We start from the raw sequence: 57671 nt of genomic DNA on the forward strand, positions 1-57671 counted from the left end.
ATGACACCGAAGCGGCTGGCTTCCTTCCAATCTACTTCTATACCTGCTATCGTTACATCCGCCCCGCACCGCTTATGATGCTGAAGCATCAGATCGTAGTCCATCGTATAAATATGATCGCCGGAAATGACCAAGACATAGCTTGGATTATATCGCTCAATAAACTCCATATTCTGGTAGATTGCGTTGGCCGTGCCCTTGTACCAGACGCCGCCCTTCTGTTTCACATGCGGAGGAAGAATAGCCATGCCGCCATCGCTGCGATCCAGACCCCAAGGCGTTCCAATGCCCAAATAACGATTGAGCTCAAACGGCTGATACTGCGTCAATACACCTACTGTATCGATACCTGAATGCGTGCAATTGCTTAATGTAAAATCAATAATCCGATATTTCCCGCCGAAATAAACGGCAGGCTTGGCCAAATCCTTCGTCAGCACTCCAAGACGTTTTCCTTCACCCCCTGCAAGCAGCATTGCCAACATTTCTTTACGAGCCATGGACACCAACTCCTTATTCATGAGTGTCCCCCAGAACCTAGATGAGAGAGCAAGGCGATAGCGGGGGAAAATGTGATGAGATGCAACATTTGCAGCCGTGCCCAGCAATCGTATCGCTGACGAAATAAGGTTATCCCTTATCCCCGAGTCCCGGGTTTATATGACTTGTCGTCTATGAAAGAGCGGTTGCAACCCGGCTCTGGCACTCCGATTTGATAGTTGGAGCAGCATTTTGGAGTAGTTGGCTTTAACAACAAACCCTTGCCACATCATAATTAGGATATGACAGATTGTCCGGCAATATGAATATATGCCAGAATAGAACTGGAAGAGAGCTTCCGTCCGTGAGCAGACAAACTATGGAGCTAAAGTGAATAGGAAGCAAAGAGCTGCTTAACTGTGATAAATTCGTATGCGAGAGTTCTACATTTGCGGTGGCCTTGCCATTGAGTGAAATAAAGCTGTAGTGGGGATAATCATCCTGTTATTTGGAAAGCTGCGATTGACAAGGTCTGCTCCTTCCTTTTAAATTGGACAAAAGCGACGGTTGCCTGATTATTTGTGAGGTAAATGGGGCCAATGGCCCCATCTTGCAGCTAGTTATATTATACATCTTTCATAGCCAAATGAAACCTTAAATTGCTGATTTACTGACTGATAGAAGATGAATATGTATTTATTTTATACTGTACGGGTTACGCGATGAATGTAATAATGTTTAGAGCAGTATCCCTTCGTACTCGCGCTTTTTGTACAGTTAATCCATTTACAGTTCGTTACAATTTTCGTTCTACGAGGCCGGATGGTGAGAGGGTCGCCATGACGCATAAGACGCTGATGGTGCATGGAGCATAATTCTCTGGCTTTGACGGGTTTGGTGCAGTTCTCAATGGTGCATTCATTATTCATGGTGTATCTCCTCCGGAATCAAGCCTTTTAAAATATTTCCCTATATATTGATTATTTTAACAAGGAAAGCGACAAGTTATAAAGCGCGCTGAGCGCCCAATAAGCTGCAATAATCGGACAGATAACCATCTATCCGCTAGCTATATGCCTGCTAGGCTTGCGAGTTTAATTAATTAAACACTAGACCAATGTGAAACGGTTGTCGCCGTCCTCTAGCGGCGCGGCGCGTTTCATTCCGAGAAATATAGAGAACGGATAGTATTAGGATATGCTTTCCTATATTTCAAGCGTAAACGGCTGTCTTTGTCCTCTGGCGGCAAAGCTACCGTTTTGTCATGAAATATAAAAATTTATTAGTGTGCAACTTATAAATTCTTATATTTTAAAAATACCTTACATACATGCCGCACTGCTGGCTCAAAGGAGCGAAAACGATTGACGGTTTTTGAAAGAGTGTTTCAAATGATGGACAGTCCTGCTGCTATTATCCGATCTGTAAAGCATTATGGCTTCTTCATGGATGTCAATGAAGCTTTCATTCGCCTAACAGGTCTGGAATATGAATCTTTGATAGACAAGCCGGTAGGCGAGCTGGTAGAGAACTGGTCGCTCAAGCATTTCAAGACCAGCACAAAACGAGAAGGACTGCTCCACACCTGCAAGCCGGGAGGGACGCCCGTCATGGTCGAGCATAACAACCTGAATATGCTTAACGAAGAGCGCCAGGCATTATCACTCATTATACTGACTGATTTGAGCTCCCATCATTGGATTGAACGACAATTCGAGACGAATACGGTGCTGTTTAGCGGCATTCTCGACGCCAATTATCAGGTGCAGTTTTTGAAAGACCCCTTCCCCGCCTATTTGATAGCCGACGGCCATTTGAATGGAGAATCTTTTCTGGAAATTGTGGCCGAAAGCGAGCATATGCGCCTGCTACATATTTTGGAGGAAACGCGAAAATTCAAAAAAACAAACCATATTACTGTAAAAACAACCAAAGTCAATGGCGTAGAGCTTGAAGTAAAGATTACATTCACACCCATCTTTGACGGGTTTGGACGAATTAAGGAATACGCCTTCATCGTGCTTGATTTGCAGCCTATTAACACGCATGAGTATATTGATTCCAGCATGCGGCTGAAAATTTGGATGGCAAAACGCGACATAAGCGCAGGCCAGCTTGCAGCTGCCACCGGTATTTCCATCCAGACGATTTCCAAGCTGCGCAATGGAAAAATAAAAATGCCCCAGCGGCTTACGGCTGAACTGATTGCCTCCGAGCTCAAGGTGGACTGCTTAGAGATTTGGCAAAAAATACGCAAATAAGGGATGGTCCCCTTCAGGACCATCCCTTATTTATATACTATTTGTTATTAAGCGGTTCGGCTAGCTGCGCTTTGTCCAGAAAGCTTGTCGACTCGCCCATGTAATACAGGTGCAGCTCATGCATCGCTCTCGTACAGGCCGTATAAAACAGCTTGCGCTCGTCTTCCCGTCCATAGACTAAGCTTGAAGCATTATACAAAATGACAGCATCAAACTCCACGCCTTTAGCCAAATAGGAAGGAATAACGACAGCCCCCTGCTCGAACGTCGACGTTTCTTTAGCAATTAAGTTTATATCTGGAACGATGGCGGACAAAGCTTCAAAAGCCTGCCTGCTTTCCTCCGCTGTCTTGCCAATAACGGCAATCGAGCTATTGCCTTGTTTCTTGAGCGCCTCGATACGCTGGGCAATTTGCTTCGTCAGCTCTTCCTCGCCAGCAATAGCGGTAATCGTTGGCCATGGACCGCTGCGGTTGAACGGAATAATCCGCTCCCCGCCCGCAATAAAGCTGCTAGTAAATTCAGAAATTTGGCGGGTTGAGCGATAGCTCCTCTCCAATACGACGCGCTCGGTTTCCTGCTCCTCATACATGCCCGACAAGGCATGAAAGCTGTCGCCGACTACAGCATGGGCGAAAATCGACTGGTTCAAATCGCCAAGCGCCGTAATTTTGCTGCTCGGGAATATTTTCTTTAAATAATGGAATTGGAACGGCGAATAATCCTGCGCTTCATCGACGAACAAATGCTTAACCGACGTATTCGTCTGGAAGCCCTCAAGCAGCTCCTTCAAATATAAATAAGGCGTGGCATCCTCATAAAATAATTCCTTACGCGCCAGCTTCTCCGCCGTGCCTTCGCAGATCGCAGCCCAAAGCTGCGGATATTCGCCCTCATGCTTGTTTGTTTCATGAAACAGCTGGCGATACACCTCCGGCATATCCAGAAACTTAAGCCGTTTTACCCGGCTGCGCAGGCGCTTAAAGCGCTCCTGTACAATGATTGCCGCCAGACGGTCGCTCTCCCGCTTATGGTCATCGAAGGAATTTTGCGTAAATCCTTCCTTATCCAGCAGCTCGCTGTAAACTGTATTATACGTTTCGTTATCGAGCAGTTCCATCTCTTCTTCTACCCAGCGCTTGCCCCGCTCCTCGCGCCCGAGGCGGGTCAGCTCCTTGAGCAGCCACTCGGCGGTCATGCGCAGACGGTTCGGAATCGGATGAGAACGATTTTGGCTGTAAAAATGCTCGTGTATTGCCTCGGCTGTAATTAACGTGCGGCCGCGGAACTTCATCGCCCGAAAGCGCAATCCCTTCTCGCCAAGTGAAGCGGCATACCGATCAATCAGCCCAATAAAAGCAAGGCTTGATTTGTAGCGAATCCCTTCAATGCGTGCATCATATTCGCTGCCATGAGCGGCAGAGAGCGTATACTCCAATTGGGAGAATGGGTCCTCCAGATCAAAGGTTTGAACAAGGCGATGCTCCAAATACTGCTGATACGTCGTCTGCTGCATATTTTGCTCGCCGAGCTCCGGCAGTACGGTTGCGACGTAGCTGTTAAACATCGGATTTGGCGAAAAAAGGACGATTTGATCGGCATTCAATGTACCGCGATAGCGATAGAGCAAATAAGCTACCCGCTGCAAGGCAGCTGAAGTTTTACCGCTTCCCGCCGCTCCTTGAACGAGCAGCAGGCGAGCCCGCTCATTGCGGATAATTTGATTTTGCTCGCGCTGAATCGTCGCCACAATGCTTTTCATTTGCGAATCCGACTGCTTGCCTAGCACTGCTTGCAGTATTTCATCGCCAATCGTTACGCCCGTGTCGAACATGCCTTCAATTTCGCCCTGACGAATAATATACTGGCGCTTCAGCGTCATTTCTCCGGAAATTTGCCCACCTGGCGTCTCATATTTTGCAGGTCCCGGCGAATAATCGTAATAGAGGCCGGAAATAGGTGCACGCCAGTCATAAATTAAGTAGTTGGCTCCGCTTTCGTCGAGCAGGGAACCTACCCCCAAATAAATCGGCTCAATCGCCTCGCGGCTCTCGCCATCCTCTACAAAATCAATGCGGCCGAAATACGGCGACTGTGCCAGCTTCTTCAGCAGCCCTAGCTGCACCATTGCCACGCGGCGCGTCCGTTCCCGTTCCGACAGCAATTCAGCCTGCTGCTTCAAGCTGGCATGCGTCTCCGCAGATTCGGCAGAATCCTCAAAGTTGACCGTTACGTCATCCCAGAAGTTTTTACGAATGTCTACAATGTCCTCGCGCAGATCTCCAGCCTGATCCTGCAAGCCGTCGATTTGCTCCTTGACCCACTTCGTTACCCGATTAACTCGCAGCTGTTCCTGTTCAAGCTCATAATTCGGCATCATAGGTCACGCTCCTTTATATATAAAAGTAGTACTTCCGCAATTGTATAAATAAGAAATAAACATTGCCCGTCTTAAAACAAGCGATTATAATGGCAAAGGCAGAAATATAATCATACATGCTGCATCGCAGCAAAGCAAGCCGCGGTTCGTAAACTCCCGCGTTATCAAAACTAGGAGGTTTTTTCACATGTTCAACTTGTGGTTCGGCGTTCTTTTTATGCTCGCCCACTTCACGCTTTTTCTCATTTCCTACCGATTATTCGGCAAAGTCGGCATCTTTGCCTGGATTGGCATGGCGACCGTTGTCGCCAATATTCAAGTCGTCAAAACCGTTGATTTGCAATTCGGTACGCTGGCCATCGTTATTACGCTCGGCAATACGATGTATGGCACCATCTATTTGGCATCCGACCTGCTCAACGAGAAATATGGCGAAGCCGATGCCAAAAAAGCGGTCTGGTTAGGGTTCTTCACCTTAATCGCCTCAACCATTATTATGCAGATGGCGCTGCTGTTTAATCCAGCCGAGCCCGGTGTGGAGGCGCAAGCAGCGCTTCAGACCATATTCGGCATGCTGCCGCAAATTGCCCTTGGCAGCCTATGCGCCTATTTTGTCAGCCAATTTCTTGATGTGAAAATTTATTCACTGCTCAAGCGGCTGTTTCCAGCCCGCAATCAGCTGTGGATACGCAATAACGGCAGTACGATTATTAGCCAATTCGTCGATTCGCTTATCTTTTGTACGATCGCCTTTGCAACTGAATATGAGTTCGATGTGTGGATGTCGATCTTCCTGTCCACCTATGTCATTAAGTTTCTGGTGTCCGTCTGCTCGACGCCGTTTCTATATGCAGCGCGAAGCTTCACGTTCAAGAAAGAATCGATTTAAGTCCGTAATGCAAGGTGAAACGGCTGTCGCCATCCTTTGGCGGCGCGGCGCGTTTCATTCCGAGAAATATAGAGAAAGGATTGCGCTAGGATATCCTTTCCTATATTTCAAGGTGAAACGGCTGTCGCCATCCTTTGGCGGCAGGCGTACAAATAACCTCCCTTCTGCCGGGAGGTTATTTGTACGCCGCGGCGCATTTTATTTATAAAAGCCGATGTCATCCAGCATCACTCGGCCAGGCGCTCCGGAAAAATAAAACATTATCCGCTTAATTTCCGTTCCAGATGGCCAGCCGCCTGCCTCGGCAAACCGTGCCACTGGCAAGCTGTAGGTTTGAAACACCGATTCCATGCTCGCTTTATATTTCCCCTCTTTCATTCGCTTCTCAAGCCAAGGGACAATAGTAAACTGCGTTTCGAAGGGCAGCGGAATATCGTTAAAACTGGATAATGGCAAGCGTACCGCCTCACCATGGGCAGGCACAAGCTCGAGCTCGATTTGAGGTACAGCTTCTGCATCACCCGTATTTTCCATTGAAAAGCTGAACGTATCCAGCCCTTTGGAAACGACAGCCTCGCTATACGTCGCTGCAAGCTCCAACGTATACGTGGCCGCAGCGTCCCATTCCAGCACAGCGCCTCGCGAGCCCTTGTTACGATTGTCGCGGTCCTTCGCTTCCGACTCCTCCCATACGTTGAAGCCTTCGGCGCTCAGCTTGCCTCCGCTCGGCAGCGTCAGCTTGTCCACATCCTCTTCATAACGCGCTGCCGCGAGGAAGGAAGCATCCTCGTATCTGCTCACATAGTCGCTGGAGGAAGGGAGCCAGTCCCGCGCCGCTCTGTTATTTTCGAACAATGGCTTATAAGCCTCGTTGCCGTGCAGCGTCGCTTCCAGAAAAGCCGCGATATACACTTTAGCTGCCTGCTGCTGCTCCGCCTGCGTCATCATGTTGTGCTGATTGAGAAACAGGCCACCGGGAACCCGCTCATCCATCATGCCCCAATCGGAATTAAAGCGGCTGTGGTTGGCCTCGGACATATACAGCGACGCTTTAAAATACGGCGAGCCCAGCGTAAAGCTGGTGCGAATATACTGCCTGTCCCCGTAAAAGCTGTTGACGTCTCCGTCCCTTGCGCCTTGCAGCGTCAAATAGCTGACGTCTTTAAGCCGCGCCGATGCTTTGTCTACCTCCTTATCCGTCGGGGCCAAAGCGACAACCGAAGCAAAATCGACCTCGGCGATGCTGGCAAGCCCTTCATCCTTCGCAAACCATCGCTTGTAATCCACTGCCATCGCTACCGCTTGGCCGCCGCGTGAATGCCCAATTAGAGAGACCTTGGAAAAATCCACTTTATTGAAAAAGGGATTATCCGTCAGCGTGCTGAACGACTGGATTTGCTGAATATGCTTGAGCATAATCCATGCCCGCATTTTCATATCCTGCTCGGGGATGCCCGACCAGACCGAATAATTAAGAAAGTTTTCATCTACCGATATCGCAATAAAGCCCCGACTCGCAAGCAGCTCCCCCAAATAGGCATAGCCTGCATCCGAAAACTCCTCCATTAAGTGATTGCCATGCACCATGAGCACAAGCGGGAACGCTCCATCCCCTTCCGGCATCCACACTCTCGCATTTAATGGAAGCCCGCTTTGGTCAAAGCCCCAAAACTGCTGCTTGAGCCACGTCCACTTTTTAATGTAAGCCGATGCATCTACGGAAGTCGTTAGCAGCTCCGTCTGCGCGCCATACTCGCTGCGCTGCTTGTCACTCCCGCTCCCGTAGGTAAAGGTGCGATAGCTGTAACCGCCCGGCAATGCCGGATTTTCCGCATCAATGGATGCAACCGGCAGCGCGTCTTCCAGGCTCATATCCAAGGCACCATCCGCAGATGAATCGTATGACCCCATATCTGCGGCAGGCGCTGCATCATCAGAAGCTCCGCGTAATTGATTCGCTGCAACGTTTATTAATAGTGCTCCTGCTACAACAATGCCTGCTATGGCGAGCCCTCTGCCGCGCAGCTTTAGTATTTGCCCGAGCAGCATGCCTGCAAGCGCGCCACAAATGGCATACGCCGCTGCAAATAATGCTGACATAAGCAAGCCAAATTCAGAATAATAAAAAATGAAATAAGCTTCTAACCCCACATATAGAAAATACCCGGCAAACAAGCGGGGAACCGGTACAAAAACTAGCGTTAGCAGTACTGAGCATAGCTGCGCAGCTGCATACAAGGCCACCGTATTAATCAACACAAAACCGCCGATGTCCACAAGCGCCCCAAGACCCGTCGGCATGCCCAGCGCAACTAGCGCCATCGCAAGCGTTCCGAATATCACCAGCCCCGCCGAGCCATGGTGGAACAGCGGCCTGTCATAGGCGAGCCGCTGATGCATCCGCGCCTTTAACCACTGGGCCAACCGCTGCCGTCTCGGAATCTTCGGTGGCGGCACAATGCCTAACGGCCCCAATGCTGTATTCACTTGCGATCAGCTGCCTTTATAAAAAGCCAATTGCGGTTTTCGCGCTGTTCAATCTCTACAGGCACACCGAAAAAGTCGCTCATGCGCGCCGATGAAAGCACCTTGCTCGTATCCCCAGCTTCAAAAACCCGGCCGTCCTTGATCAGCAGCGTCTGATTGAAGCAAGGCAAAATTTCCTCCACATGATGCGTTACATAAATAATAGTCGGCGCATCCGGCTGCTGTGCCACCTGATTGATCATCTCCAGCAGCTGCTCTCTCGCAAATACATCAAGCCCTGTACAAGGCTCGTCCAAAATAAGCAGCTTCGGCGCAGCCATCAGCGCCCTTGCAATGAGCACCCGCTGGCGCTCGCCCTGCGAGAGCGTGCTGTACGTGCGGTTCATCAGAACTTCACAGCCGAGATTGCGCATCAGGGAAACCGCCTGCTCTTCATCTTCCTGAAGCGCTTGATCATACAGCCCGATCGTCGCAAATTTTCCGCTTAAGACGATTTTGAAGGCGGTATCCTGACCATACAGCTTCTGCTGAAGCGATGTGCTGACCCAGCCTATGCTTTTGCGCAGCTCGCGCAAATCGTATTCGCCAAATTTATGCCCCAGTACTGCTACAGAACCTGTCGTTGGCCAAATATAGCCGTTAATCATATTTAAAAGCGTCGTCTTCCCGGAGCCGTTAAGCCCTAGCAAACACCAGTGCTGACCCGCTTCAACCTGCCAATCAATCCCCTGAAGGACGACTTTTTCTTCCCGTTCCCAAGTTATATTATGAATGTCTATGATCATTGTTCTCATCCTCCCATGTAGACTAAATTATATGTAAATTGGCTCTAACATTCAATCCTTTCCCAGCACGCGCCTGCTGGGATGACCTTATGCCTCCCCCCGAAATGAGCAATGTGGACGGGAACATGGTACAATAATAGAAGCAAGAATGATATTAGGAGTGATGGATCGCATGCAGCGAGATATGATGAAGCAATGGGCGCACTTTTTTTTAACGTATAAATTCGCCTTGGATGAAGTGGAGACGAAGCTGAATATTTTAAACGAGGAATTTCAATTTATTCATGACTACAACCCGATTGAGCATGTCAAAACGCGGATTAAAAATCCCGAAAGCGTCATGGACAAGCTCCGCCGCAAAAATATGGATATTAATTTGGAAAATGCGAAAGAGCACATTCGAGATATTGCTGGCGTCCGGGTTATCTGTTCTTTCTCCACTGACATTTATCAAATATTGGAAATGATCAGCCAGCAAACCGACGTTAAAGTAATTGAAGTGAAGGATTATGTGCTCAATCCGAAGCCAAATGGCTATAAGAGCCTGCATCTTATTGTAGAAATTCCCGTCTTCCTGACGAACCGCATTGAAAATGTGCTGGTAGAAATTCAAATCCGCACGAGCGCGATGGATTTCTGGGCCAGCCTAGAGCACAAAATTTACTACAAATATAATGAAGGCATTCCACCGGAAATTCAACAGCAGCTGAAGGAATCCGCCGACATGATCAATTTGCTCGATAAACGCATGCTCGCTCTGAATCAAGAGGTACTTAAGCACCGTGAATTTGCGATAGAATAATCGCAAAAAAAAGCCTCCGGCACCGCTGCATAAGCGGTATCCGGAGGCTTTTTTTCAAGAAGATACAGGTGATGCATCGTTCGGTTGAATCATATAAGGTCAGGTTATGGCCCGGTACAATGGAATAATAACAACAGCGAGCACAAAGGCGATTAGGCCAATTGTGACTGCCCATGATCCAAGTCCCTTCGCTCCTTGACGGTACGCGACAAAGCCGAGCACCGCTGCGGCTGCACCCATAAGCGCAGGCCATAAAAACCAGGAAGCGATCGCAAACACCAATCCGACCCAGCCCAGCGCAGTGCCTCCGGTGCTCTCCCTTACCGTATCCTCGCCTTCACTTTTGCTTTCGCTGCGCGGAACATAAGATACGGGAACAGGTACTCCAGCGGCAAATTCCCCTGCCATTTCTTCATTAATATTACGGCTTTCATGGTTTATTTCTTCATCGGATAACAATGCTCTATGATGACGCTCTTCCAACGCTGCTTCGTGGTTTTGCTCCTTCTCCCCATGACTGCTGCTTTCCGTTTCATCCCAGCGTTCCATTTGGGATCACCTCCACATTTAAGCTTTGTCTTTCGCTTCCAACGATTTTAGCCCAAGGCTTCTGCACCTGACAGCCATCCCCAGCTGCCTTAGCGCGCTTTAAAGGTATGGCAGCATGTTGCAGACGACTTCGCCGCCTGGTCCTGATGCTGCAAGCCTAACTCTTCAGCGGCAAATTCAGATCCAAAATCGGCACTTGCATGCTGGTCAATATCAATCGCAATGGAATCGGCGCCACAGTTATTTCCTTCTGACCAAAACGTGCAATTCGATACGCTGCATGATACGCCCTTTGGCATAAAAAAATCACCTCCGCTATCAAGTTTCCCTGAACGGAGGTGATTCATTCTGCCTTATTTTTGCCCCTGCATCCGGCGCTGGGTCATGTAGTCTGTTTCATAATAAGCAAGCTCATCGCGCAGCTCTTCGTAAATTTTGGATAAAGACAAAACAATGTCGCGTGCTTCCCGAACAGGCTTGAACAAGAAGCGAATGGCGTCTTGACCTGTGTAAGCATAGCGGCCATCTTCGGAATAACATTCATTTTTAGGATAGAAGAAGGCATTCACACATTGATGGTACACTTCGTACAAGGCACGTTCTGCAAAATCGTTATCAAAATTGGGGCGTCTGAGCAATACTCCCAGCTTTTCAACCGAGACCTCAGAAAACACCAACAAATGTCTCAAATCGGATAGCAGGCCTTTGTAAAAATTTTGCGCCTCGTCACTGCTTTGCTCCGCTTTCAGCTGTACGAGCGAATAGTGATTCAAAAATGGCTCCAATTGATTCACGGCTTCTTTAAGTTTAATACGGGTTGTCTCACTAAGTGGTTTGACATTAGTCGCTGGCATAGGTAGTTCCCCTTTCTTCAATCCAAACAAGCTTAAACGTTGCATGATCATAAAACTCTAGGCATCAACATAGTACCACAAATTACTTGCAGATGGTACTGGAGAAACGCCGATTGTGCCGCATATTTTCTGGATTTAAAAGCGAACCTATACATCAAACAGGCTCATGCTGTTATTCCAGCTGTCATTTAATGGAGGTTCGCGCAAATGAAAAAGAAATGGATTGGCGTCTTTACCGTGCTTGTAGCGGCCACGCTGCTAATTCCAACTGCACCTTTGTTTCTACCCCAAGGCAAGAAACCCGCTGCACCGGTCAAGAGCTTGTCTGTCGATCAGGAAAAGCAGCATAAGCTGCGCACGCTCAATCGCGATATGGAGGCCACTTCTTTTCTGTGCGTCTCCGAATGCACCAAAGAATTTTATAAGCTGATGGACACGAGCCAAGCTGGCAAAGCCGGAAAAACCGTGTCAGCCAAGCCCGTTATCAGCATGATGGACATGCATAAGCATATGTCCTACATCCGCTTGATGAACGGAGAGCGCAGCGTGCAGCGCGGGGCCATTCCATCAGATTCCGGCAAAAACGAAGTAGAAGCGGCCGCGGCCGCTGTCAAGCAGGGCAAGTCCTACGAATCCAAGCCGTTTGTCAATAAAAGCGGCAGCCGTTTCATCGTGCTCGGCGTTCCCCATAAAAAATACCGCGGCATGGGTGTCGTCGGCGTCATCAAGCAGGATATTGTCACACAGGTGGAGCGCCATCAGAAGCGCAATTTGCGGCTCGTCCCTTATCCGAACGAAGGCAATTACCGCATTGAGTCGGTTATTCCGAATACAAACCGTGATACAACGGTTCGGACCGGTGAAGACAATGGCAATGCCAGCCATTACCATGTGAAGGATGTTGTGGTCCATTTTGCCGAGAAGGTAACCGATGAGCAGCTTGAAAAAATGAAGCAATCCATTAACGCTGTTTCCGTCAACCAAATTAATCAGATTGATAATACCTATGTGTTCCGTTCCAAAAATATGGAAGCGAAGCAAATGAAGGAATATTTCAGCCGCTCCTGGAAAACGGAATATGTGGAGCCTCACTATTTATATATGACGAATGAAACAAATAATGACGGCGACAGCGGGGATGTCATTCCTAATGATGCGCTGTATGCCAAATACCAGTGGAATTTGCCTTCCATTGAAACAGAGAAAGGCTGGAAGCTGTCCCGAGGCAATGATCAAGTCATTGTAGCGGTGCTGGATACCGGTGTTCAATTGGATCATCCTGATCTGCAGGGCAAGCTGCTGGATGGCACCAACATTGTCGACAGCGAGGCTGCGCCAGATGACGATGTCGGTCATGGTACCCATGTAGCTGGCATCATCGGTGCGTCCGTCAACAATGGTGAGGGCGTAGCTGGCTTATCCTGGTACAACAAGGTGATGCCGGTCAAGGTGCTTGACAGCAGCGGTGCTGGCTCGACCTACTCTGTCGCTCAAGGGCTGATCTGGGCGACTGACCACGGCGCCAAGGTCATTAATATGAGCCTCGGCAATTATGCGCAGGCGGATTTTCTGCATGACGCGATTAAATATGCGTACGATCATGACGTTGTGCTGATTGCAGCCAGCGGCAATGACAATACCGATCGACCGGGCTATCCGGCTGCTTACCCGGAAGTATTCGCTGTTGCGGCAACGGATTCCGCACAGAAAAAAGCTTCTTTCTCCAACTATGGCGATTATATTGATGTGGCTGCACCGGGAGACAGCATTGCCAGCACGTATCCTGGCGGTCAATATGCGGCACTCTCCGGCACCTCGATGGCAAGTCCGCATGTTGCGGCATTAGCCGGGCTCATTCGCTCCGTCAATCCGGATTTGACGAATGAGGAAGTGATGGAAATTATGCGCAAATCGGCCGTCGATTTAGGCGACCCAGGGAAGGATGTTTATTTTGGCTACGGGGAAATTGACATTGACCGTGCGCTCAAAGCAGCAATGAACTTTAATACTGCGCTCCAGACGTACCCGGACAAGACGAAAAACCGTCTGAATTCCATTACGCGCAAATACGAGAAATAAGCTGCCGGGAGACTGACTAGGCACGGTCATGGCAATGGCGCAATGTCTGCTTGTAATCGGGCTGGCATAAAGGATTAAAAGCATGGCATTGAAGCAGCTCGTCCGCTTCCAGCCATGCTCTTTTTATCCTATTCCTATTCCTAACGTTTGGTGCTAAAACAGCTTCATCTGCTCGATCAAAACAGGGTTGAGCTCCTCTGCCTTCACCCCATATGGCGCAAAAAACTCGCCGACCAATCGGCGATGGCAATAGCGATGGTCATGGCAAAAACAGATCAGCACCACATGGCTGCCCTCCAGCAGCATGCGGTAAACTTGGCGAAGCGCCTCCAGCTTGCGATCAAATTGCAGCTCCGCAGCAAAACGTTCTTCATATTTCGGCCACCATGCGAAATCCGCCTCTTCTTTTCGTCCATCCAGCGAAAACTGGAATAAATCCTGCGACGGCGCCAACGCTTGGTACATGGCAACACCTTCAATATTTATCTCCGATCGCGTAATCATCAGCTTTGTCGCTGCGAAATTTATTTTTTTCAAGCCATTTAAATTGCTCGTATACAACTTGCCTGAAGGCAGCATGTGAATCAACCTCCTATGAAAATGCAAAAAAGAGATGCAGGGCCGTTAACTCCCGAAGGAACGTCCACTAACATCTCTATAATCGCAAATGACGATTTGTTCATTTAAGTTCGTTGCGGAAAGTTTGCCGTAAGCCGGGTTCTGTACTTTCAGTGGTGCAAACGGTGACGACCCTCCCACTAAGAAAGCGACAATCATCTATCTACGCCGCCTATTGCTAAGCGGCTCCAGCAACCAACCCGGACGTGCCTCAGGCTAAGGCCGCAGCTCGAAGCTGCAACGTCCTCTCGGTCTTGCTCCAGATGGGGTTTACCAGGAATACAGTCACCTGTACTCCTCGTGGTCTCTTACACCACGGTTCCACCCTTGCCTGTGCTGGCACGAAGCCAGCCATCGGCGGTCCATTTCTGTGGCACTATCCTTCAGCTCGCGCTGACTGGACGTTATCCAGCATCCTGCCTTGCGGAGCCCGGACTTTCCTCTCGCGGCAACAAGGCCGCCAGCGATTGTCTGTCAAACTTTCCGGTGCATCAATCAGTATACAAGGTATTGGCGTAAAGCTCAAGCTTGAATTGCTTATTAATAAATGGAACGCTGTATATATCCTGGAGCTATGCTGCAAAAAAAAGCAATTTTACTCCCTTTTATACAAATTGGAAAGGCTCGGTATGGATGACAGAGGCGAACGCCTTCGTGTCCGATTTGCGCGACTGCAGCTGCACATTAAGCCAATCGGCTGTGCGCTGCTTCATAATTTTTTCTACATTATGGCCGGGATCAATAATAGCGATGCCCGCAGCGAGTGCATCATGAGCGGTATGATAGTCAATATCGCCTGTAATAAGCACATCGGCACCAGCAAAAATCGCATGGCGTACGTAGCGCGCACCTGATCCGCCCAGCACAGCCACCTTGCGTACTTCACGGTCAGCATCCCCTACTACGCGAACAACGGGCACCTCGAATGCCTGCTTCACGCGCTCTGTAAGCTCTGCCAGCGTTACAGACTCGCTCAGCTTGCCTGCTCTGCCAAGCCCAACTGAACGCCCGGTTAAGTCGATTTCGTACAAATCATAAGCTACCTCATCGTAAGGATGGGCTTTCAGCATCGCCTGTACAGCTTTGCGCTTCAGGCTGTCAGGGACAACGACCTCAAGACGGACCTCTGCTGTTTTTTCCAGCTTGCCATGAGTCCCAATATACGGCGTCGTTCCTTCCCCAGGCAAAAACGTTCCCGTCCCTTCGGTTATAAAGCTGCAGCGGCTGTAATCGCCAATCTGGCCGCCTCCGGCGCTCCAGATCGCTTCCAGCACCTTTTCCTCATGTCCTTTGGGCACGAACACAACGAGCTTGTTCCATTGGTCTGTATGCACTTCCTCCAGACATACGCGCCCTTCCGGCTTGATGCCAACCAAATCAGCCATCCAATCGTTAATGCCGCCATCTGTTACGTCCAGATTGGTGTGGGAAATATAGACGGCAATATCATTTTTGATCAGCTTCTCATACAGCTTTCCTGCTGGCGTAGACGTGTCAAGCTTGGAAAGCGGGCGAAAAATAATCGCATGATGGGCAATAATCAGCTCTGCCCCCGCAGCAATCGCTTCGTCCACAACCTCGTCCGTCACGTCGAGAGCAACGAGAATATGGCTGATGGGCTTAGCCAGCGTTCCTAGCTGCAGCCCGATTTTATCATTTTCTACCGCATAATGCTTTGGAGCCAGCTGCTCCATTATTTGCACGACGGTGTGTCCATTGGCAAGCATGCGAGCACCTCCTTCATAATCGTCATTTCATGACGCAGCTGCGCCAGCTTTCCGGCTGCTTCCGGCTGCTCTGAAAGGGACAGGCTTTGACAGACGCGGTCCAGCTTTTCAAGCTCCGCCTGCCATTTTTGATGGAAAACGGGAATCGGCTTGCGCAGCAAAAAAGGCCCCAGCCGCACAAGCAGAGCAAAACGGATCTCCTCCGGCAAGGAGTCTGGCAATAAAGAGATGTCATAAACGTCAGCGTTATGCTCCTTGCTCTCCTGATCGCTTTGCTTCTGCGCATGGAGAACCTCGTAAATCTTTCCGTCTTCCTCCATAATCGTTTCGGCAAGCAGCGACCAGCCATGCTCAAGCAGCCAGCTTCTGACCCGGTCCTCGCCCACATTAGGCTGCAGCACCAGTTCTTTGACGCCTTCGAGCTTGCCGGCCTGATAGCCCGCCTCCAAAATATCGCTCATTAATGCGCCGCCCATCCCCGCAATCGTAACCGTGTCAACTTCCAGCGGCTCGATTACGGACAAGCCGTCTCCCTGGCGTACATCGAGCTTGTGAAGCAGCCCAACAGCCGCTCCCTGCCTGCGAGCCGCATCAAACGGTCCTTTATTAAGCTCTCCAGCAATCGCCGTAGGCACAATCCCTGCTTGCAGCAAATATACCGGCAGCTGCGCATGATCTGATCCTATATCAGCTATGCGCGAGCCCTCTGTTACATAACCCGCAATCGTTTGTAATCGGTTAGAAAGTTTCAACATTAAGCAACCCACACTATCCATTTTTTTCTCATCGCGAACAATAATACGCCGCCTAAGGCGATTTTAATAAGCAGCTGCAATTGCAGCCAATCTGTCTCCATCGTAAACAGCATCGCATACAGCTCCGGCATAAACCATACCAAAGCGCATGTTACGAACAATACAGCCGACACCGGCTTCGACCATTGATGCACAAACCAGCTGGCCCAGCCGAACAAGCCTGACAGCGGCAGCCAATAAAGCTGAATGCCATACCATGCCGGGGAGTCAGTCAAACGTGACAGCAGCCATGCATATACGAGCAGGGAAGCAACCCAGCCGCATAAATGCAAAATATGAATGCGAGCGCTGATGCCATAGACGATCCAAAAAACAGCACAGAACCCAAGCAGGCTAGCCTGCCAGTACCAGTCCTCGATGCCATGGAATTTTAGTATGTACATTCCTGCTCCAAGCATGAGCAGCATGCCTACCCCGCCAATTACAAGGCCAGTAGCTTCATTTCGTTTGCGTACCCGCTGGGAAATAATGAGAGAAATAACGACCGCCGCAGCGACGACCCCAATTTGCAATAAAGGATGAAAAGCGTTAAAATAAAGCACAACCAAGGAAATTAAGGTAAAAAACCCAAAAGTAAGGAGCCATTGTTTTCCCGATGCCTGCCCAACGGCCATGACCGCCTTACCGATTCCGCGCGAAGAAGCTTGCCTTCTTTTAGGATCTTCCTCTTGATCGGGATCCACATATAAATTAAGCAGGAAATCGCAATACTGCTGCGGCAGAAGCTTGCTTCTGCTCCAATAATCGATCTCTTTAACAATGGTCTGCCGACGCTCTTCATTCATTATGGGCTTATTCCTTTCAAGGGAACTTTATACCAACTTGTATTTTGAAAAAAAAGACCTTGCTGCTCGTTCATGCAGAAAGGTCCGATCGGGTAAAACATTATAGCCTGAATCGTGTTGTCAAACCTGCTTACCGTTCTAAGACACGATTTATTCGAGAAAATCCTTCAAGCGTTTGCTGCGGCTCGGATGACGCAATTTGCGCAGAGCCTTCGCCTCAATTTGCCGTATCCGCTCACGCGTTACGCCAAACACCTTGCCTACTTCTTCCAGCGTTCTTGTACGTCCGTCATCAAGACCGAAACGCAGACGCAATACGTTCTCTTCACGCTCGGTAAGCGTATCGAGCACATCCTCAAGCTGTTCCTTCAGCAGCTCATAAGCAGCTGCATCCGCAGGAGCAAGCGCCTCCTGATCTTCAATGAAATCACCAAGATGCGAATCGTCCTCTTCACCAATCGGCGTCTCAAGCGATACAGGCTCCTGTGCGATCTTCATAATTTCCCGAACTTTTTCCGTGCTCAGCTCCATCTCGGCAGCAATTTCTTCCGGTGATGGCTCGCGGCCCAGCTCTTGCAGCAATTGACGAGATACACGGATCAGCTTGTTGATCGTTTCCACCATATGGACTGGAATCCGAATCGTCCGCGCCTGATCGGCAATCGCCCGTGTAATCGCTTGGCGAATCCACCATGTCGCATACGTACTGAATTTAAAGCCCTTCAAGTGGTCAAACTTCTCAACCGCTTTAATCAGACCCATATTGCCCTCTTGAATCAAGTCAAGGAACAGCATGCCGCGTCCTACATAACGCTTGGCAATACTGACCACGAGACGTAGATTCGCTTCAGCCAGTCTGCGCTTAGCTTCCTCGTCGCCATTCTCGATTCTGCGTGCGAGTTCAATTTCGTCGTCAGCAGAAAGCAGCGGCACACGTCCGATTTCTTTCAAGTACATACGGACAGGGTCATTAATTTTAATGCCTGGCGGAAGCGCCAAATCATCATCAAAATTAAAGTCGTCCTGTTCTCTTTCCTGCTCTTCTCCACGATTATCAAGCGGATTATGACGCTCCTCATCATTTTCGTTGAGAACCTCAATCCCTTGATCATCCAGTTGCTCGAAAAACTCGTCTATCTGCTCCGGATCCTGGTCGAAAGGCGACAATTTCTCCATAATCTCTTTATAAGTTAGGGAGGATCTCTTCTTACCCTGTTCAATCAGCTGGTCCTTGACCTGATCCAGCTTTTGTTCAGCTTCCAATCCAGTATGCTGATCATTCGCCATATTCCGACTCCCTCCTCCCTAGAAACCCAGGCCTCTATCGTCCTTTAAGCTGTCTCTCTAGGGCATTAATCTCAGTGTGCATTTGCGCGGCTAACATATAATCCCCGGCACGTTCTGCCTGTACCGCTTCTTCCTTCTTAAGCTCAAGTTCCCTGAATGCGGGCACCTTGCTAATATCCTCGATATCAGCGGCTAATATGTCCTCGTCAAAAGGAACATCTTCCATCATTGAAATGGCTGCCGCTGCTCTCTCCAGGCGTTCATCCTGAAGCGAACCAATAAAGCGTCCGACATCTGGATCATGATCCTGCGCATAAAATGCGTACAAATAAGCAGCAAGCGCTGCATGATCCTCCACATTGAACGCTTCGCCAAGCCTGTCGTGCACCGCGAGCGCCGCTTCCCGGTCACGCATCATGACATGGAGCAGACGCCGTTCCGCCTTGATGTATGCGGGCAGCAAGGATGGAGGGCCCGAACTACGGCGATTTTCATTCCTACCATTATTCCACGAATTATCGTTATTATCCCCTTGCGGCTTCTTTTTTTGCAGCTCCAGCACTTTAGCTTGGCAGTCCTGCTTCAAAACGTCAAGTGGGAAATTAAACTCGCGGGACAACTCCTGTAAGTAAACCTCGCGTTCAATAGCGGAATCAAGATCTGCAACAATGCCAGCCGCTTCGAGCAAATAGTTTTTCCGGCCCTCTTCTGTTAGCAGTATATGGTTTTTCCTTGAATATATAAGCTTAAATTTTGTAGTGGTTGCCGCTCCGTCGATTGCTTCCCTAAGGAACGTATCCGGGCCGTATTCCTCAATATACTCATCGGGATCCTTGCCCTTCGGCAAAATAGATACTCTGACTCTAAGCTTGGCCTTCTCGAGCATCGGAATGGATTTCAAAGCAGCTGCTTGTCCGGCATCATCGCCGTCATAGCACAGGATAATCTCCTCCGCCTGCCTTCCGAGTATGGCACAATGCTCCTCAGTCAATGCTGTACCCATCGTGGCAACACCATTATTTACGCCTGCACTCCAGGATTTTATAACATCCATATACCCTTCAAACAGAACAACCTGTTTGCTCTTGCGAATAGCTGGTCTTGCATGGTGCAGATTGTAAAAAACTCGGCTCTTCGTGAACAGCATCGTCTCCGGGGAATTCAAATATTTAGGCTGACCGTCACCGATTACCCTTCCGCCGAAAGCGATCACCTTGCCATCACGATCCCATATCGGGAACATGATGCGGCTCCTGAAACGGTCGACATGACCGCTGCCATCATTTTTAGCCGATAACAAACCGCCCTTTTCCATTAAAACTGGGTCAAAATTTCTTGCGGTTAAAAATCGGTTAAGCGTGTCCCATTGGTCCGGCGCATACCCTATCATAAAGTGGTCGATCTGCTTTTCCCTGAGACCTCTATCAAGCAAATAGTCTTTAGCGATTTTGCCATGCTGTGTGTTATTCAATAGATAGTTATACAATTTCGCTGTCAACTGATGAGCTTCAATAATGGCTAAGCGGTCTAAGTCAACTTCTTCGCGCTGACCGCCCTCGGCGCCCGTCCAGGTTACAGGCATTCCTGCTTCCTCAGCGAGCACTCTGACCGCCTCTGGAAAAGAGTAGCCTTCGATCTCTTCCACGAATCGTATGACATGTCCGGTCTTACCGCAACCGTAACAATGGAAAATTTGCAGCTCTGGCGTGACCGTAAACGATGGGGTCTTCTCAGAGTGGAAAGGGCATAACCCTTTCATATATTTGCCGTGCTTCGTGAGATGAACATACTTCCCGACTGTCTCTACGATGTCATAATGACGGCGTACCGCATCTATGACCTCCTCCGGTATTTTATTACCGTATGTCATCGTTCATCACCTTCATCCTAAGTAACACGTAAATAATATTCGCTAAATGTCATGTTTCTCCTGCTCGCTTTGCAAAACTTTTGTCATCTTTTGTTGAAATCGATCTCGATCTTCCGTTGTCATGGCTTTCGGGCCCTTGGATTTACCGCCGCTGCGCCTGCGTTTAGCTTGTTCATGACGGCGCTCCATCAAATAATCGATGTTGTCATCCGTATATTGCTCGCCGCGCGGCGAAAGGACAAGCGCCCCCTTGCCAAGCGCAATACAAGCGAGACCGAAATCCTGTGTAACAACGACATCGCCTTTCAGCAAATGATTGACGATATACATGTCTACGGAATCTTTCCCCGCCTCCACCTGTATAACTGAAACGCCATCTTCGGCTTCAAGGTGGTGATCATAGGAGGAGACCATCAGCACAGGCAGCGAGAAGCTTCGGGCAATTTGCTTAATTTCCGCTTTGACAGGACAAGCATCGCCATCAACGATAATAGTAGGCTTTGTTATAGGAATAACGAATCACCGCTCGTTTCTTCTCTAGAATATCGCTTAGGTGAAGCGAATATGCTCCATAATCAAGCTTGCTGTTTCTTCGACCGCACGATGGGATACATCAATAATGACACAGCCCAGCTGCTTCATGATGGATTCCGCATAAAGCAGCTCCTTCTCGATGCGATCCGTCGCCGCGTATGATGCACTGTTCGGCAGCCCAAGCGCCTTGAGCCGTTCTTTGCGAATAATGTTCAAATAGGGCACGCCAATCGTCAACCCCACAATTTTCGCCTTCGGAACATTAAACAGCTCTGCGGGCGGCTTGAGCTCCGGCACGAGCGGGATGTTCGCCACCTTGTATTTCTGATGGGCCAAATACATCGATAGCGGCGTCTTAGATGTCCGGGATACGCCAATGAGCACAATATCGGCCTTCAGCACACCCGAAGGATCTTTCGCATCATCGTAACGCACAGCAAATTCAACAGCATCCACTTTGCGGAAGTAGTTTTCATCCAGCACATGGTTCAGTCCCGGCTCTTGCCGTGATTGTTGTCCCGTCTTCACTTCAAGACTTTGGATAAGCGGGCCGAGCAGATCTATTGACACCGTGTCATACTGTTCTGCCAGCCTGCCCATCGCCTCGCGCAAATGCGGGATGACGAGCGTAAACAACACAATTGCGCCAGCTTCCTGAGCCTGACGGACTACCCGTTCAAGCCCCGCTACATCCGTAATGAAGGGCGCTCTGCGAATATCCGTCTGAATCGGATGAAACTGGGCGACGGCGGCTCTTACCACGAGTTCGCCCGTATCGCCAGCTGCATCCGATACGACATAAATAATGACATCTGTCATCGGTTTTGTCATGTTTTATCATCCTCCCCTTCTTAGTTAGAAGTTATTTCGAAGATGAACGATTCATTGATTGCTCCGGTTATTCTCTGCGCCCGCTTATGACCAGACGAGCTTCGAATAATCCGCCACAACCGCTATATCTTCTGCAATTAAAGAGAGGGTCGCCAAACGGTTAGCGCGTACCTTCTCATCTTCCGCCATAACCATAACCGCATCGAAATACGTATTAATCGGCGCTTTCAGCGCAGCTAGCTTAGCTGCAGCGTCGGCAATTTCCCCTCCGGCAACTGCTTGCTGGAACGATGCATGAACCGCCTGCCACTCCTTATACAGCGCGGATTCCGCTGGTTCTGCAAACAAAGCTTCGTCTACAACTTTAGTCGTTGCTTTGGCGGCCAAATTGCTGACGCGATTGAAAGCATCCACAATCAGCTTGAATGCTGCGCGGTCCTCGCCTGAGGCTTGCGCATTCAACAGAGCTGCGCGCTCCACTGTCAAGAGCAGATTGTTAAAGCCTGCACCCATTACAGCATCTACAACGTCATAACGAATCGCTTGCTCGGACAGCACGTTTTTCACACGAAGCGCCAAAAATTCCGTTAAATCCTTGCGTACTTCATCTGCACTGCGCTTCATGCCTCTAGCCTCATGAACCTCAAGCGCCGCATCAAACAAGTCGCTAAGCTGCAAATTCAAACGCTGTGCCAAAATAATCTGCACGACGCCAGCCGCTTGACGGCGAAGAGCGTAAGGATCCTGGGATCCTGTAGGAATAATGCCGATGGAGAAGCAGCCAACAATCGTATCCAATTTATCCGCAAGGCTTACAACGGCGCCAGTTATCGAGGCCGGTGCACGATCTCCAGCAAAGCGCGGCTGGTAATGCTCATTAATGGCAGCTGCAACTGTCTCGTTCTCGCCTGCTTTCCGAGCATAATCCTCACCCATAATGCCCTGCAGCTCTGGAAACTCGCCGACCATTTGGGTAACGAGGTCGAACTTGCAAATATCCGCCGTCCGGCTAATATGCGCTGCGGTACCCGCATCCACCTGCAATTTTGCTGCAAGCAAATCAGCCAAAGCTCTGATACGGCCTACTTTATTAGCAACCGTTCCTAGCTCCTCGTGATATACGATGTTTTCAAGCTTGGCAAGCGCGTCGCCAATGGCCAGCTTCTGATCCTCTTCATAAAAGAACTTCGCATCAGAAAGACGGGCGCGAAGCACCTTTTCATTGCCTTTTGCTACAACGTCAATTTTGTTCCGGTCGCCGTTGCGCACCGTTACAAAATAAGGGAGCAGCTGTCCTTTGCCATCCAGCACCGGGAAATACCGCTGATGCTCACGCATCGACGTAATGAGCACATCCTGCGGAATGTTGAGGAATTCGGGATCAAATGTACCGTAAAGCACATTCGGAATTTCCACAAGGAAGAGCACTTCCTCCAGCAAATCCTGATTGATGGCAATCTCCCAGTTTTGCTCCTTCGCCAGCTGCTCAATTTGAGCGACGATAATTTGTTCCCGCTCTTCTACATCGACGATGACATGCTGCTCGCGCAAACGTTCTTTGTACACCGCAGGCTCTGTCACAGTCGTCTCTGCGCCGAGGAAACGATGTCCTCTGCTGCTGTTGCCGCTGCGCACGCCTGTAATTTCAAAGGGTACAACATCTTGGCCATAAAGAGCCAATAACCATTTTATCGGCCGAATGAACTTCAAATCGTAGCTTCCCCAACGCATATTTTTCGGAAACGACATGGAGGTAATTAAATTCGTCAAGCCTTCGGACAATACAGCAGCCGTATCGATACCGATGCTGCTTTTGTTCGCATATACATATTCTACCCCTGCCAGCTCCTGAAAATAAAGCTGCTCCGGCTCCGCGCCTTGACTGCGTGCAAAGCCAAGCGCCGCTTTGCTCCAGTTGCCCTGGTCATCCTGGGCAATTTTGCGGGAAGGGCCTTTTACCTGCTCATTAACATCCGCCTGCTTCTCTTCAACACCTTGCACCAGAACAGCAAGTCTGCGCGGCGTAGCATATGCTTGTACATCTTGATGAGCGATACGCGATTCCGCAAGCCATTTTACCAGCTTCTCCTTAAGCTGATTCATAGCCCCTCTTACAAATCTTGCAGGAACTTCCTCCAAACCGATTTCCAGCAATAAATCTTTAGCCATTACGCCTCGCTCCTTTCTTTCAGCATCGGGAATCCAAGGCGCTCGCGCTCTTCCAAATAAGTCGCAGCCACTTGACGTGCCAAATTTCTCACGCGCATAATGTAGCCTGTCCGTTCCGTCACGCTGATGGCGCCGCGCGCATCCAGCTGATTGAACGCATGCGAGCATTTCAGCACATAGTCATAGGCCGGGAACACGAGATTATGCTCCATCGTCTTCTTAGCTTCCTCTTCGTACATATTAAATAATGAGAACAGCATCGCTGTATCCGAAGTCTCAAACGTATATTTGGAATGCTCATATTCCGGCTGCTTGAACACATCGCCGTACGTTACGCCGTCAACCCATTCGAGATCAAACACATTTTCTTTGTCCTGAATATAGGAAGCAAGACGCTCCATGCCGTATGTAATTTCCACGGCTACCGGACTTGCATCAAGGCCACCCACCTGCTGGAAATAAGTAAACTGCGTAATTTCCATGCCATCGAGCCATACTTCCCAGCCAAGTCCCCATGCGCCAAGCGTCGGCGCTTCCCAGTTATCCTCAACGAAGCGAATGTCATGATCTTTCGGATCGATGCCAAGGCGAGTAAGGCTCTCCAAATAAAGCTCTTGAATATTGTCTGGCGACGGCTTCAAAATAACTTGAAACTGGTGATGCTGATACAGCCTGTTCGGATTTTCACCATAACGGCCATCGTTCGGACGTCGAGAAGGCTCCACATAAGCTACATTCCAAGGCTCAGGCCCAATGGAGCGTAAAAACGTCATAGGATTCATCGTGCCTGCGCCTTTCTCTACATCGTAAGGCTGCACCAAAATACAATTTTGCTCGGCCCAGAACTGCTGCAGCGTTAATATCATGCTTTGAAAGTTCATACCTTTTCCGCTCCTTTTTTTGCTTTTGCAATTTCACCAGCGGCGGCAGTCTCAAGGGAACGCAAAAACTCTCGCCTCTACGTCTGCCGCCAGACATAGGGACGAGAGCTGATCTCCCGCGGTTCCACCCTACTTGGCTTTCTTGGATGCAGCAACAATAACCAGTTAATCGTACACTAGTTCTTCTCTACTTGCTGCGCAAGAAAACCCGCTTTCTTAAACGCGACTCCGGAGTGCCCTTTCGCTGCTGGTCCGCTTCGGGCTCCCACTATCCCCGAATCGCTAAAGCTGTAACCATCACAACTACTTTCTCCATCATTGTCCGATATTTATATCTGTTTATCATAAACAAATTGCGTGCAATTGTCAAACCTGACGGCAGAAAGCCGTCTATTCCATCGCCCGTTCCCTTTGAAGCGGAGACCAGCCATCAGCGCCAGCCAAAATCTGAGTTAGAGAATAATCAGCTGCCTGATCGGCTGTAAGCTGCTGCGACCAGCTAATTCGCTTGTCGCTGGAGCCGCCCGGCCCTGTACTTGCATATTCCCCATAATGAACGGTAGGGTGGGCTTCAGGCTTGTTCCAATCATCCCATCCGGCAGGAGCAATATGCTCGCCCATCCAGCAGCGGATAAAAATCGTTTTGGCATGATTGCGCCATGGCCTGCCTAAATATACGCTTCCTGCTGGAGCATCGCCTATCAAGCGGCATTCATTGAATACATATCCGTGAGGCGCATGCTCTGGGGTAGATGCAGCAGCAATCCATCCGTTAATGGCATCCGGCTCAGCAGCGCCGCGATTTTTGGCAAAAATATCGCAGTAGTTGAACAGTACCGTAGCCGAGCCGAAAATAAAATCAACATCGCCTTCTATATAACAGTTCTCGTAAAATTGCCGGGACTGCTTTCTTGGAGCGCCTTCCCTTGGACCGCCAAAAAAACTGCGGTCAATAGGAACTTCCGGCAGCGGCCCCGTAAATAGCGTATCCTGATGGCCAATTAAACGGCAATTGCGGAAGCTGGCGCGATCGCCATCAGCATAAAGCGCCAGCGCTTGGCCCACCTTTTCCCCAGGACCTGCCGTATTGATAAACGTCATATTTTCTCCTATAAAATCATCCGCTCCAACGAACACGGTATACGAATAAAACGTATGATAGAGCTCGCCGTCCGGAAATGCTTTTGTGGCATGGTCGTCAAAGCTGATGATCGTCTCCTTGGCACTTTCTCCTATTAAGCTGATCATTGGCTTTTCGATATGAAGCTTCTCATAATAAAACCCATTGCGAATATAAATGATGACCCGCTCCTCATTCGTTGCTGGAACGGTATCAACAGCTGCTTGAATGGATGTAAAATCGCCGCTTCCGTCAGCGGCTACTACAATAGAGACAACCTTGTTTTCTTCTGCTTTCATTCTAGCCGCTACACCTCCAACGGAAAAGCATGATGCCTGCTCTCGTCCGTCTCCTGAAAAATCGCTTCCGCTGTCCGCAGCGCCCAGGCAAGCTTCTTTGTCTGTTGCATCGCAAAGTCCTCCTTCAATCTAAATTCGCTCCTTGCAAATCGCTACCGAATTCCGCAAATACAGCTTCGGCTGGATGACAACCGGATATTTAGCATCTTCACCCCGTATCAGCGCAACGATCAGCTCAGCCGCCTGAACAGCCAGCTCGCCGAGCGGCGGGCCGATCGTCGTCAATGCGACCTCGGCATACTGCATATCCGGCAAATCATCGTAACCGATTAACGAGATATCCTGCGGCACTTGGAAGCCCGCCTCAATGAAAGCACGCAGCGCCCCACGTGTAACCAAGTTGTTGAGGCCAATGAAGGCCGTTGGCGAGTTGCTCGTGAATTTATAGTTGCGTACGGCAAAATAACCGTCTTCCCAAGAGGAATAAGCCGGAAGCACGCTGCCTTCGCAAAATTCCAATCCCGTCCGCTGCAGCGCCTCCTTATATCCTTCAATTTTAATGTTCTGGGAATTGCCGATAAAGCCAATGCGCTCATGTCCATGCGCTTTCAAGTGCTCGACCGCTTTGAAGATGCCTTCTTTGCGGTCGATTTTAATATAAGGCGAATTGGGGTTCTCATCCGCACCGAGTACGAAGCATGGCATCGGCATCGAGGAGACGAGCTTCCAGAACGCCTCCCGATCATCCAGCATATACTCCCAGAAAATGCAGCCATCCACTCGAAGCTGGCTGAAGATGTCTACCCCATCGCCCGCTATGACCAAAATCATTTGATAACCGCGGCTTTTCAGCTCGCTATGCAAATTTTTCGATATGTTGGAAAAGAGCGGGTTGCTGAGTTCATCCAGAACAAAGCCAATAATATTGCTTTTGCCCGAAGAAAGCTGCTGCGCCATAATATTTTTTCGGTATTGATATTTTTCCGCGATTTCCAGCACTTTCTGTCTTGTAGCCGGTTTAATTAGCGGATCATTGTTCAATGCCTTGGAAACTGTGCTGTAGCTTACTCCTGCAAGCTTGGCGATGTCCTTAATTGTAACCATTTCTGAGCCCACGCCTTTCCCATTAACCGCTTGCGGTTCCTCGTACCCCATGCCCTATGCTTTATGCTTTATGCTATAGAAACTAGGATTTCGAGGCAGCCAAGTATCGGTCATACTGAGCCTGCCTGCCCGCAATGATTTGTTCAATATTCATATTTTTTAAGTTTGCAATATAAGCATCGAATTGATCAAGACTTTCTTTTCCTGTAATGAATTTCAAATTCATCTCATCTACATACGTTTGGATGTCCGGCATCGACATGTTTTCGACGCTTGCTTCCTCTGGCAGCGCATATACATTAGGGAATGGAGGACGGATATATTGCTCAAGCTCCTTATCCCGCTTCTCATGCCATGGCGCTACGATTGCATCCGCAGAATCCGTCGATTGCGCGCTAGGCAGGTTGACTGGGCCAATACCATATTTTTGAATGAAGTCATTGTCCTTGCCCTTCTCGGTGAACTGCTTCTTGCCGTCCTTCTCTTCGTACGTTACACCTTCAATGCCCCAAGTGTAGTAGGTTTGCGCTTCTTCCCCAATAGCATAGTCTAGAAACTTGAAGGCCAGCTCAGGGTTTTTAGCATTTTTGGAAATACCGAAAATTCGGCTTACCGGCGTGCGGCCCACGTAGAACTGGTCGCCATGCGGCCCTTTCAGCGGCAAAATGCCTTGGATAAGCGGCTCCTCCGGGTTGTAGTCCGCGAACAGCGGGCTGTACACCATCGACGTATACCAGCTGAAGTTGAACGTCGCGCCTGTTATATTTTGCGAAAATCTCGAGGTCACTTGATCCGCTGTTGTACTGGCGAAATCTACGCCCAGCAAACCGTCGTTATACAAGCCATTCAGGTAAGCCAAATACTCCTTGTAGACCGGCTCATAGTAACCATAATGGACTTTGCCGCTGTCATCTGCGTAAAAGTTGCTCGACAAATCCATGCCGAACACCGGGCCAAAAGCCATCGGTATAAATTTAGGGTCCATCGACATTGGTATTTCATCCTGCTTGCCGTTGCCGTTCGGGTCGTCCGTTTTGAATTTTTTCAGCATTTCCGTAAATTCGTCGAGTGTGGTCGGCTCTTGAAGGCCTAGCTTTTTGAGCCATCTTTCATTCACCATAAACTCCGGCATGTAATTTTTCGTCAGCGTCTGCTGGGGAATATAATACATTTTACCATCTGGAGTCGTCAGACTGGCTTTAATATCGGGCGATTTTTCATAAAGTTTTTTCAAATTGACGCCATATTTCTCATACAGCTCATCAAGCGGTATAAACAGTCCGCTATTTAAATATTTCATCGTCTGATCCGTATCCGGCAAATAAACGATATCAGGCAAATCCATGCCCGCCGCGAGGCGAGGCCCTACCGCATCCGGGTAGTTTTGCGGAGGCAGCAGCTCCCAATTCACTTTCACATTGGCATTTTTCTCAATTTGCTTGACGATTTCAGCCGATGCCAGATCCACATTCGTCGTCCAGGCATTCGTTCCGAGGAAGGTCAGCTCCTGATTAGGCTGGTCGGTAATCGGCCCCGAGCCGTTGTAGGCTGGCCCCGTTTCCGCTGCTGCGCTTGCTGCTGGTGCAGCATTTCCATCTGTAGCTGCCGGTGCTCCACTGTTGCTGCATCCTGCTACTGCCGTTGCCAAAATGATAACCGATAATGCTTTTTTTGCCCCTTTTAACTGTTGTGCCATTGAACGTTCCCTCCCATAATAAAAGCCAAGTTTACAAGCGGTGTTAGCCTTTCACTGCGCCCAGCGTAATGCCTTTAACGAAATAACGCTGGATAAAGGGATAAATCATAATAATGGGCAAAATGCTGACGACGATGGATACATATCTGACCTGCAGTGAAGAGACGGCAAGCGCTCCAGTCGACGTGGCCCCGCCCATACGCTGCATAATTTCCGGAGATGCCATAATGAGCACCCTTCGCAGAAAAATTTGCAGCGGCTGCAGCTCCTGATTGCCTAAATAAAGCAGTGCCGAGAAAAAATTGTTCCAGTGAAACACCGCGTAATACAAGGTGAGCACTGCAAGCGTCGGCTTGACGATCGGCACGGCGAGCCGGAACAGCATCGTAATATCATTCGCTCCATCGATGGAGGCGCTCTCGAAAATTTCCTTCGGAATGCCTTCAAACGCCGAGCGGCAAATCATGACGTTAAACGTAATGACCAGCACTGGTACCACCATGACCCATCTCGTGTTATAGAGGCCAAGTGTCGTCAGCAGCATGTAAAGCGGAATTAATCCGCCGGAAAAATACATCGTAAACGCAATGAAGAAATTCAGCTTGCGTCTAAGGAAAAAATGCGCTCTGGACAAAGGGAAAGCGGCGAGGCAGGTGGCGACAATGTTCAGCGTCGTTCCGACAACGGTGTACCATACCGTATTGTAAAAGGAAACCCACAGCTCCTTGTACTGAAGCACCATTTTATACCCCGAAATCGTGAAATCGACTGGATATAAAAACACCTGCTGCTTGTCAATCGCGCTGACGGAGCTGAACGACACGCTGACGACATAAAGGAAAGGATATAAGGTTACGAGAATAGCCACACAAGTGATGAAATACACCAGGCTATAATAAATCAGATCTGTCTTAGATTTTTTCATGCCAGACTCCTTTTCCAGCGACTTGTTAAGGCGCGCTCTGTTACCATAGCGACATGTTCGTTGCCCGACGCGTCAATTGGTTCGCCGCAAACACGAGAATAAAAGTGATGATGGAATTAAATACGCCAATGGCTGTCGCAAAGCTGTAGTTTTGTCCGATGATGCCCATCCGGTACACATAGGTGGAAAGCACATCTCCTGTTTCATAAGTTGCTGCGTTATAGAGCAGGTAAACTTTCTCGAAACCTACGCTCATAATGCCGCCAAGCGACAGCAGCAGCAAAATAATAATCGTAGGCTTAATGCTTGGAAGCGTTAAATGCCATAACTCCTGAAATTTATTGACCCCATCGATTTTTCCTGAATCATACATTTCCGGATCAATGCTCATGATAGCTGCAATGTAGATAATTGAGCTGAAGCCGAAGCTTTGCCAAATGTCTGAGCTGGTGAAGATCGTGCGGAACCATCCCGGCTCCATCATGAAATTAATCGGTTCAAGTCCTATCTTCTCTAGCAAAATGTTGACGATGCCATCCGTCGGCGACAGGAAGTTGATCAGCATGCCGGCAATGACAACGGTTGAAATAAAATGCGGCAAATACGTAATCGTTTGGGCGAAGCGCTTGAATGCCCTATTTTTAATTTCCACTACGCAAATGGCGAATAAAATCGGAATTGGAAAGCCGAACAGCAGCGGCAGAAAAGCGAGCAAAAAGGTGTTGCGGAGCAGCCTCCAAAAGTAAATCGAGTCATAAAATTGGATGAACCATTTTAACCCGACCCAATCCCCACTGAAGATGCCCTTTCCCGGCGTAAAGTTTTTGAAAGCCATAATGACGCCCGGCATTGGAAAATACATAATGACCAAATAATAAATAAAAATAGGGGAAAACATGAGTAGTAAATATTTGTCCCGTTTGACTAGCCTAATCAGAGTCGCAGTGCGGCTATTCAATGAAATCCACTCCCTTCAGATTTAAATTTACAACGTTTGAAAAATTGAATATGACGCTGACTCCAATCAACGATCAACAGGCCATTTTACTACTCATCATCCCCCTTCATTTAAATTTACAACGTTGTAATTAATGAATAAATGTATGCGTTTTCATTACGTTTTTATCATTCTAGCAGTTTATTTTCGTTTTGGCAATGAAAACGATTTATAATTTTTTTATAGCCATGCCAGCACTCGGTTTCAGCATTTGATTTGATTCGTCTGATTAATGGGGCCCGGCACCCGCTTGCACGATATTCGGCACATCCAGCACAGCATCAAGCGAATAGCTGTAAGGGAACGGCAGCGATGATGGGAATGCAGCTCCAGTGGCCGATGTTCCGGTCGTCTGATTGTAATAGTTGTTGCGCTCATAGAACGTGTAAGCGTCTGACGAGCTGTCTAGACCAACCTGATTGCTTTGATTCGTTTTGTAAAAATAATTGCGTTCGGAATAAATGACGCTGCCGCTGCCCATTTGGTTTGCATTGTATTGCTGCTGCGAAAAACCTGCTGAATTGTTGCCGCTCGGCGTTGTGCTGTTATCAAAATAGTTGTTGTACAGGTGTACAAAACCTCTCATCAGCGGACGGCCTTTCATGTTCGGGCCAAACCAGTTGTGATGCATCGTGACATGCAGCTTGCCGCCGCCATAGGTGTAAGAATCGCTGGCATTCGAGCCAATAATGAGCGCCAGACGCTCGGAGGCGAGATCCTGATTAACGCCTACCCAATTCCATAGCGGGTTCGGATTCATATTCACCCAGCTGTCAGTGAAGTAGAAATGATTGTAGGAGAGGGTTACATTATCCGACTTTTGCGAGACGAGCAGCAAATCGTCGCTGATGTTGTAGAAGGTGCAATGGTCAACGAGTGCATTTGTTACCCGGCGGAAGGATACGCCCAAATAGTTGGTGCCGCTGCCGCCTGGCTGCGTCGCTGCGCCCGAAAGATTTTGCAAATCCTTAATGTTGCCGTAGAAGGTAATGTTCTTAATGACGATATTTTCGATATTCGTACCTGTCGCAAGCAGCTCGCCGCTGAACTTGAGCTGAATATTTTGCAAAACCGCTTGTCCGCCCGCTGCCCCTTCAATCGTGACATTGTTCCAGCTGGTGCTGGCGAATGTCAGCGTCGTTAATTGCGAGCCGCCATAAATGTTGCCTTTAACAATAATGTGGTGCTTCCCGTTGTTAAAAGCCGCTTGCAGCTCTGCCAAGTTGGTAACCGTGACCGCAGCTGCCGTAGAGCCGTCTGTCGTTCCGTATCCGCCTGTTGAAGCCGCCTCTGCCCGAGATATACCGAAATCGGATACGGGCGCTGATACTAAACAAGCACTAACCATTAACGTACTCAGTAAAAGCATAGACCATTTTTTCAAACGCATTTTCTTACCTCCTCTTAGGTTTTGGTGAAGCAGGTGAAGCAGTGCTGCTTAACAATGGGAACCTCCTTTCTATCTTGCAAGCCAGAAACTGAATAGTAAGCGCTTACAAGATGGAATTGATTATACATCTATTTGTAAATTTTGGATAGTATTTTCTTTTTTGCGTACCCGGAAAAATAAAGCTTACACCCGTTGCAAAGCTGCTGAAGGCTTTAGCATCCTCCCACACTACAAGTGCAGCTGCCTCCATTTTTACAATGAAAAAGGAGCAGACCCAAGGCCTACTCCCTTCCCTCTGCTCACTATCCCTGCTATAACTTATTTCCCCTTCGCCAATTTTCCTGCCTGCATCCGTTCCCGCTCGATCAGCTCTTTCATCGAGGCATTGCCCATCAACAGGACACAAGCTAGCGCCAGCACAGCCGGCACAATCGACCACATAAACGTTGTGGAAATCGAATGCGACAGCGCACTAATAATTTTATCCATCACTTCTGCCGGAATTGACTCCCTTTTTTCAGGGGTCAGAATTTGCCGGACATTTTCAGTAGGGAGCGCCGCTCCGCCACCACCGCCTGCAAAAGCGTCGGACATCCCATTCGTGAAGCTATTGCGCTGAATAATCCCAAATACGGTAATGCCGACCGTCATCCCGAAGGAACGAATAAACGACATTGTCGCATTAGCAGACCCGCGCTGCCTCATATCGAAGCTGTGGATGGTAGACATCCCGAGCACCGAGAAAGAGAAGCCGATGCCAAAGCCCGTAATGCACATAAAGAAGGCCAGCGTCCATTTGGTCGTTTCGGGGCTGATCGTCGAGAGCAGCATAATGCCTGCAATAAAAATAATGGCGGACAGCACCATAACGTTGCGATAAGGCATTTTATTAGCGAGAAAACCGCCCATTTGTGCTGCGAATACTGAGCCTAACGTCATGGGCAGCAGCATCAGTCCAGAGCTAGTAGCCGTACCTCCGTACACCCCTTGCACAAAAATCGGAATGTACAATGCGGCCGTAATAAAGGCTGCGCCATAAAATAAGGCTGCTCCCGTACTTGCGCCATACAATCGCACACGGAACATTTTGAAGGAAATAATCGGTTCAGCCGCCTTGCGTTCAACAAATATGAAAATAATAAACAAAATGGCGAAGATCGCGAACAGCCCTAAAATTTGGGCAGAATCCCAAGCGTATTCATTGCCGCCAAGCTCAAGAGCGAACATTAAGCTGACAATCGAGCCTACCAGTGTTGCGGCCCCCCACCAATCAATTTTCTGCTTGGAATGCTCCATCGATTCCTTGTAAAACAATAAAATAAACAACATAGCTACAATTCCGAATGGAATATTAATATAAAAAATCCAGCGCCAGTTAATATAATCGGTAAAATATGCACCAACGAGCGGGCCGAACAAGCTTGACGTACCGAATACGGCTCCAAACAAGCCGCCCATTTTACCGCGCTTTTCAGCGGGAAATACGTCGAAAACAATCGTGAAGGCAATCGGCATCATGGCGCCGCCACCGATACCTTGAATAGCCCGGTAAATACTAAGCTGTGTGATCGACTCTGCGGTTCCGCATAAAACCGATCCCAGCAAAAACAAGAAAATGCCTAATACAAAAAAACGTTTCCTTCCGTACATGTCGGACAGCTTGCCGAAAATCGGCATTCCCGCCATCTCTGTTACCAAATAAGCGGAAGTGACCCATACAAATTTGTCCATACCGCCTAGATCGCTTACAATCGTTGCCATAGCCGTTGATACAATCGTATTATCGATCGATGCAACGAAGATAGCTAGCAGCAATCCCGCTACGACGAAGCCAAGTCTACTTTGAGCCGCAGACATGAAAAATTCCCCCTTGTAATGATGTGAAATGCTTGAAAAGCTCTAGTTGTGGTGTATTGCCGTGCGCTGCTCAGCTTTGTTATTATAAACAATCCCGTCCTGGAGTCCTATTGGACGAGAGAACGAATAAACGCTCGGTCCAGGGACCGAACGCCATTTTTTATAAGCTATATTTATCAAGCTGATCCAGAAAACCGCGCGACTTCAGCGGAATGCCAATATGCAGATCCATCAGCATACGCATTACCTTCTTAAGCTCTTGCTTCGTTTCTGGCTTGACTTGAATAGAACCAAGCCTGCGCAAATCCATTCGGACAAACAATCGCAGCAGCTTATACGCTGCTTCAGACAATACGATGCCTTGGGGGTCTTTGTGACCGCATCGGCGGCATAATACACCGCCTGCGGCTGCACTAATTCGGAAGGGAGTCTCCTCACCGCCGCATTCCACACAATGATCCAGTACAGGCGCATACCCTGACATATCCAGCACTCTCATCTCATAAAGATGAGACACAATCTGCGGGTCCTTCCCCTCCACCAAGCCGCTTAAATAAGCCTTCAGCTGCTCGAACAGAAAAGAACTGGTATCCTCCTCCTGCATTGCCCTATCCGTTAATTCTGCCGCATAGGAAGCGTAAGCAGTCAGCTCCAGCTGTTCGCGGAGTAGATGGTTGGACGCTAAAATTTCACCATGATTCAGCGTACCAAGTCCGCTAGTGCGAAAAAAAGTAAATTCCGCGTATGTAAAGGGCTGCGCGAGAGAAGCGTGCCTGCTCCGAGCCTTCTTCGCGCCGCGTATCAATATCCCTACCTTGCCATTCGTATTCGTCAGCACATTGATTATTTTATTATTTTCCCCATAATCCATGCTGCGAATAACGATGCCTTCCAAACGATACAGCATAATGAAACTCCCCCGTGACCGGCTTAAGACAGTCAGAAGGCTGCGCGCCCACTGAACTAAGGAGAAGCTTCTTCTAGCTCGGATGCCCATTCCTGGTCATCACCGAGCATTGAGTTAGGATGATCCGCTTCTCCAAGCTGATCCATTTCCTTGTAGAGCATATAAGACTCCACATCACCGGTCAATGTAAAATACTTCCACGAAAAATTCCGCAATCGTATCAACCCTTTCCGCCTCGGAAATGCTGCTCCAGACGGTATTAGATTGCGTTGATCGCATGAATGTTATCCTTAGCAATTTACGTCAAATTAGAAGCGGCCTTTAGTCGTTTCTAAAGCCTAAGTCTTTAAGCACTCTTTCCTGGTTGCGCCAGTCCTTCTTGACCTTGACCCAAAGCTCAAGGAACGTACGGGAGCCCAGAAGCGCTTCAATATCACGGCGTGCCAGCTTGCCAACTTCCTTGAGCAAGGCACCCTTCTTGCCAATAATAATACCCTTCTGGGAGTCGCGCTCGACATAGATGACACAGCCAATGTAGACAACGCCATTTTCCTGCACCTTCATGTCCTCAATCGCAACCGCAATGGAATGCGGAATTTCCTCACGCGTCATATGCAAAATTTTCTCGCGCACCAGCTCCGTTACAACGAACTGCTCGGGATGATCCGTAATTTGATCGGCAGGGTAATATTGCGGTCCTTCAGGCAAATAACGGATTAGCTGATCCATAAGGGTTTCCACGTTATTTCCTTGAAGTGCAGAAATTGGAATAATTTCCGCAAAATCATATAAATCTTTATATTGCGTAATAATCGGCAGCAGCTGCTCTGGATCGATTTTGTCGATTTTGTTCAGCACGAGAAAAATCGGCGTCTTGACCTTTTTAAGCTGCTCGATAATAAAACGGTCGCCGCCGCCAATGCCATCGGCTACATCAACAAGAAACAGGGCAGCTTCGACTTCTTGAAGCGCGCTTTGCGCGGTTTTCATCATGTAGTCGCCAAGCTTGGACTGCGGCTTGTGAATGCCCGGCGTGTCCAAAAATACAATTTGTGTATTGTCTTTCGTATATACGCCATGAATTTTGTTGCGTGTCGTTTGGGGCTTGTCCGACATAATGGCAATTTTTTGCCCGATCAGGTGATTCATCAGCGTGGACTTGCCCACATTAGGTCGGCCGATGATGGCTACAAAGCCGGAACGAAATTTGCCGTTTGTACGGTTGTCAGTTGTAGGTGTACTCATTAGGCTTCAGCTTGCCCCTTTTTCAATACCATTGGTGTAAATGCTCCAGGCAGCAAGTCAGAGACGGTCGAAATCGACCAGTTGCCCCGCAGATTGCCCATAATAACTGGCGTATCCGGGTAAAGCAGCTCAACGAGCACCTGGCGGCAAATTCCGCATGGCGTAATAGGTTCTTCCGTATTTCCAATAACCGCAATCGCTTGAAATTGTCCTGGCTTTTTGCCATCGGCAATCGCCCGGAACATAGCAGTGCGCTCCGCGCAGTTGCCCGGACCATAAGCAGCATTTTCGACATTGCAGCCATAGTGGACATGCCCGTCGTTGTCTAGCAGGGCAGCGCCGACATTAAACTTGGAATAAGGCGTATAGGCCCGCATCATCGCCTCTCCTGCCTGATTAAGCAAAGCTGCATAATTTTCTTGCAAACCTTCGTAAGTAACTGTCATTTATTGTTGACTCCTTTAAAATTACTGGCGTCCCGCCGTTATGGCTTGCCATAATGGCGGGCCAAGAATAATAAAACCAATGAAGACGGCAAAGCATGCTGCCAGCAATACAGCACCAGCAGCAACATCTTTTGCCGTCTTAGCGAGCGCATGGCGCTCCGGACTTGCAAGATCTACAACTTTTTCCACCGCTGTATTGACCATTTCTGCTACGATAACGATCGCCATCGTGAGCAGCAGCAGTGCCCATTCCATACGTGTAAGCGATAGAAAAGCGCCAAGCAGAACGACCGCAGCAGCGACCAGCACATGAATGCGCATATGGCGTTCATTTTGCACGCCAAATACGATGCCCGCCCACGCAAATCCTAAACTGCGTATAAACTTTTTCATTAACGCGACAAGCCTGCCTTCGAAAGCACTGCTTCCTGCTTGCTCGTCATCACTGCCTCATCGCTTTCCGTCTCGTGATCATAACCGATTAAATGCAGAAAACCATGAACAAACAGGAAGCCGATCTCCCGCTCAAGCGAATGGCCGTACTCCTCGCTTTGCTCAACCGCTTTCTCTACGGATATAACAATATCGCCCAGCATGCCCGAAATAGGATCAACCTCATCTTCGCTTTCCACTTCAAAAATAATGTCCAGCTCATCCGTTCCATCATCCTGCATCGCAAATGATAAAACATCAGTAGGACGATCAATGTTGCGGTAGTCGCGATTCAACTGATGAATTTGCTCATTATCGGTAAAAGTCAGCGTTACTTCGCCCGTTGTCATGCCTTCCGCTTCGCCAGCCAATTGAAGCAATTGCTCCAACCGGGTGATCCAAGCTTCGGGAATGTCTACCTTATCCTGCTCATTGCTATAATCCAGCTGCAAACTCATGCTAAACGCTCCTTTGACTTAACATCCTCAGGGTACTCAATTCGGGAGTGAAAAATCCCGATTACGCTTTCCTTGAGCGACTGTGCGATCTTATCCAGCTCCTTGAGCGTCAAATCGCATTCGTTGTATTGATTGTCATCCAGCCTGCTTTTGATGATTTTGTTGATCATCGCTTCTACCTGCTCAACCGTAGGGCTGCGCAGGCTGCGGACAGCTGCTTCCACGCAATCGGCAATGCCGACCACAGCGGCTTCCTTCGACTGGGCTTTCGGGCCAGGATAGCGGAAATCATCCTCCGTAAAGGAAGGCTCCTCCCCCTGCTCCTCAGCCTGCTTAAGCGCCTTGTAATAAAAGAATTTCAGCGACGTCGTGCCATGATGCTGCTCGGCAATATCACGAATAGGCTTCGGTATATTATGCGCCTTAAGCATATCCACGCCGTCCCGCGCATGGGCGCAAATAATCGACCGGCTAAGCTTTGGATCAATCGAGTCATGCGGATTTTCCATATTCGTCTGATTTTCAATAAAATAATTCGGCCGCTTCGTCTTCCCAATGTCATGGTAGAACGAGCCTACACGGCAAAGCAGCCCGTCCGCCCCGATGGACTCAGCCGCAGCTTCCGACAAATTGCCGACCATGACGCTGTGATGGTACGTTCCCGGCGTCTCGGTAAGCAGCTTGCGCAGCAGCGGATGGTTCGGGTTAGACAGCTCGACAAGCTTGAGCGCCGACAAAATGCCAAAGGTCACTTCAAAAAACGGCATAAGGCCAATCACCAGCACAGCTGTCAGCAGGCCGCTTGCAAAAGCAAAGCAAAGCGAATACACAAGCGGCCCTTGATCCAGACGCTCCGTCAGCAGCATGAGCGCAAGAACGGAAAACGTGCCGAACAGGCTGACCATAATGCCTGCCTTTAAAATCGTCGATCGCTGGCTTGCTCGATGTATCGAGAAAATAGCCGCGACGGAAACGACGATAATAACAAAGCCGTATTGGAAATCAAAAATTTGATTTTGCCCCGTGCCCGAATTCAGCACAATGCTGCCGATAATCGCAAACAAAATCGAGCTGATTAATGCCAAATGCATATCCAGCAGCAGCGTAATCAGCATCGTCCCGAGCGCCGCTGGAGCAAGGAAGCCGACATACGGGATTTCATCTGTCTGGATTAATGAAATAATGATCATCACCACGATGTTGATCAAATAGATGAGCCACAGCATTAAAATTTGCGCATTATTATATTTCGGCTTCAGGCCGGAAATGCCGCCTGACTGATGCAAATAGCTGTACATCGCCGTGATGAACAAAACGGACAAAATCAACAGGCCAAGCTGCGGCCAATAATTGCGTTTATCCTGCAGCAATGCCGAATCCTTCAGCAGCTCATACATTTCTGGCGTGATGACTTGCCCGCGCTTGACGAGAACGTCGCCTTCCTTGATAACGACCTGAGGCGTGTTTTTCTTCGCCTGGATTTTCGCTTCATCCGTCGCTTCCTTATCAAGAAAGCGGTTCGGCATAATGGAGAAACGCGCCAGCTCCTGCACAATTTCACGGCTAGTCCGGTCGGAGAGGGAGCTTGCGTTCACCAGCTCCGCCACACGGGTACGCGCAGCATCCGCACTGCGGAGCTGCTCGCTCATTAGCTTGCGTACAATCTCCTGCGCAACCTGGCGCATTTCCGTAATTGACTCTACCGACATGCGCGGCATTTTATAAAATGTTTCCTCAGAAATCGCGTATTCCTGCTCTTTAATAACGACCGCCATCTCATCGAGCAGCGTATCGCTATAAGTGCCATTGCCTTTATTTACCTTGACGTAATTATCGACAAAATCGGGATACCTGCCGGGAATTTCATTGCGGTAAATATCGATTTTATTTTGCGTCGTAACCTGATCATCCTGATTCAACTGCTCCATGCGCGAAAAAATCTCGCCCAGCAGCAGCTCGCTGCGCAGCGCGACGTTCGAATAGATCGCATCTACGCGGTTCGCCGCTTCCTCCTGCGCCTGCAGCGTCGCCTTGCTGTCCGGTATTTGATGGGGAGCGACGATATCCTTCTCGCTGGCTACGCCCTCTTGAATATCATACGTTTCCGGAACGAGATGCGGAGAGAGACTGAAATAAAACAGCAACACAAATAATAACATGAGCACGAAGCGGACAGCTACGCTCTGTTTCCACCCCGCAGCCTTGGAGCTCTGCAGGTTCCCCTGTTTACCGGAATGATTCTGGTTCTGGTTCATGGAGCGGACATTCCTCTCTATGCTTTGTTCTCAGCGTCCTGATTGTAGGCGACAATGATTTTCTGCACTAAGGAGTGACGGACAACATCCTGCTCGGAAAAAAAGATAAAGCCAAGTTCGTCTATGTTTTGCAAAATCCGCTGTGCCTCTATTAAACCCGAGTTTTTCCCTCTTGGCAAATCAATCTGTGTCACATCGCCGGTAATAACCATCTTTGAGCCGAAGCCTAGACGTGTCAAAAACATTTTCATTTGCTCCGGCGTCGTATTCTGGGCTTCATCCAAAATAATAAAGGAATCATCAAGGGTCCGTCCCCGCATATACGCAAGCGGAGCAACCTCAATGGTGCCGCGTTCAAAAGCCTTTACCGTCTGCTCAGGTCCCAGCACATCATGCAGGGCATCATAAAGCGGACGCAAATAAGGATCGACCTTCTCCTGCAAATCGCCGGGCAGAAAACCGAGATTTTCGCCTGCCTCGACAGCTGGCCTTGTCAGTATGATTCGCTTCACCAATCCCTGCTTCAAGGCGGCTACGGCGAGCACGACAGCCAGATAGGTTTTTCCTGTGCCGGCTGGTCCAATTCCGAATACGACGTCATGCTTGTGAATCGTCTTTACATAATGGCGCTGGCCAATCGTTTTAACCCGAATGGGCTTGCCGCGAAACGTAGTTGTAATTTCAGCCTTGAATAAATCAAGAAGCTCTTCTGCCTGCATCGTACGGGCCAAATCAAGCGCATACATCATGTCCCGCTCTGAAGGCATGTAGCCGCCCCTTACAAGCTGCAGCATGACGCTGAACAGCTGCTCAAGCGAGCGTACCTCCTGCACAGCACCAGAAATGACGATTTCTGCCTCACGAGATGTGATCGAGGACTCGCACTGCGCCTCTACCAGCCTCAGGAACTTGTCCTGCGGGCCAAATACCGCTAATCCTTCTCCCGCGTTTTCCAGCGGAATTCTGACGACTATTGTTTCATTTAGCAAACAACCTCAATCTCCTTGCATCTGGACTAGTGGCATCTCTTTCACAATCGATTGCTCTACTTCAAAAAGAACTTTCATATAAACTTTACCATTCTCCGTCTTTTCATGCAAAACAATTTCATCCCGGATGACCGCATCGCTGCCTGCTTTTGTCATTACATTCGCTTTCGCCTGCAAAATTCCACCTGCGCGCGCTTCATCCGCTGATAATTTAAGCTCTTCCGTATGCACTTCCATTACCGTCTGCTTCATCCGTCCGAAGGGCAGGCTTATGCTTTTAAAGTTCGCCTTGTCCTCCTCCACGATCGTCTCCGACTGCTCGTACGGATTTTTGCCGTAGCCGCTCACCTGCAGCGCCCTGCCGCCAATGACCACATACCACTTCTCCTTCTTTTCCCCCGTATACGCTTTAACCTGCTGCGACATCGGTGAAGCAATATTAAATTCATACCAGACCAGCCCGCGAACTGAGCCCTTTGCCACAACCGACTGCATATATGCGCCGCCGCCCAGCGTACCTGAAATCAACGTTTGTCCTTTTCTGACCTTCGTGTTTTTCTTTACGACAGCACGACCGCGTTCCGTATAAATTTCCGTAATGACCGCATCAGCAGAAGCAATGAGATGGCGAGGATTTTCCAATTCGCGATGATCAGGCTCGGTCGTTTCCGCGACTTGAATGATGATTCTTGTTCCTCTTTTCTCCACGCCGATCCATGTTGCTTTCGGCAGCTTGTTGACGAGCCTTTTTGAAATAATATCCGTATCCGCCAGGCGGAATGACCATTGGAGCGGGAAAATCCCCTCCTGCCGCGCCGCCTCAACAATTTCCTCCTCCGTCAATTTCACGTTGCCCTTAACCTCAACCGACCATATAAGCGAGGAGAGCAAATAGATGCCAATAAAAAATAACGCAATGCCTGCGATGAAAAATTTTCGTTTTTCAAGCCTTGCTAACCAAAACGGCATCCCTTGCCGCTTTACGACATGCGCCCTACAGCCTGTCTCCTTTAAAAAAGGCTTCAAGCGAAAATAACCACTCAAAGGCACATCAAACTGCAGCTTGCCATCGCCCGTCCAACCGATGGACGCAAGCTGCAGCCCCCCTTCCAATGCCCGATTTACAAGCTGCTCAGGTTGTCCGCCCCTGATAGTTACTGTTACGACGCCGAGTACCCAGTCCGACCATTTCAGCTTCAAGCCGCTCCCCTCCTACTCCCGCAAGGCTATGCCCGTAATTTGACCTTCGATAAAAACCTCTTCTGTCCAAATCGTCCGAATCACTAGCGAGCTGCCCGTCACTTCAAGCTCGCCCTTGCTGAGCGCGAGCCTAAGCTGCTCGCTGGAAAAATGAATGACACCGCGATGGTTCTCAATATATAACTGGCGATCGCCGATCATCGTCAGCCGGGGAAGATCATAGACGACATCCTGGGGCAAATCCAGAATATCCGCTGTCATTTTGCGAAGTTTGCGTTTTAAACGGTTCATAGGTAAAGGATCGTCCCCCTTATCACGCTCGCCAGACGTTAAATATGACACAAGGCCCATTATCGTACTATATCAAGCTATGCGCGGGGTGATGACTTTATGAAAAATAGCGCAGCCCTCAGTCATCCTTAATGGATTTCTGAAAGCCGCGCTATTCAAAAATAAAGCTTATATTATCTGACTTTGCCATAAGGACGCTTCGATTTCGACGGGCCCAATATTTCGGACCAGATGACCGCTTTGCGAAGCTCCTCCGCGCTCAAAGGCGCTAACCGAGTGTCAGCAGCAGCCTCAGCCTCGCTGCTAGCCCGATTGCTGCGCCCTGCAGCGGCTTCGCGCTGCTGCGAGGCCGTTATAGGCACTTGCTGCTTCTGCTTGCTCTCAAGCGCTCTGGCGAGCTCTGACAGGTGGCGCTGCTTCTCACGCTCAGCCTCCTCCTCCGCTTGGCGGTAGGAAATCGACCGTTCCTCATAATCATCGTTATCCTCCCATTCCGGGTAAGCCTCTCCCTGATCATATCGACCGGACTGATGCTGCTGCACCTCTGTCCCCTGCTGCGGATAAGCAGCATCGGCCGTGCTTTGACCATTAAAGTCCGGCATCCGCGGATTGGTCCGCTTTTTCGCACTGACCCGATTGAAAATCGACAGGAGAAAGCCGCCGACAATAACGACGAAATAAATATTTTTCGTAATAAACTCTATTACATGTTCCACTGGTTCAGATTCACCTCCAGGGTAAGCAGCTACGCCCGTGCTTTATTTGCCATCTTTAATTGTCATTTTTTTCGGTTGGGGCGTCGCTCTTGCCGATGGAATTACGCATTTGTGTATCCGACTCCAGGTTTTTCAGGTTCAAATAGTCCATGACGCCGATTTTGCCGTTTTTGAGTGCTTCCGCCATTGCAACTGGCACTTGCGATTCGGATTCCACAACCTTCGCCCGCATTTCAATAACGCGCGCCTTCATCTCCTGCTCCTGCGCTACCGCCATTGCCCGGCGTTCCTCCGCTTTCGCTTGAGCAATCCGTTTGTCAGCCTCCGCTTGCTCCGTTTGGAGATGGGCGCCGATGTTTTTGCCTACATCAACGTCAGCAATATCAATTGACAAGATTTCGAATGCTGTACCAGCATCAAGCCCTTTGCCAAGCACCGTACGGGAAATCATATCCGGATTTTCAAGCACGTCTTTATGAGAATTTGCTGAACCAACCGTCGTAACGATACCTTCGCCGACACGGGCAATAATCGTCTCTTCACCCGCACCACCGACTAGACGCTCGATGTTGGCACGTACGGTAACACGCGCTTTAACTTTAACCTCAATACCGTCTTTCGCTACTGCTGCAACAGTTGGTGTTTCAATGACACGTGGATTAACGCTCATTTGCACCGCTTGAAGCACATCACGGCCAGCAAGGTCAATGGCAGCCGCACGCTCGAATACGAGCGGGATATTGGCGCGCTGCGCCGCAATCAACGCATTGACGACGCGGTCAACGTTACCTCCTGCGAGAAAATGGCTTTCCAGCTGATTAATATTCAGCCCCAAGCCAGCTTTCGTTGCTTTGATGAGCGGATTAACAATCCGGCTCGGAACAACCCGGCGCAAGCGCATCGCAACGAGCGTAATAATACCGATACGCACACCCGACGCCAATGCTGAAATCCAGAGCATAATTGGAAAAAAGCTCAGGAAGACGGACAGCGCAATAATAACAATAACCGCTATAATCAATATAGATACAACCGGATCCAGACCCATTTATAAATACCTCCATTGCTTTAGTAAAGCGCTGAATTGCGCTTATGTTAGGCTATTTACTGTCTCTTTTACAACGACCCATGTTCCTTCTGCCTTAATAACAACAACGCTAGCTCCAGTCGAAATAAACTCGCCTGATGTGACGACATCAATCCGCTGATCGCCGATTTGCACGGTTCCAGCTGGCCTCAGCGGAGTAAGCGTAACCCCAACAAGTCCGAGCAGGCTGTCCTTTTCATCGGCGGATACATATCCTTCTTCCTTCGTCAGCTTATCGCGAAGAATGAATTTGTTCCAAATTCCTCTATGTCTATATTTTCTGAAAATATAATACATCACAAGAACAGCCACTACGAGTGCCGTGACCAGCGAAATAAATGCTGTCATCGGATCGGATGCCGCGGTAACTACACCAGCAACAAGCGCTGCGCCGCCTAGCAGTCCCAAAATACCGAAGCTTGGAACAAATACCTCGATAATAAGCAAAGCCAAACCTATAACGAAAAGAACAATCGATTCCATGCCTGCAAACCCGGCAACATAATGACCGAAGAAATACAAGCTGAAGGAGATAATGCCTAATATGCCCGGTACACCGAAGCCCGGCATCAGCAGCTCAATTACAACGCCCGCAATGCCAATTATGAGCAGCACCGTCATCACATACGGATTAACGAGCCAGCGTGACACTTTCTCAGCAAGCGAGGGCTCAAACGAAATGAGCTGCTTCTGATCAAGCTTCAGCCATGTAATAGCTTCTCCTACAGAAGCTGCGATATGCTCAGCGTAACCGCTAGCCAGCGCCTCATCGGCGGATAGGGACAATATTTCCCCAGCCGGTTTCTCTATGCCTGCTTTCGGCAAGCTAAGCGCCACCGTCGTGTCAACCATCGCAGCTGCAATGTTCGCATCCCGGCCACCCAGCTTTGCAGCCTCCATCATCGTCTTCGTCCAATAGGAGACGATCTTCGGGTTGTCAATCAATTGCCCTCCGCCATCAACGACAGCAGCAGCGCCAATTGTGCTTCCCGGCTCCATGACAATATTTTGCGCATTAAGCGCAATGTAAGTACCTGCCGACACCGCTTTTCCCTCAATATACGCGGTTGTTGGAATGGCGCTTTTCCGGATGACCTCCCCGATCTCCTCTGCGCTCGTCACTTCTCCGCCGAACGTGTTAATAACGAGAACGACACGTTCCGCCTTTGCCTCAGCCGCGTCTTTGTAAGCGCGCTCCAAAAATGACTTAAGTCCACTCTCAATCGTCTGTTTGACTGGAACAATGTAGACTGCTCCTCCAGCTTCATCCGCCGCAAGCTGCTGTGCCTTTACAGGCTGCATACCGACAAACAGGCCGCTGCCCAAGGCGACAACCAATGCTGAGAAAACAGCTAATTTCGCCCAAAAAGCGGTTTGGCGCCATTTTTTTATATTCAACCTTCCACCCCTCCTTTATATCCATTATATTCGTTATTACGATGGATTACCCTGAAACGTTGCAAAATAAGCTTAAATAGCTTACATCAACTTATGGGGACGCACAAATTTTGAGCTATATCAAACAGCTTTCAACGAGTATTTGTTTAGAAAATAGCTGTATTAAAAAGCAAAAAACACCCCTTGGAAGGGATGTTTTCGTCCGAACATATCGTTATTGCAGAAATTGTTGTACGAGCTGATTTACTAGTTTACCGTCAGCGCGCCCTTTCGTTTTTGGCAACAAGGCGCCCATGACTTTCCCCATCTCGGCTTTGGAAGAAGCACCGAGTTCATGGATGGTCTGCGTTACTATCGCTTTTATCTCTTCTTCGGTCAGCTGCGTGGGAAGGTATTGACTAATAATTTCAATTTCTGCGTTAAGACCTGTTACCAGGTCCTCACGGCCGGCTTTGCTAAATTCTTGGAGGGAATCTTTACGTTGTTTGATCTCACGACTTAGGATATCAAGCATTTCACTGTCGTCCAGAGGACGCTTCAAATCAATTTCCAAGTTTTTAGCTGACGCACGCATCATACGAATGGTTGTAAGCCGGAACTTGTCCTGATTCCTCATGGCCTGCTTCATATCGTCGTTCAATCTTTCGCTCAGGTTCATTATACTAGGAGCCTCCTAAAACTTTCTCTTACGAGCAGCCTCGGACTTCTTCTTACGCTTTACACTCGGCTTTTCATAATGTTTGCGTTTCTTAACCTCAGCCAACACGCCATCTTTAGCGATAGAACGTTTAAAGCGGCGAAGTGCAGAGTCAATGGTTTCGTTTTTCTTAACCTTAGTTTCAGACACAAGTTTTCCCTCCCTCCGAAACAGACCGTCCAGAGCATTAAACACGGTTTATCAAACTCCATTATAAGTCAAAACAAAATACAGTGTCAACTCACTAATTTCACTCGTAAACAATGCCAAATCCATTTTTTAAAATATCGTAGAACATCATGTAAGTATCCCCATTCGTCAGCTCTTTTACATTGAGCATCTGACCAATGATTTCCTCGCTAATCCAGCCGCGGGAAACGAGATCCTTAAGCGCTGTTTCTCTCGTCGTATCGAGTCCAGCCGTCAGTGCCAGCATATAGGCCGCCTGCTCCAATGTCAATGGCCCCGTCAATAAATCCTTCATATCCTTGACTGCACTGTCTGGAAAACCAGGGAACTGGTCGGGATGCGCTTTTTTGAGCGTTCTAATTTTGTTCAAATATCGCCCTATGCTCATCGTGCCATCGAGATCCCATGCCTCATTGGAATAGCTCCCCGACGTCATGTACATGCTCGCTGCAGTCACAAGGCCCTTGAAGTCCTTGTGTTTTATGTAAGCCGGCTGTTCAAACTTTTCATACGTCAAGTCCATGCCCTGCTTGACGAGCTTTTTGCGCAGCTTGCTGATAAGCTTCGTCGATTGGGACAGCTCCCGGACGGTGATGTCATTGCTAATCGCAAGGCTCGCCGCTGCTCCTGCCGCTTCTGCCGTCGCCATGCCGAGCGGAATGACCCTTGCGCTGCCGTGAGGGATCGTATCAAAGCTGGCTGTGCGTCCAACAACGAGCAGACCGTCAACTTTAAGCGGCACCAAGCTGCGGAATGGAACGCCATATTGCATCGGACTTAGCATAATTGTACCCACATCGCTGTAGTTGATGCTTTGAATATCGACATCGTAGGAGCCATAAGCGATGGCATCCCACTTATCCCGGTTTTCCAATACATCGGCAAGCGTCAGCCTGTATTCGCCGTAAATATGCCGGGATTCCCGTATATAAAGCTCAGAAGCCGTACCTGCATAGTTCATATTAGCAAACTCTGGGTACGTCTTCTTTAAGTAATCGACGATGAGCGGCGCTTCTTTTTTGCCAACTTCCATTCCTCGAGCCACCGATTCTGGATCAAGCGGATCGACTCCGTAAATTTGCATCGTATTAAACAACATCGTCTCATTGTTTTCTCTGCCAATATTAAGGCTGCGAATTTTCACCTTGTTCGGATCGCTCGGCGGATATTTTCTAGCATCGCCAAATCCCCAAATGCTTGTGCTGTCTAGACCCAAGCCCTCGAGACCTTTGAAATTCCGCCAAGCCTCGTTCGTCACATTGTCCATTCTAAACACGAGCGTAGCCGCCATCTTCGCTTTGCCTTCTCCAATATCCTGGCGCCCAATGGAGAAAGGCACTCCCGAAGCGGCAGCGATATCCGCATCCTGCGAAGCATCAATGACTACTTTTGCCTCTACCTTCTCGGTCGCCCCGTCCGGTTTAGTAATGGTCAGCCCCATTAGCTGCATATTCTCGCCGGACTGCTGCAAAATCGGCTCCATCTTTTTCACATGCATGAGCAAATCAATATTTTGTTCTTGTTTAACCATCTTGTAAAAGACGTTGGCCGCCGTATGAGTATCAACCGAGCTGCCTTCTACCTGATCAAACCATTCCTGAAATAAGCCTTCGTTCAAAAACTTTGACTTGTGCAAATATCGATAATACCACGGCTGATTCGGGGAATAATTCAAATCAAGCGTATTCAGCCCGCCCAGCGTCATTAAACCGCCCAAAATGTCGCGGTCTCTTCCTTCAAGCAGCAGTACTTTCAGCCCATTCCTCGCTCCAGACACAGCAGCCATTATGCCTTCCGGATCTGTTCCGACAACAATTAAATCATAGCTCGACTGTACGGTTTCAACCGATTCAACCTTCGTAAATGGCGCCTGAACGCGGTCAATGGACAAACGATCGATAGAAGCTACTTTGAATTTATATAAATAATAGCAACCGATCAGCATCAAAAAAGCGAGAGCAACGATCGTCAACATCTTATATTTCGTCTTCAACAACTAAAATAACCTCCGAATTATGAATGCCGCCAAGCAGCAAAGCTTTCATTGCTAGATTAATAGATTTCATTGGTCGAAAAAAGAGCAGGCCCCCACTTCTCTTTAGAAGCCTGCGTATGATGTGATTGCTGCAGATGCTGCGCTTGACTGCATCAATTCAAGCTGGCTTCTGGATGAAGCAGCGTGTGCATATCCGTCGAAGAAATAACGGTCAGCCTCGGAACCAGCATCGGATCGGTTCCCGGTTCAGCGAAACCGCTGCGTACGGAGAACGCCATTCGATAGCCATTTTCACGCAAATGATAAATAATCTGTGTGTTCGCCTCGCCATACGGATAAGCAAAATAAGGCGAATCGATTCCCAGCTCTTTTATTTTGTGAATATCGCTTGTAATCAAGGTGGCGTCAGCAAGCGATGAATAAGCAATGCCGCAAAGCGCCGTCTCTTTTTTGTGCAAATCATAGGTGTGGCTGTGATATTCAAATACGTCGCTAGACGCTTTCATTTCCTCAGTGGAAAGAAAGCTTGTTTTTTTCGAATCGAATGCTGCCGTCTTCTGTTGTATATGAGTTCCAACAACAAACATCGTCGCGTGAAAGCCGTATTTTTTCAAAATCGGATAAGCATACACAATGTTGTTTTGATATCCGTCATCAAAGGTAATGACGACCGATTTGTCAGGCAGGACGCCTTCGCCATTAATATATTTCTCCAACTGCTCCATCGTCGCTGTCTTATAACCGTTCGTGTGCAAATATTCCATTCCCTGCTCAAATGATTCCAAATCAATGATGGAATGATTGTCTGGCTCGCTATTGTCAGCCTTCGGTGCAATGTAGTGATACATCAGCACAGGTACCCGCTCAGCATTGCCTGCCAGCGCCAGAGGCTTAGAATCGGCTAACGGCTTAAGTGCCTGCTTATGTGTCATAATAAAAGCTTGATTTTTGGCCATTTCCCATGAAGTACAGATTTTTTTCGTAACAACGGTCCCCGGATGGGCTACTGCCGTAGCATAAGCAGCGATAAGCAGGACGAAGGAAAACAAACCGACAGCGATATACTTTCTGTAACGAGCCATGCAAACTCCTTTCAAAAACGTTTAATGCACGTTAGGCTTGCGCTATTTCGCATTCAAGGCGCCAAGCTTCTCTCCGCCGAGCAAATGGAAATGCAAATGGTATACCAACTGGCCGCTATCGCTATTCACATTGTTAATTAAACGGTAGCCAGATTCAGCGATGCCCTGCTCAATTGCAATTTGACGTGCGGCTGTGAACAGCTCTGCCATGATAATATCGTCATCTGCAGTCACATCATTCATTGTGGCAATATGTTTTTTAGGAATGATTAAAATATGTACAGGCGCTTCCGGTTTAATATCTTGAAAAGCAACTACTGTATCCGACTCATACACTTTAGTTGATGGCAATGTACCTTCGACAATTTTACAAAAAATGCAATCCATTCAAAACTCCCCCTAAATTATGTTATACAGCCTTCTTCCATCATAACGGAATGAGCAAAGCTCGTCCAATCCCATCCGGCTTCTTGCCGGGTAAAACATAGATGAGCATAGGTTTTTGGCGGCTCACAGCTATTGCAGCTTAACATCTGTGTGGCCGTCTATCGCCTGCTCCAGCTTATCCGCAATTTCCAGCCAATTGTTGTAGCCATTGCCGATTTGAATCGACAAGCTTCTGCTTTCTAATGCATCTGCATTAAAAGCCGTTACAGCTTCCAACTGCAAATGGAATGCTTCCTGAAGCTTCGCAAGGTAATCCTGCTCAGCTGCCGTTAGGGCCCCCTCATGGCCGCCAATCTTGGCCAGCGACTGCTGCACCGCGTTAAAATAAGCTTCCAGCTTGTCCACAGCAAACTCCGTGCCGTTATACTGATGCGCTTCCTTCAGAAAACCCAGCACATGATCCACATTTCGGAAAGCCGCACCAGCACTGAATTTTGCCTCATTCCGCTCCAAAAGCTCTGCTGATGTCCCAAGCTTCTCAAGCTCAGGCAATATCGCATTATAAAATGCTACGGCGCCGATGGCATCTGAAGCGACACGCTGCCCAGTCTCATATTTTTTCTCTTGAATGTTGGACAAATATTGCGAATATAAAAACATATTCCCATTAAGGCTGCATACCAGCAGCACGATTGTGATTGCCAATGCAATCGGCTTTTTCTTCGGCGTTTGTTGCTCTACTGACACGCTTTCTTCCCCCTAAAATTAAATCGCCTTACTATAACTACTGCTATAGCTGCCTCTTCGCAATAAGGTGCTGCTCCAGCTTCAACGAAGTCGCACCGACTGCCCGCCATCAAAAAAGAACACATGGCATTCTGCTACCTGGCGCAGCAAAACAGCTTCAAGTGCCTCCGCATAAAGCTCCAGCTGAAACCGATGGCGCTCGGCTGCACGCTCCCATTGCTGATTGATGATCCGGTCCGTTTTATAATCGACCAGCACCAATCCATGCTGATCCTCGAACACGCAATCCATAACGCCTTGAATTAGAATCTGTTCGTCCTTTGCTTCTTCAGCAACGGAAGGATGCACCCGCGAAGCGGTCAGCATACAGCTGAATGGCACCTCGCGCTTGACCTCATTTGCTGCGAGCAGCCGCAATCCGAGAGGGCTTGCGAAAAAAGCAGCAATATTCATGCTGTCAATGGCTTCCGCCTGGCGCGGTGTTAACAGCTTGCGTTCAATCATGCCCTGGGTAGTCTGCATAACGACGCGCTCATCGACAGTGCCCTTAAGCGGTAAATGCTGCATGACAAGGTGATTGACAGAGCCTTTCTCTGCCGCTGTGAGTGAAATCTGCTCCATAAACCGCGGACGGCGCAATCGGAATGAGCCTCCGGGCGCTGGCTGCAGGTCATTGCTATTATTCGCTTCACCTTGCTGCCTCATGTAATCCGATTGTTCCAGGTAATCCAGCCGTTCGAACGATGAATGACTGCCGCTTGCCTCTATATCATTCATCGCTTCCTCTCCAGCTTCAAACAAAGAAGCGGCTTCGCGATCAGTAAAAGCTTCGCCGTGAAGACGTTTAATCTCAGTAACAGACGTTTTGGCAGGCAAAAGAGTTGCAGCTTGATGAGAATAATGAAAATCCAATCGTTCGCGCAGCTCACTATCCTGCTCCTCAGGCTGCAGCTCAAGCTGAGCCAGCGAAAGAACGCCTTGCAGCCGCAGTTCTCTCTCTTCATGTCCAGCATCTTGCTGAAGCGCTGCTGCTGCTTCACTGCTGAACACCGCAGCTGCAACGAAGCCCGATCGCCATTCCAGCCTTTTCATGCCGGATACCTGAGCGATTTGTTCTGCTTCCTGCTGCGCAAAGCTTGATGCGGCGAGCGGACCAAGCCAATCCAAAAAAGTCGACGCCGCAGCCAGCTTAAAATCCGGTATGCGTCCGCTTGCGTCAATAGCTGCCAGCCAGACCGGCAGCTTCTTAGCTGCATCTGAAACCGTACCGACCAGAAACATTTTTTCCTTCGGGCGGGTGAGAGCCACATATAAAATCCGCATTTCCTCGGCCAGCATTTCCATGCGCAGCCTGCGGCGAATCGCTAGAAATGGCAGAGTTGGATAACTGACCCGCTGCTGGGGATCCACAAATCGCGGGCCGAATCCAAGCTGCTTATGGCGAAGAAAGGCGCTGCGCAAATCCTGCTGGTTAAATGACTTGCCAAGACCTGCCGTGAACACAACGGGAAACTCCAGCCCTTTGCTCTTGTGGATCGACATAATGCGGACGACATTTTCCTGCTCGCCAAGCGCCCTTGCTGTGCCGAGATCCCCTCCGCTATCGCGCATTCGCTCTACGAAACGCAAAAACCGGAACAGGCCCCGGAAGGAGGTCGCTTCGTAACCGCGGGCACGGTCATGCAGAGCGCGCAAATTCGCTTGACGCTGTGTGCCGCCAGGGAGACCGCCAGCAAAATCATAATAACCGGTCTCGCGGTAAATACGCCAAATGAGGTCGGCCAACGCCCCCTGTCTGGCATCGCTGCGCCAACGCTCAAGCTGCACGAGAAACTGGGTCAGCTTCTGGCGAAGCGCCTCTGGAAGCGTTAAACTGCCTTCTGCGGCCAGCAGCGCTTCAAAATAACTGACGCCGGATTTTTCAATCCTTATAAGCGCCAGCTCCTCGGCATCCAAGCCAAAAATAGGGGAGCGCAGCGTGCCCGCGAGCGGAATATCCTGATAAGGATTGTCAATGACTCGCAGCAGCGACAATACAGTCTGCACTTCTATGGCATCAAAATAGCCGCTGCTCAGCTCAGCATAGGCGGGTACGCCATCTGCCTGCAGCTCCTCGATAATAATTGGCGCCCATTGCGATGTCGCGCGCAGCAAAATAACGATATCCCGCCATTCCAGCGGACGGGTCCGTCTGCTTTTTCCGTCGTAAACGCGGTAGCCGCTGTCCATAAGCGACTGGATTTTCCGGGCAATCAGCCGCCCTTCCAGCTGCGCCGTCTGCAAATCCTCGGCCGACTCAGCCGCATCCAGCCCTTCTTCCTCATCCTCCGGCTGCGCTTTATCCTCCGCCATGACGGAGCCAGCCTTATCAATGACGACCAATTCTACTTCAAATTCTCCTGCTTCCTCTGCTGCCGGGAAGGAAGCGCCGCATACCAGCTCCGCTCGCTGATCATAATCCATTTCGGCTACGGATTCCCGCATTATGCCGCGGAATACATTATTTACGCCGTCAACCACCTCCTGACGGCTGCGGAAATTGCGCGCCAGATCAATGCGCAAGCCTGCTGAATGGCCAGTCGAAGAAGCTGCTTCAGCTATTGACTGTGTAGTGGCTGCAGAGGCTGCAGTGGCTGCGGCGTCTTTATCCGCTTCAGCCGTTCCGGGCAGAACAGCCTGTACGGCGTAGCTTTTATATTTATGCATGAATAGATTTGGCTCCGCGAGCCGGAAGCGATAAATGCTTTGCTTCACATCGCCAACCATGAAACGGTTCCCCGCTCCCGGTCTTGAGATCAGCGTTACTATCGCCTCCTGCACCATATTCATGTCCTGGTATTCATCTAGCAAAATTTCATCGAATTGGTTCTGGTATTCCAGTGCCGCGGGCGAAGGCAGCGTCTGCTGCACGGAAGAGTCCTCCGTGCGCAATATCCGCAAGCAATAATGCTCCAAATCGCCAAAATCAAGCAGCCCCTTCTCCCGTTTCGCTGCTTCATACCTTTTGCCAAAATCAATAATGAGCTCGCTCAGCGCTGCCATTAATGGAGCTAGCTCCTGCAGCTCCTCCAAAAACTGCTCCGGCGTACGGCCGAACAGCTCCTCGGCTAGCGTGCCCAGCAGCTTCTTGGCGCTGTCTCGCAAATCTTTCGCCTGCTCCTGCAGCGATTTATCGTATTCGTCGCCGCGCATAGCCTTCAATTTGCCAAATTCCACTGTATGAAATGGCTCAAACCATTGCTCCCAAGGTCTATCCTGTACAGCAGCTTTAAGCATGAGAACAAGTGTCAAATCATCCTCGAAATTGATAGCATAAGGTGCCGGTCCAGCAGGCTCGCGCGTCAAATCAAGCGCCTTCCGAAGCAGCGCTTCTGCCCCGGCGAGCGCCAGCTCCACATCAGCCCGCAAGCTGGAAACCCAGCTGCTGTGCTGAAGCTCGGCTGCATTTTGCAAATTAAAGCTTTCAGCCGTTTCGCGAAGCCATTCTACGGGCCATGGGTGGCTTTGCGCAAAAGCATACAGGTCCTGGACGAGCTTGTACAGCGGCTCATCCCCGCGCTCTCCGCCCAGACGGTCAGCGAGCGCCAGAAAAGCGCTACCAGCGCCAGAATCGGCATCCGCCTCGTCATATTTTTCCTCGAAGAGCTGATCCAGCACCTCCATCCTCAGCAGCTCGCTCTCCGTTTCATTGGCGATGCGAAAGCCAGGGTCAAGCCCAATCAGCGGATAATAACGGCGAATGACATCGAGACAAAAAGAATGCAGCGTCGTGATCGACGACCTGTTCATAAGCGCAAGCTGGCGACGCAAATGCTCAGAGTCAGGCTGGCGATCCAGCTCCTTCTCCAGCGCAATACGAATCCGCTCCTTCATTTCCGCAGCTGCTGCCTTCGTAAAAGTGGCAACGAGCAGGCGGTCCACATCGGTCGAGGATGAAATTTTGCGAATAATGCGCTCAACCAGCACAGCCGTCTTGCCAGAGCCGGCAGCAGCAGCTACTAGAATGTTGGATCCTTCCGTTACTATGGCGCTCCACTGCTCATCGGTCCAAGTGCTGCCTTCCGGTTTAATGGCGTTGATCATGTCCGTCATCGATGCTTTCTCCTTTCTCCAGCCGCTGCCATAGCTCTTCCGTTGAAGGCTTGCGAAGCCGCACATACTCATTGCCGTCAAACAGCGGATCGAACTGGCAAACCGCCTTATAATCACAATATTGGCACGGGATTTTTGTTCCCAGCTTGTAGGGCTCAATCGATACTTTGCCACAGCTGATTTCCGAGCCAATTCCGCTAATGGTCCTCCTGACAGAATCCCGCAAAATGTCCCACTGCTTGTCCGTCACGACGGAGGAGCTGCTGTAGAACGCCCCATCCTTCTTGAGCGCTACAGGCAATAGCTCGGAGTGTCCCGTTTCCAGCTGATCATCCATGAGGCGCACCGCCTCGGCTTCTGCCGTAACGAGTCCTCTTAGCTTAAAGCGTTTGCGCAGCTCTGCTTTGATTTTCGCTTCGTTCATTTGATTAGAAAGCGCAAGCAGCGGATTATGCACGTGAAAATAAAGCACGCCCGCAGGCGATGCCTGCTTTCCAAGCCAGCCGGGAGAATGCGTCACCAATACGTCCAAATACGTCAGCATTTGCAGGGAAAGGCCAAAGGCCACCTCCTCCAGGCGCAGCTGGGTCACGCTAGACTTGTAATCCAGTACACGCAACAACAGGCCCTGCTCCGTATCCGCAGCATCAACCCGGTCGATTCGCCCGATTATTTCCATAGAACGTCCATCCTGCAAAGGAATAATAAGCGGCGGCAGTGTGCCGCCCGGGCCAAAATCAACCTCCAGCCCGACGGGCTGGAATGCGGCCCGGCGGGCATGCTCGCTCAGCATAATGGCAGCCTGCGCTACAATTTCCTTAAGCTTGCGGGCAATGTAGCGATAGCGGCCGCTGCTCAGCAAAATTTGCGATTGCAGCCTTGGTGCAAGCTCGTCCACCGTTTGAACCGCCGCCTCGCGGATCTGACGCTCGGAAGCCGAGCCGAAAGCGTGACCAAGCCCGCCTTCTCCAGCCAAACGGCTGAGCGCAGCATGAAATAGCTGACCCACATCCGGCGCCTCCAGCCGGTGCATTTTCCGCTCGCGCAGCTTCAGTCCGTGAATCGCAAAATGCTGAAAAGGGCACGACACGAAACGCTCCATTCTCGATACGCTCGCTCTCAAGCGAACGCCATAAAGCTGCTGTGCCGTATCAGCGGTCAACAGCTCCTCTTGATTCACATAACCAAGAGATTTTGTAAGCAGCGATAGCTTCGTTTGCCATTCTGGACGTACGGCGAACCAATTGTAAAGCTCCCACCAAAAAGGAGCGATCTCGCTTCCCTGCTTCCAAGCCCGCAGCTCCGTAATTAAATACGACAAGGCACGTTCTGGATGCTGAATATATTCCCTTTGCTCCTTTACCGACATAGTCTGCGTAGGCTCCGCCTGCACTTGCTGTATCGGCAATCCGTGAAACAGCTGCCTCACCTGCCTAATAATTTCCGATGGCAGCAGGCTTTTCCCCTCTTCATCAGCCTCTGACCAACTCATCCACAAATGTCTGCTCGGCGTTGTGAGCGCACTATAAATCAGAAAACGCTCATCCAGCAGCCTCCGCTTGAGGCCCGGCGCCATGACCAAGCCTTCTTCAGCCAGCCGCTCCCGCTCCTGGTCCGTCAGCACGCCATCCTCTTGAAAACGCGTCGGCATGATGCCATCATTAGCTCCCAGCACGTAACAGACCTGCACCTGACTGGAACGCGTACGGTCCATGCTGCCCACCAGCACCTGATCAAGAGCAGGCGGAATGGCACCTAATTTGAGGCTTTCCAAGCCTGTCTCAAGCATGCCAACGAAAATATCGGCGGACAGCGGTTCATTACCAACTAGCTCTACTAATTGGTCAAGCAAATTCATGACTCCATCCCACAGCTGGCGATGACCGCGTGAGCGCTGTACTCGGCCAGCCTCGCTATCCTCGCGGCTCCAGCGCTCCAGACGTTCCGCAACCCCTGTATGCTCAAGCAAGCGATATAGCGCCTCACACATCATGGTAACATTCGAAGCTTTCTCCAGCTCTTTGCCAAACTGCTGCAAAGGAGGAACGATTACACCGCGCGCGGCCATGACCGCCTCAAACTCCGCCTTCGCACGTTGCGATGGCGCATTGGCCGCTGCATCCTGCTCTTCCTCCAGCGACTCGATGATGAATGGACGCCATCTTTTTTCATCCAGCCACTTCCAGCCATCGATGCCCGCCGCCAAGACGAAGTTTTCCAGCCAATCAAATTGGTCGCGGGGAATGCTTCCATCAAGCGGAAACAGCAGCTCGGTCTTAATGCAGCGGAATACCGCCTCATAGCTCCAATTATGAAGCACCGTCTCCAATGCTGAGCGGATGAACTCGACCAGCGGATGATGGACGGTCGTGTGCCTCTGATCAAGGAAATAGGGGATGCTGTATTCTTGAAACGCTGCTTCGATATAGTCGCTGTAATCCCCCGCATTGCGCACCATAACCGTCATATCACGCCAGCTTAGGCTCTCTTCCCTGACTCTGCGCAGCATATCGCGCGCCAGCAGCTCCACCTCGGTTCGCCGATTTGCCGCCGCATGCAGCGATATGCCGCATAATGGGCTGGTTG

At 49.5% G+C, this 57671-nt stretch carries 49 protein-coding genes and 1 other RNA gene (2 of these 50 running past the window's edge); 4 read left to right on the forward strand and 46 right to left on the reverse strand.

Going from position 1 to position 57671, the window contains the following annotated elements; genetic code table 11:
• A protein-coding gene (locus ASF12_RS02815) for a glucose-1-phosphate adenylyltransferase (RefSeq protein WP_056032723.1) crosses the window boundary here: on the reverse strand, positions 1–500 show its 5' end (the start). The gene continues 667 nt to the left of window position 1, outside the view; only the first 500 of its 1167 coding nucleotides appear in the window; it begins with the start codon at positions 498–500; its stop codon lies beyond the left edge, outside the window.
• 1344 nt (positions 501–1844) lie between these two features.
• Here ASF12_RS02815 and ASF12_RS02820 point away from each other — a divergent pair.
• Positions 1845–2741 (forward strand): PAS domain-containing protein, encoded by an 897-nt coding sequence (locus ASF12_RS02820; RefSeq protein ID WP_056029254.1) that lies wholly within the window; start codon positions 1845–1847, stop codon positions 2739–2741.
• A 37-nt stretch (positions 2742–2778) separates the two neighbouring features.
• Here the strand turns inward: ASF12_RS02820 and helD are convergent, their stop codons facing one another.
• Entirely contained in the window at positions 2779–5118 is a 2340-nt protein-coding gene (helD, locus tag ASF12_RS02825; RefSeq protein WP_056032726.1) for an RNA polymerase recycling motor HelD, read from the reverse strand.
• 190 nt (positions 5119–5308) lie between these two features.
• On the opposite strand from helD, the gene ASF12_RS02830 reads away from it, so the two are divergent.
• Positions 5309–6010, forward strand: coding sequence for a queuosine precursor transporter (locus tag ASF12_RS02830; protein ID WP_056029257.1), 702 nt, complete (start codon positions 5309–5311; stop codon positions 6008–6010).
• 198 nt (positions 6011–6208) lie between these two features.
• Here ASF12_RS02830 and ASF12_RS02835 read toward each other — a convergent pair whose 3' ends face one another.
• Positions 6209–8497: a poly(ethylene terephthalate) hydrolase family protein gene (locus tag ASF12_RS02835; protein ID WP_056029260.1), complete on the reverse strand. Its 2289-nt coding sequence runs from the start codon at positions 8495–8497 to the stop codon at positions 6209–6211.
• On the reverse strand, positions 8494–9282 hold the full coding sequence (locus ASF12_RS02840; RefSeq protein ID WP_200931580.1) for an ABC transporter ATP-binding protein: 789 nt from the start codon (positions 9280–9282) through the stop codon (positions 8494–8496). Before ASF12_RS02840 ends, ASF12_RS02835 begins: the two co-directional genes overlap by 4 nt.
• A gap of 172 nt (positions 9283–9454) precedes the next feature.
• Here ASF12_RS02840 and ASF12_RS02845 point away from each other — a divergent pair, with 172 nt between their 5' ends.
• The gene (locus ASF12_RS02845) at positions 9455–10084 is read left to right on the forward strand and encodes a GTP pyrophosphokinase (protein WP_341278386.1); all 630 of its coding nucleotides are present in this window, start codon (positions 9455–9457) and stop codon (positions 10082–10084) included.
• A gap of 99 nt (positions 10085–10183) precedes the next feature.
• Here the strand turns inward: ASF12_RS02845 and ASF12_RS02850 are convergent, their stop codons facing one another.
• The 3 genes from ASF12_RS02850 to ASF12_RS02860 form a co-directional block, all read right to left on the reverse strand.
• On the reverse strand, positions 10184–10633 hold the full coding sequence (locus ASF12_RS02850) for a prepilin peptidase (RefSeq protein ID WP_056029266.1): 450 nt from the start codon (positions 10631–10633) through the stop codon (positions 10184–10186).
• 89 nt (positions 10634–10722) lie between these two features.
• The gene (locus tag ASF12_RS02855) at positions 10723–10932 is read right to left on the reverse strand and encodes a DUF1540 domain-containing protein (RefSeq protein ID WP_056029269.1); all 210 of its coding nucleotides are present in this window, start codon (positions 10930–10932) and stop codon (positions 10723–10725) included.
• Between the two features lie 54 nt (positions 10933–10986).
• Positions 10987–11487, reverse strand: coding sequence for a YpuI family protein (locus ASF12_RS02860; protein ID WP_056029271.1), 501 nt, complete (start codon positions 11485–11487; stop codon positions 10987–10989).
• Between the two features lie 207 nt (positions 11488–11694).
• Here ASF12_RS02860 and ASF12_RS02865 point away from each other — a divergent pair, with 207 nt between their 5' ends.
• Positions 11695–13566, forward strand: a complete 1872-nt coding sequence (locus ASF12_RS02865; protein WP_056029273.1) for a S8 family peptidase — start codon at positions 11695–11697, stop codon at positions 13564–13566.
• Between the two features lie 153 nt (positions 13567–13719).
• Here the strand turns inward: ASF12_RS02865 and ASF12_RS02870 are convergent, their stop codons facing one another.
• From ASF12_RS02870 to addB, 39 genes are all read right to left on the reverse strand, one after another.
• Positions 13720–14145: a DUF488 family protein, N3 subclade gene (locus tag ASF12_RS02870; protein WP_056029275.1), complete on the reverse strand. Its 426-nt coding sequence runs from the start codon at positions 14143–14145 to the stop codon at positions 13720–13722.
• 115 nt (positions 14146–14260) lie between these two features.
• Positions 14261–14667, reverse strand: an RNA gene (gene rnpB, locus ASF12_RS09305) — RNase P RNA component class A.
• Between the two features lie 122 nt (positions 14668–14789).
• Positions 14790–15911, reverse strand: a complete 1122-nt coding sequence (locus tag ASF12_RS02875) for a Nif3-like dinuclear metal center hexameric protein (protein WP_056029278.1) — start codon at positions 15909–15911, stop codon at positions 14790–14792.
• Complete coding sequence (locus ASF12_RS02880; RefSeq protein WP_056029281.1) at positions 15878–16666, reverse strand: tRNA (adenine(22)-N(1))-methyltransferase; 789 nt, start codon at positions 16664–16666, stop codon at positions 15878–15880. The genes ASF12_RS02875 and ASF12_RS02880 overlap by 34 nt, the downstream gene beginning before the upstream one ends.
• Complete coding sequence (locus ASF12_RS02885; RefSeq protein WP_056029284.1) at positions 16666–17511, reverse strand: hypothetical protein; 846 nt, start codon at positions 17509–17511, stop codon at positions 16666–16668. Before ASF12_RS02885 ends, ASF12_RS02880 begins: the two co-directional genes overlap by 1 nt.
• Before the next feature lie 150 nt (positions 17512–17661).
• Positions 17662–18798, reverse strand: coding sequence for an RNA polymerase sigma factor RpoD (gene rpoD / locus ASF12_RS02890; RefSeq protein WP_046229898.1), 1137 nt, complete (start codon positions 18796–18798; stop codon positions 17662–17664).
• Positions 18799–18832: 34 nt separating this feature from the next.
• A complete protein-coding gene (gene dnaG / locus ASF12_RS02895; protein WP_056029286.1) occupies positions 18833–20668 on the reverse strand; it encodes a DNA primase in 1836 nt (611 codons plus the stop codon).
• Positions 20669–20710: 42 nt separating this feature from the next.
• Positions 20711–21175, reverse strand: coding sequence for a YaiI/YqxD family protein (locus ASF12_RS02900; protein ID WP_442952510.1), 465 nt, complete (start codon positions 21173–21175; stop codon positions 20711–20713).
• A gap of 42 nt (positions 21176–21217) precedes the next feature.
• Positions 21218–22033, reverse strand: coding sequence for a pyruvate, water dikinase regulatory protein (locus ASF12_RS02905; protein WP_056029292.1), 816 nt, complete (start codon positions 22031–22033; stop codon positions 21218–21220).
• An 84-nt stretch (positions 22034–22117) separates the two neighbouring features.
• The gene (glyS, locus tag ASF12_RS02910; RefSeq protein WP_056029295.1) at positions 22118–24202 is read right to left on the reverse strand and encodes a glycine--tRNA ligase subunit beta; all 2085 of its coding nucleotides are present in this window, start codon (positions 24200–24202) and stop codon (positions 22118–22120) included.
• The gene (gene glyQ, locus ASF12_RS02915; RefSeq protein ID WP_046229903.1) at positions 24202–25083 is read right to left on the reverse strand and encodes a glycine--tRNA ligase subunit alpha; all 882 of its coding nucleotides are present in this window, start codon (positions 25081–25083) and stop codon (positions 24202–24204) included. Before glyQ ends, glyS begins: the two co-directional genes overlap by 1 nt.
• A 390-nt stretch (positions 25084–25473) precedes the next feature.
• Complete coding sequence (locus tag ASF12_RS02920; RefSeq protein WP_155972740.1) at positions 25474–26502, reverse strand: pectinesterase family protein; 1029 nt, start codon at positions 26500–26502, stop codon at positions 25474–25476.
• A gap of 129 nt (positions 26503–26631) precedes the next feature.
• Positions 26632–27606 carry a LacI family DNA-binding transcriptional regulator gene (locus ASF12_RS02925; RefSeq protein WP_063892494.1) on the reverse strand — a complete coding sequence of 325 codons (975 nt, stop codon included), beginning with the start codon at positions 27604–27606 and terminating at the stop codon, positions 26632–26634.
• Between the two features lie 82 nt (positions 27607–27688).
• Positions 27689–29302 (reverse strand): extracellular solute-binding protein, encoded by a 1614-nt coding sequence (locus ASF12_RS02930; RefSeq protein ID WP_056029297.1) that lies wholly within the window; start codon positions 29300–29302, stop codon positions 27689–27691.
• 43 nt (positions 29303–29345) lie between these two features.
• Entirely contained in the window at positions 29346–30227 is an 882-nt protein-coding gene (locus ASF12_RS02935) for a carbohydrate ABC transporter permease (protein ID WP_056029300.1), read from the reverse strand.
• Between the two features lie 40 nt (positions 30228–30267).
• Positions 30268–31125 carry an ABC transporter permease gene (locus tag ASF12_RS02940; protein ID WP_442952511.1) on the reverse strand — a complete coding sequence of 286 codons (858 nt, stop codon included), beginning with the start codon at positions 31123–31125 and terminating at the stop codon, positions 30268–30270.
• A gap of 328 nt (positions 31126–31453) precedes the next feature.
• Positions 31454–32614 carry a pectate lyase family protein gene (locus ASF12_RS02945; RefSeq protein WP_200931581.1) on the reverse strand — a complete coding sequence of 387 codons (1161 nt, stop codon included), beginning with the start codon at positions 32612–32614 and terminating at the stop codon, positions 31454–31456.
• Between the two features lie 318 nt (positions 32615–32932).
• Positions 32933–34471, reverse strand: a complete 1539-nt coding sequence (locus tag ASF12_RS02950) for an MDR family MFS transporter (RefSeq protein WP_056029306.1) — start codon at positions 34469–34471, stop codon at positions 32933–32935.
• A gap of 160 nt (positions 34472–34631) precedes the next feature.
• On the reverse strand, positions 34632–35378 hold the full coding sequence (recO, locus tag ASF12_RS02955; protein ID WP_056029308.1) for a DNA repair protein RecO: 747 nt from the start codon (positions 35376–35378) through the stop codon (positions 34632–34634).
• A 56-nt stretch (positions 35379–35434) separates the two neighbouring features.
• Positions 35435–35593, reverse strand: coding sequence for a YqzL family protein (locus ASF12_RS33435; protein ID WP_081418577.1), 159 nt, complete (start codon positions 35591–35593; stop codon positions 35435–35437).
• A gap of 106 nt (positions 35594–35699) precedes the next feature.
• Positions 35700–36623 carry a GTPase Era gene (gene era / locus ASF12_RS02960; RefSeq protein ID WP_056029311.1) on the reverse strand — a complete coding sequence of 308 codons (924 nt, stop codon included), beginning with the start codon at positions 36621–36623 and terminating at the stop codon, positions 35700–35702.
• Positions 36623–37069 carry a cytidine deaminase gene (cdd, locus tag ASF12_RS02965; protein ID WP_056029315.1) on the reverse strand — a complete coding sequence of 149 codons (447 nt, stop codon included), beginning with the start codon at positions 37067–37069 and terminating at the stop codon, positions 36623–36625. The genes era and cdd overlap by 1 nt, the downstream gene beginning before the upstream one ends.
• 21 nt (positions 37070–37090) lie before the next feature.
• On the reverse strand, positions 37091–37462 hold the full coding sequence (locus tag ASF12_RS02970) for a diacylglycerol kinase (RefSeq protein WP_056029318.1): 372 nt from the start codon (positions 37460–37462) through the stop codon (positions 37091–37093).
• Positions 37462–37959, reverse strand: coding sequence for an rRNA maturation RNase YbeY (gene ybeY, locus ASF12_RS02975; protein ID WP_056029321.1), 498 nt, complete (start codon positions 37957–37959; stop codon positions 37462–37464). Before ybeY ends, ASF12_RS02970 begins: the two co-directional genes overlap by 1 nt.
• Complete coding sequence (locus ASF12_RS02980; RefSeq protein WP_056029324.1) at positions 37956–40214, reverse strand: HD family phosphohydrolase; 2259 nt, start codon at positions 40212–40214, stop codon at positions 37956–37958. Before ASF12_RS02980 ends, ybeY begins: the two co-directional genes overlap by 4 nt.
• 17 nt (positions 40215–40231) lie before the next feature.
• Complete coding sequence (locus ASF12_RS02985) at positions 40232–41203, reverse strand: PhoH family protein (protein ID WP_056029326.1); 972 nt, start codon at positions 41201–41203, stop codon at positions 40232–40234.
• Positions 41204–41209: 6 nt separating this feature from the next.
• The gene (gene yqfD / locus ASF12_RS02990) at positions 41210–42403 is read right to left on the reverse strand and encodes a sporulation protein YqfD (RefSeq protein WP_056029330.1); all 1194 of its coding nucleotides are present in this window, start codon (positions 42401–42403) and stop codon (positions 41210–41212) included.
• Between the two features lie 12 nt (positions 42404–42415).
• On the reverse strand, positions 42416–42694 hold the full coding sequence (gene yqfC / locus ASF12_RS02995; protein ID WP_046229917.1) for a sporulation protein YqfC: 279 nt from the start codon (positions 42692–42694) through the stop codon (positions 42416–42418).
• 173 nt (positions 42695–42867) lie between these two features.
• Positions 42868–43410 carry a hypothetical protein gene (locus tag ASF12_RS03000; protein ID WP_056029333.1) on the reverse strand — a complete coding sequence of 181 codons (543 nt, stop codon included), beginning with the start codon at positions 43408–43410 and terminating at the stop codon, positions 42868–42870.
• Positions 43411–43465: 55 nt separating this feature from the next.
• Complete coding sequence (gene floA / locus ASF12_RS03005) at positions 43466–44458, reverse strand: flotillin-like protein FloA (protein WP_056029336.1); 993 nt, start codon at positions 44456–44458, stop codon at positions 43466–43468.
• 42 nt (positions 44459–44500) lie between these two features.
• Positions 44501–45895, reverse strand: coding sequence for an NfeD family protein (locus ASF12_RS03010; RefSeq protein ID WP_235533028.1), 1395 nt, complete (start codon positions 45893–45895; stop codon positions 44501–44503).
• Positions 45896–46109: 214 nt separating this feature from the next.
• A complete protein-coding gene (locus tag ASF12_RS03015; protein ID WP_046229920.1) occupies positions 46110–46553 on the reverse strand; it encodes a GatB/YqeY domain-containing protein in 444 nt (147 codons plus the stop codon).
• A 15-nt stretch (positions 46554–46568) separates the two neighbouring features.
• Positions 46569–46742: a 30S ribosomal protein S21 gene (gene rpsU / locus ASF12_RS03020; protein WP_046230300.1), complete on the reverse strand. Its 174-nt coding sequence runs from the start codon at positions 46740–46742 to the stop codon at positions 46569–46571.
• A 100-nt stretch (positions 46743–46842) separates the two neighbouring features.
• Positions 46843–48777 (reverse strand): FAD-dependent oxidoreductase, encoded by a 1935-nt coding sequence (locus ASF12_RS03025; RefSeq protein WP_155972742.1) that lies wholly within the window; start codon positions 48775–48777, stop codon positions 46843–46845.
• Positions 48778–48929: 152 nt separating this feature from the next.
• The gene (locus ASF12_RS03030; RefSeq protein WP_056029342.1) at positions 48930–49859 is read right to left on the reverse strand and encodes a polysaccharide deacetylase family protein; all 930 of its coding nucleotides are present in this window, start codon (positions 49857–49859) and stop codon (positions 48930–48932) included.
• A 42-nt stretch (positions 49860–49901) separates the two neighbouring features.
• Complete coding sequence (locus tag ASF12_RS03035) at positions 49902–50246, reverse strand: histidine triad nucleotide-binding protein (RefSeq protein WP_056029344.1); 345 nt, start codon at positions 50244–50246, stop codon at positions 49902–49904.
• Between the two features lie 129 nt (positions 50247–50375).
• Complete coding sequence (locus ASF12_RS03040) at positions 50376–50993, reverse strand: hypothetical protein (RefSeq protein WP_056029346.1); 618 nt, start codon at positions 50991–50993, stop codon at positions 50376–50378.
• 81 nt (positions 50994–51074) lie between these two features.
• Positions 51075–55085 (reverse strand): helicase-exonuclease AddAB subunit AddA, encoded by a 4011-nt coding sequence (gene addA, locus ASF12_RS03045; protein ID WP_056029349.1) that lies wholly within the window; start codon positions 55083–55085, stop codon positions 51075–51077.
• A protein-coding gene (gene addB / locus ASF12_RS03050; RefSeq protein ID WP_056029352.1) for a helicase-exonuclease AddAB subunit AddB crosses the window boundary here: on the reverse strand, positions 55060–57671 show its 3' portion. The gene runs 964 nt beyond the window's last position; the window shows 2612 of its 3576 coding nt (coding positions 965–3576); its start codon lies beyond the right edge, outside the window — the gene reads right to left on this strand; its stop codon occupies positions 55060–55062. Before addB ends, addA begins: the two co-directional genes overlap by 26 nt.

Source organism: Paenibacillus sp. Leaf72 (assembly GCF_001422685.1).
Taxonomy (GTDB): domain Bacteria; phylum Bacillota; class Bacilli; order Paenibacillales; family Paenibacillaceae; genus Pristimantibacillus.

Coding starts and splice junctions, on each gene's coding strand:
- helD (WP_056032726.1), bottom strand. CDS start 5,118: ATGCCGAATTATGAGCTTGAACAGGAACAGCTGCGAGTTAATCGGGTA.
- ASF12_RS02830 (WP_056029257.1), top strand. CDS start 5,309: ATGTTCAACTTGTGGTTCGGCGTTCTTTTTATGCTCGCCCACTTCACG.
- ASF12_RS02840 (WP_200931580.1), bottom strand. CDS start 9,282: ATGATCATAGACATTCATAATATAACTTGGGAACGGGAAGAAAAAGTC.
- ASF12_RS02845 (WP_341278386.1), top strand. CDS start 9,455: ATGCAGCGAGATATGATGAAGCAATGGGCGCACTTTTTTTTAACGTAT.
- ASF12_RS02850 (WP_056029266.1), bottom strand. CDS start 10,633: ATGGAACGCTGGGATGAAACGGAAAGCAGCAGTCATGGGGAGAAGGAG.
- ASF12_RS02855 (WP_056029269.1), bottom strand. CDS start 10,932: ATGCCAAAGGGCGTATCATGCAGCGTATCGAATTGCACGTTTTGGTCA.
- ASF12_RS02860 (WP_056029271.1), bottom strand. CDS start 11,487: ATGCCAGCGACTAATGTCAAACCACTTAGTGAGACAACCCGTATTAAA.
- ASF12_RS02865 (WP_056029273.1), top strand. CDS start 11,695: ATGAAAAAGAAATGGATTGGCGTCTTTACCGTGCTTGTAGCGGCCACG.
- ASF12_RS02870 (WP_056029275.1), bottom strand. CDS start 14,145: ATGCTGCCTTCAGGCAAGTTGTATACGAGCAATTTAAATGGCTTGAAA.
- ASF12_RS02875 (WP_056029278.1), bottom strand. CDS start 15,911: ATGCTTGCCAATGGACACACCGTCGTGCAAATAATGGAGCAGCTGGCT.
- ASF12_RS02880 (WP_056029281.1), bottom strand. CDS start 16,666: ATGTTGAAACTTTCTAACCGATTACAAACGATTGCGGGTTATGTAACA.
- ASF12_RS02885 (WP_056029284.1), bottom strand. CDS start 17,511: ATGAATGAAGAGCGTCGGCAGACCATTGTTAAAGAGATCGATTATTGG.
- rpoD (WP_046229898.1), bottom strand. CDS start 18,798: ATGGCGAATGATCAGCATACTGGATTGGAAGCTGAACAAAAGCTGGAT.
- dnaG (WP_056029286.1), bottom strand. CDS start 20,668: ATGACATACGGTAATAAAATACCGGAGGAGGTCATAGATGCGGTACGC.
- ASF12_RS02905 (WP_056029292.1), bottom strand. CDS start 22,033: ATGACAAAACCGATGACAGATGTCATTATTTATGTCGTATCGGATGCA.
- glyS (WP_056029295.1), bottom strand. CDS start 24,202: ATGGCTAAAGATTTATTGCTGGAAATCGGTTTGGAGGAAGTTCCTGCA.
- glyQ (WP_046229903.1), bottom strand. CDS start 25,083: ATGAACTTTCAAAGCATGATATTAACGCTGCAGCAGTTCTGGGCCGAG.
- ASF12_RS02920 (WP_155972740.1), bottom strand. CDS start 26,502: ATGAAAGCAGAAGAAAACAAGGTTGTCTCTATTGTAGTAGCCGCTGAC.
- ASF12_RS02925 (WP_063892494.1), bottom strand. CDS start 27,606: ATGGTTACAATTAAGGACATCGCCAAGCTTGCAGGAGTAAGCTACAGC.
- ASF12_RS02930 (WP_056029297.1), bottom strand. CDS start 29,302: ATGGCACAACAGTTAAAAGGGGCAAAAAAAGCATTATCGGTTATCATT.
- ASF12_RS02935 (WP_056029300.1), bottom strand. CDS start 30,227: ATGAAAAAATCTAAGACAGATCTGATTTATTATAGCCTGGTGTATTTC.
- ASF12_RS02940 (WP_442952511.1), bottom strand. CDS start 31,125: ATGTTTTCCCCTATTTTTATTTATTATTTGGTCATTATGTATTTTCCA.
- ASF12_RS02945 (WP_200931581.1), bottom strand. CDS start 32,614: ATGCGTTTGAAAAAATGGTCTATGCTTTTACTGAGTACGTTAATGGTT.
- ASF12_RS02950 (WP_056029306.1), bottom strand. CDS start 34,471: ATGTCTGCGGCTCAAAGTAGACTTGGCTTCGTCGTAGCGGGATTGCTG.
- recO (WP_056029308.1), bottom strand. CDS start 35,378: ATGCTGTATCGTTTGGAAGGCATCGTTATTCGCAGCATGGATTATGGG.
- era (WP_056029311.1), bottom strand. CDS start 36,623: ATGAGTACACCTACAACTGACAACCGTACAAACGGCAAATTTCGTTCC.
- cdd (WP_056029315.1), bottom strand. CDS start 37,069: ATGACAGTTACTTACGAAGGTTTGCAAGAAAATTATGCAGCTTTGCTT.
- ASF12_RS02970 (WP_056029318.1), bottom strand. CDS start 37,462: ATGAAAAAGTTTATACGCAGTTTAGGATTTGCGTGGGCGGGCATCGTA.
- ybeY (WP_056029321.1), bottom strand. CDS start 37,959: ATGAGTTTGCAGCTGGATTATAGCAATGAGCAGGATAAGGTAGACATT.
- ASF12_RS02980 (WP_056029324.1), bottom strand. CDS start 40,214: ATGAACCAGAACCAGAATCATTCCGGTAAACAGGGGAACCTGCAGAGC.
- yqfC (WP_046229917.1), bottom strand. CDS start 42,694: ATGAACCGTTTAAAACGCAAACTTCGCAAAATGACAGCGGATATTCTG.
- floA (WP_056029336.1), bottom strand. CDS start 44,458: ATGGGTCTGGATCCGGTTGTATCTATATTGATTATAGCGGTTATTGTT.
- ASF12_RS03015 (WP_046229920.1), bottom strand. CDS start 46,553: ATGAACCTGAGCGAAAGATTGAACGACGATATGAAGCAGGCCATGAGG.
- ASF12_RS03030 (WP_056029342.1), bottom strand. CDS start 49,859: ATGGCTCGTTACAGAAAGTATATCGCTGTCGGTTTGTTTTCCTTCGTC.
- ASF12_RS03035 (WP_056029344.1), bottom strand. CDS start 50,246: ATGGATTGCATTTTTTGTAAAATTGTCGAAGGTACATTGCCATCAACT.
- addA (WP_056029349.1), bottom strand. CDS start 55,085: ATGACGGACATGATCAACGCCATTAAACCGGAAGGCAGCACTTGGACC.